At 39.2% G+C, this 57,671-nt stretch carries 57 protein-coding genes (1 of these 57 running past the window's edge); 39 read left to right on the top strand and 18 right to left on the bottom strand.

Annotated features, from left to right (window positions below; translation table 11 throughout):
• The 4 genes in view from GQR54_RS14530 to GQR54_RS14515 are tightly spaced (at most 50 nt apart) and all read right to left on the bottom strand, a layout consistent with a single transcriptional unit that may run on beyond the window.
• Positions 1-867 carry the 5' portion of an MFS transporter gene (locus GQR54_RS14530; RefSeq protein ID WP_007584875.1) on the bottom strand. 513 nt of this gene lie to the left of the window's left edge, so the window shows 867 of its 1,380 coding nt (coding positions 1-867); its start codon is at positions 865-867; the stop codon falls past the left edge of the window.
• A 50-nt stretch (positions 868-917) separates the two neighbouring features.
• Positions 918-1,538: a peptidylprolyl isomerase gene (locus GQR54_RS14525; RefSeq protein ID WP_165721273.1), complete on the bottom strand. Its 621-nt coding sequence runs from the start codon at positions 1,536-1,538 to the stop codon at positions 918-920.
• A 2-nt stretch (positions 1,539-1,540) separates the two neighbouring features.
• On the bottom strand, positions 1,541-2,101 hold the full coding sequence (locus tag GQR54_RS14520; protein WP_166378536.1) for a YajG family lipoprotein: 561 nt from the start codon (positions 2,099-2,101) through the stop codon (positions 1,541-1,543).
• Positions 2,102-3,244, bottom strand: a complete 1,143-nt coding sequence (locus tag GQR54_RS14515; RefSeq protein ID WP_166378534.1) for a methyltransferase — start codon at positions 3,242-3,244, stop codon at positions 2,102-2,104. It abuts the gene before it with no gap.
• Between the two features lie 42 nt (positions 3,245-3,286).
• Between GQR54_RS14515 and GQR54_RS14510 the strand changes: the two genes are divergently transcribed.
• The 11 genes from GQR54_RS14510 (at position 3,287) to nqrM (ending at position 13,187) form a co-directional block, all read left to right on the top strand.
• On the top strand, positions 3,287-3,898 hold the full coding sequence (locus GQR54_RS14510) for an alpha-ketoglutarate-dependent dioxygenase AlkB (protein WP_024589283.1): 612 nt from the start codon (positions 3,287-3,289) through the stop codon (positions 3,896-3,898).
• Between the two features lie 62 nt (positions 3,899-3,960).
• Positions 3,961-4,272 (top strand): BolA/IbaG family iron-sulfur metabolism protein, encoded by a 312-nt coding sequence (locus tag GQR54_RS14505; protein WP_166378532.1) that lies wholly within the window; start codon positions 3,961-3,963, stop codon positions 4,270-4,272.
• 107 nt (positions 4,273-4,379) lie between these two features.
• Positions 4,380-5,573, top strand: coding sequence for an enoyl-ACP reductase FabV (gene fabV, locus GQR54_RS14500; RefSeq protein ID WP_166378530.1), 1,194 nt, complete (start codon positions 4,380-4,382; stop codon positions 5,571-5,573).
• 363 nt (positions 5,574-5,936) lie between these two features.
• Positions 5,937-7,280 (top strand): Na(+)-translocating NADH-quinone reductase subunit A, encoded by a 1,344-nt coding sequence (locus GQR54_RS14495; protein WP_166378528.1) that lies wholly within the window; start codon positions 5,937-5,939, stop codon positions 7,278-7,280.
• Positions 7,281-7,284: 4 nt separating this feature from the next.
• On the top strand, positions 7,285-8,487 hold the full coding sequence (locus tag GQR54_RS14490; RefSeq protein ID WP_166378526.1) for an NADH:ubiquinone reductase (Na(+)-transporting) subunit B: 1,203 nt from the start codon (positions 7,285-7,287) through the stop codon (positions 8,485-8,487).
• The gene (locus GQR54_RS14485; protein ID WP_024604967.1) at positions 8,480-9,232 is read left to right on the top strand and encodes a Na(+)-translocating NADH-quinone reductase subunit C; all 753 of its coding nucleotides are present in this window, start codon (positions 8,480-8,482) and stop codon (positions 9,230-9,232) included. The genes GQR54_RS14490 and GQR54_RS14485 overlap by 8 nt, the downstream gene beginning before the upstream one ends.
• On the top strand, positions 9,232-9,864 hold the full coding sequence (locus GQR54_RS14480; RefSeq protein WP_007584891.1) for an NADH:ubiquinone reductase (Na(+)-transporting) subunit D: 633 nt from the start codon (positions 9,232-9,234) through the stop codon (positions 9,862-9,864). The genes GQR54_RS14485 and GQR54_RS14480 overlap by 1 nt, the downstream gene beginning before the upstream one ends.
• Positions 9,865-9,874: 10 nt before the next feature.
• The gene (nqrE, locus tag GQR54_RS14475; protein WP_007584892.1) at positions 9,875-10,483 is read left to right on the top strand and encodes an NADH:ubiquinone reductase (Na(+)-transporting) subunit E; all 609 of its coding nucleotides are present in this window, start codon (positions 9,875-9,877) and stop codon (positions 10,481-10,483) included.
• A 19-nt stretch (positions 10,484-10,502) separates the two neighbouring features.
• The gene (gene nqrF, locus GQR54_RS14470) at positions 10,503-11,732 is read left to right on the top strand and encodes an NADH:ubiquinone reductase (Na(+)-transporting) subunit F (protein ID WP_007584893.1); all 1,230 of its coding nucleotides are present in this window, start codon (positions 10,503-10,505) and stop codon (positions 11,730-11,732) included.
• Positions 11,733-11,841: 109 nt separating this feature from the next.
• The gene (locus GQR54_RS14465; RefSeq protein ID WP_166378524.1) at positions 11,842-12,873 is read left to right on the top strand and encodes an FAD:protein FMN transferase; all 1,032 of its coding nucleotides are present in this window, start codon (positions 11,842-11,844) and stop codon (positions 12,871-12,873) included.
• 101 nt (positions 12,874-12,974) lie between these two features.
• Positions 12,975-13,187, top strand: coding sequence for a (Na+)-NQR maturation NqrM (nqrM, locus tag GQR54_RS14460; RefSeq protein ID WP_007376137.1), 213 nt, complete (start codon positions 12,975-12,977; stop codon positions 13,185-13,187).
• Positions 13,188-14,141: 954 nt separating this feature from the next.
• Here nqrM and GQR54_RS14455 read toward each other — a convergent pair.
• Entirely contained in the window at positions 14,142-15,215 is a 1,074-nt protein-coding gene (locus tag GQR54_RS14455; RefSeq protein WP_346766089.1) for an alpha/beta hydrolase-fold protein, read from the bottom strand.
• Between the two features lie 93 nt (positions 15,216-15,308).
• A complete protein-coding gene (locus GQR54_RS14450) occupies positions 15,309-15,704 on the bottom strand; it encodes a hypothetical protein (protein WP_166378520.1) in 396 nt (131 codons plus the stop codon).
• A 766-nt stretch (positions 15,705-16,470) separates the two neighbouring features.
• Between GQR54_RS14450 and GQR54_RS14445 the strand changes: the two genes are divergently transcribed.
• From GQR54_RS14445 to cyoE, 6 genes are all read left to right on the top strand, one after another.
• A complete protein-coding gene (locus GQR54_RS14445) occupies positions 16,471-16,890 on the top strand; it encodes a hypothetical protein (protein WP_007581161.1) in 420 nt (139 codons plus the stop codon).
• Positions 16,891-17,210: 320 nt separating this feature from the next.
• Positions 17,211-18,170, top strand: a complete 960-nt coding sequence (gene cyoA, locus GQR54_RS14440) for a ubiquinol oxidase subunit II (RefSeq protein ID WP_024608764.1) — start codon at positions 17,211-17,213, stop codon at positions 18,168-18,170.
• A gap of 2 nt (positions 18,171-18,172) precedes the next feature.
• Positions 18,173-20,161 (top strand): cytochrome o ubiquinol oxidase subunit I, encoded by a 1,989-nt coding sequence (gene cyoB / locus GQR54_RS14435; protein WP_007581166.1) that lies wholly within the window; start codon positions 18,173-18,175, stop codon positions 20,159-20,161.
• Entirely contained in the window at positions 20,158-20,784 is a 627-nt protein-coding gene (gene cyoC, locus GQR54_RS14430; RefSeq protein ID WP_007581168.1) for a cytochrome o ubiquinol oxidase subunit III, read from the top strand. Before cyoB ends, cyoC begins: the two co-directional genes overlap by 4 nt.
• A complete protein-coding gene (cyoD, locus tag GQR54_RS14425; RefSeq protein ID WP_166378518.1) occupies positions 20,784-21,140 on the top strand; it encodes a cytochrome o ubiquinol oxidase subunit IV in 357 nt (118 codons plus the stop codon). The genes cyoC and cyoD overlap by 1 nt, the downstream gene beginning before the upstream one ends.
• A 9-nt stretch (positions 21,141-21,149) precedes the next feature.
• Positions 21,150-22,034, top strand: coding sequence for a heme o synthase (gene cyoE, locus GQR54_RS14420; protein ID WP_007581172.1), 885 nt, complete (start codon positions 21,150-21,152; stop codon positions 22,032-22,034).
• A 101-nt stretch (positions 22,035-22,135) separates the two neighbouring features.
• Here cyoE and GQR54_RS14415 read toward each other — a convergent pair whose 3' ends face one another.
• From GQR54_RS14415 to GQR54_RS14400, 4 genes are all read right to left on the bottom strand, one after another.
• Positions 22,136-22,798, bottom strand: coding sequence for a hypothetical protein (locus tag GQR54_RS14415; RefSeq protein WP_166378516.1), 663 nt, complete (start codon positions 22,796-22,798; stop codon positions 22,136-22,138).
• 191 nt (positions 22,799-22,989) lie between these two features.
• Positions 22,990-24,972, bottom strand: coding sequence for a phytase (locus tag GQR54_RS14410; RefSeq protein ID WP_166378514.1), 1,983 nt, complete (start codon positions 24,970-24,972; stop codon positions 22,990-22,992).
• Positions 24,973-24,984: 12 nt separating this feature from the next.
• Positions 24,985-25,959 (bottom strand): metallophosphoesterase, encoded by a 975-nt coding sequence (locus GQR54_RS14405; RefSeq protein ID WP_166378512.1) that lies wholly within the window; start codon positions 25,957-25,959, stop codon positions 24,985-24,987.
• Between the two features lie 61 nt (positions 25,960-26,020).
• Entirely contained in the window at positions 26,021-28,324 is a 2,304-nt protein-coding gene (locus tag GQR54_RS14400) for a TonB-dependent receptor (protein ID WP_166378510.1), read from the bottom strand.
• Between the two features lie 297 nt (positions 28,325-28,621).
• Between GQR54_RS14400 and GQR54_RS14395 the strand changes: the two genes are divergently transcribed.
• Both GQR54_RS14395 and GQR54_RS14390 read left to right on the top strand, forming a co-directional pair.
• Entirely contained in the window at positions 28,622-29,542 is a 921-nt protein-coding gene (locus GQR54_RS14395; protein WP_166378508.1) for a GGDEF domain-containing protein, read from the top strand.
• A complete protein-coding gene (locus GQR54_RS14390; RefSeq protein ID WP_166378506.1) occupies positions 29,526-30,527 on the top strand; it encodes an AraC family transcriptional regulator in 1,002 nt (333 codons plus the stop codon). The genes GQR54_RS14395 and GQR54_RS14390 overlap by 17 nt, the downstream gene beginning before the upstream one ends.
• A 1-nt stretch (position 30,528) precedes the next feature.
• On the opposite strand, the gene GQR54_RS14385 is transcribed toward GQR54_RS14390, so the two are convergent.
• The 4 genes from GQR54_RS14385 to ettA all read right to left on the bottom strand — a co-directional run bounded on the left by GQR54_RS14385 (position 30,529) and on the right by ettA (position 34,255).
• A complete protein-coding gene (locus tag GQR54_RS14385; RefSeq protein ID WP_166378504.1) occupies positions 30,529-31,032 on the bottom strand; it encodes a TlpA disulfide reductase family protein in 504 nt (167 codons plus the stop codon).
• A gap of 62 nt (positions 31,033-31,094) precedes the next feature.
• Positions 31,095-32,003, bottom strand: a complete 909-nt coding sequence (locus tag GQR54_RS14380; RefSeq protein WP_024593522.1) for a histone deacetylase — start codon at positions 32,001-32,003, stop codon at positions 31,095-31,097.
• 53 nt (positions 32,004-32,056) lie between these two features.
• Positions 32,057-32,425 (bottom strand): PilZ domain-containing protein, encoded by a 369-nt coding sequence (locus GQR54_RS14375; protein WP_007581201.1) that lies wholly within the window; start codon positions 32,423-32,425, stop codon positions 32,057-32,059.
• A gap of 156 nt (positions 32,426-32,581) precedes the next feature.
• A complete protein-coding gene (gene ettA / locus GQR54_RS14370) occupies positions 32,582-34,255 on the bottom strand; it encodes an energy-dependent translational throttle protein EttA (RefSeq protein ID WP_007581203.1) in 1,674 nt (557 codons plus the stop codon).
• Positions 34,256-34,478: 223 nt separating this feature from the next.
• Here ettA and metA point away from each other — a divergent pair, with 223 nt between their 5' ends.
• The 7 genes from metA to GQR54_RS14335 all read left to right on the top strand — a co-directional run bounded on the left by metA (position 34,479) and on the right by GQR54_RS14335 (position 43,975).
• Positions 34,479-35,426, top strand: coding sequence for a homoserine O-succinyltransferase (metA, locus tag GQR54_RS14365; RefSeq protein ID WP_007376156.1), 948 nt, complete (start codon positions 34,479-34,481; stop codon positions 35,424-35,426).
• A complete protein-coding gene (locus tag GQR54_RS14360; RefSeq protein WP_166378502.1) occupies positions 35,416-36,489 on the top strand; it encodes a homocysteine S-methyltransferase family protein in 1,074 nt (357 codons plus the stop codon). Before metA ends, GQR54_RS14360 begins: the two co-directional genes overlap by 11 nt.
• 9 nt (positions 36,490-36,498) lie before the next feature.
• Positions 36,499-39,129, top strand: a complete 2,631-nt coding sequence (gene metH / locus GQR54_RS14355) for a methionine synthase (RefSeq protein ID WP_166378500.1) — start codon at positions 36,499-36,501, stop codon at positions 39,127-39,129.
• 225 nt (positions 39,130-39,354) lie between these two features.
• Positions 39,355-40,221 carry a hypothetical protein gene (locus GQR54_RS14350; RefSeq protein ID WP_007376159.1) on the top strand — a complete coding sequence of 289 codons (867 nt, stop codon included), beginning with the start codon at positions 39,355-39,357 and terminating at the stop codon, positions 40,219-40,221.
• Between the two features lie 55 nt (positions 40,222-40,276).
• Positions 40,277-41,032: a hypothetical protein gene (locus GQR54_RS14345; protein WP_166378498.1), complete on the top strand. Its 756-nt coding sequence runs from the start codon at positions 40,277-40,279 to the stop codon at positions 41,030-41,032.
• 187 nt (positions 41,033-41,219) lie between these two features.
• Positions 41,220-41,717, top strand: a complete 498-nt coding sequence (locus GQR54_RS14340) for a (2Fe-2S)-binding protein (protein WP_002958127.1) — start codon at positions 41,220-41,222, stop codon at positions 41,715-41,717.
• Positions 41,714-43,975 (top strand): molybdopterin cofactor-binding domain-containing protein, encoded by a 2,262-nt coding sequence (locus GQR54_RS14335; protein WP_166378496.1) that lies wholly within the window; start codon positions 41,714-41,716, stop codon positions 43,973-43,975. Before GQR54_RS14340 ends, GQR54_RS14335 begins: the two co-directional genes overlap by 4 nt.
• A gap of 68 nt (positions 43,976-44,043) precedes the next feature.
• Here GQR54_RS14335 and GQR54_RS14330 read toward each other — a convergent pair whose 3' ends face one another.
• From GQR54_RS14330 to flgA, 4 genes are all read right to left on the bottom strand, one after another.
• Positions 44,044-44,241, bottom strand: coding sequence for a CsbD family protein (locus GQR54_RS14330; RefSeq protein WP_166378494.1), 198 nt, complete (start codon positions 44,239-44,241; stop codon positions 44,044-44,046).
• Positions 44,242-44,541: 300 nt separating this feature from the next.
• Complete coding sequence (flgN, locus tag GQR54_RS14325) at positions 44,542-44,970, bottom strand: flagellar export chaperone FlgN (protein ID WP_206017724.1); 429 nt, start codon at positions 44,968-44,970, stop codon at positions 44,542-44,544.
• Positions 44,970-45,257, bottom strand: a complete 288-nt coding sequence (flgM, locus tag GQR54_RS14320) for a flagellar biosynthesis anti-sigma factor FlgM (protein WP_166378492.1) — start codon at positions 45,255-45,257, stop codon at positions 44,970-44,972. The genes flgN and flgM overlap by 1 nt, the downstream gene beginning before the upstream one ends.
• A gap of 97 nt (positions 45,258-45,354) precedes the next feature.
• Positions 45,355-46,116 carry a flagellar basal body P-ring formation chaperone FlgA gene (gene flgA, locus GQR54_RS14315; protein ID WP_166378490.1) on the bottom strand — a complete coding sequence of 254 codons (762 nt, stop codon included), beginning with the start codon at positions 46,114-46,116 and terminating at the stop codon, positions 45,355-45,357.
• Positions 46,117-46,223: 107 nt separating this feature from the next.
• On the opposite strand from flgA, the gene flgB reads away from it, so the two are divergent.
• The 13 genes from flgB to GQR54_RS14250 all read left to right on the top strand — a co-directional run bounded on the left by flgB (position 46,224) and on the right by GQR54_RS14250 (position 57,364).
• Positions 46,224-46,598, top strand: coding sequence for a flagellar basal body rod protein FlgB (gene flgB, locus GQR54_RS14310; protein ID WP_166378488.1), 375 nt, complete (start codon positions 46,224-46,226; stop codon positions 46,596-46,598).
• Positions 46,598-47,014: a flagellar basal body rod protein FlgC gene (flgC, locus tag GQR54_RS14305; protein ID WP_166378486.1), complete on the top strand. Its 417-nt coding sequence runs from the start codon at positions 46,598-46,600 to the stop codon at positions 47,012-47,014. The genes flgB and flgC overlap by 1 nt, the downstream gene beginning before the upstream one ends.
• A 4-nt stretch (positions 47,015-47,018) precedes the next feature.
• Complete coding sequence (locus tag GQR54_RS14300; RefSeq protein ID WP_166378484.1) at positions 47,019-47,672, top strand: flagellar hook capping FlgD N-terminal domain-containing protein; 654 nt, start codon at positions 47,019-47,021, stop codon at positions 47,670-47,672.
• Between the two features lie 24 nt (positions 47,673-47,696).
• Positions 47,697-49,037, top strand: coding sequence for a flagellar hook-basal body complex protein (locus GQR54_RS14295; RefSeq protein ID WP_166378482.1), 1,341 nt, complete (start codon positions 47,697-47,699; stop codon positions 49,035-49,037).
• 11 nt (positions 49,038-49,048) lie between these two features.
• Positions 49,049-49,780 (top strand): flagellar basal body rod protein FlgF, encoded by a 732-nt coding sequence (gene flgF / locus GQR54_RS14290; RefSeq protein ID WP_166378480.1) that lies wholly within the window; start codon positions 49,049-49,051, stop codon positions 49,778-49,780.
• A gap of 14 nt (positions 49,781-49,794) precedes the next feature.
• A complete protein-coding gene (gene flgG / locus GQR54_RS14285; protein ID WP_166378478.1) occupies positions 49,795-50,580 on the top strand; it encodes a flagellar basal-body rod protein FlgG in 786 nt (261 codons plus the stop codon).
• A gap of 2 nt (positions 50,581-50,582) precedes the next feature.
• The gene (locus tag GQR54_RS14280; RefSeq protein WP_166378476.1) at positions 50,583-51,302 is read left to right on the top strand and encodes a flagellar basal body L-ring protein FlgH; all 720 of its coding nucleotides are present in this window, start codon (positions 50,583-50,585) and stop codon (positions 51,300-51,302) included.
• Positions 51,303-51,319: 17 nt separating this feature from the next.
• Positions 51,320-52,429, top strand: a complete 1,110-nt coding sequence (locus tag GQR54_RS14275; RefSeq protein WP_166378474.1) for a flagellar basal body P-ring protein FlgI — start codon at positions 51,320-51,322, stop codon at positions 52,427-52,429.
• Between the two features lie 12 nt (positions 52,430-52,441).
• On the top strand, positions 52,442-52,909 hold the full coding sequence (locus GQR54_RS14270) for a rod-binding protein (RefSeq protein WP_166378472.1): 468 nt from the start codon (positions 52,442-52,444) through the stop codon (positions 52,907-52,909).
• Between the two features lie 7 nt (positions 52,910-52,916).
• Complete coding sequence (gene flgK / locus GQR54_RS14265) at positions 52,917-54,224, top strand: flagellar hook-associated protein FlgK (protein WP_166378470.1); 1,308 nt, start codon at positions 52,917-52,919, stop codon at positions 54,222-54,224.
• 11 nt (positions 54,225-54,235) lie between these two features.
• The gene (flgL, locus tag GQR54_RS14260; protein ID WP_166378468.1) at positions 54,236-55,132 is read left to right on the top strand and encodes a flagellar hook-associated protein FlgL; all 897 of its coding nucleotides are present in this window, start codon (positions 54,236-54,238) and stop codon (positions 55,130-55,132) included.
• A gap of 34 nt (positions 55,133-55,166) precedes the next feature.
• A complete protein-coding gene (locus tag GQR54_RS14255; RefSeq protein ID WP_166378466.1) occupies positions 55,167-56,192 on the top strand; it encodes a flagellin in 1,026 nt (341 codons plus the stop codon).
• A 305-nt stretch (positions 56,193-56,497) separates the two neighbouring features.
• Entirely contained in the window at positions 56,498-57,364 is an 867-nt protein-coding gene (locus GQR54_RS14250; protein WP_166378464.1) for a flagellin, read from the top strand.
• Positions 57,365-57,671 lie beyond the last annotated feature (307 nt).

Here is a 57,671-nt window from a genome sequence, read left to right as displayed (position 1 = left end):
ATAAAAAACAATCGACATTCGCCCTAAAAATGCCTCACCTATTTTAAATAAGAAAATAAACGCAAGTAATGCCAGTGCCGTTTTAACGCCATTTTTAGTAAAAAAAGCTCTAAAGGGATCAATAACGGTTACCGCGAGCCACGCAACAGTTTTTGTAAGAGGGGTTTGTTTTGTAGAGGACAGTTTTTCAAGGTACACACGTTCAAGTTCGGCATGTACCGCTTCTCTATTTGATTCAGGCTCTTTTGCAAACAATGCTCCACTCATTAGCAGCAACATTACAGCAGCTAAAAAGTAATAAATTTGTGGCCAGTCGAGCGAGGGGATATCAGCCATATAAAATGGAATTGCACCTAAAAGCGCATAACCTGTCCACCAACCAGATGTTGCCATAGCGGCTGCCGCTGTTGCTTTGTGAGATTCGTTTGCTTTAAGTGTGTCTATTCTGAATGCATCAATAGCAATGTCTTGTGTTGCAGAAGCAATGGCGATTAACAAACAAATTGCAGCAACAATTGCTAAATTAGCTTTTAAATCAAGCCCAGCTAATAATAAGGTGCCAATAAAAATAAAGCTCTGGCAAAATAGTATCCAACTACGACGTTGGCCTAGCCATTTATATAAAATAGGGAGTTTTGTGCGGTCAATGAGCGGTGACCATAAAAAATTGATACTGTAAGCGCCAAATACAATGCCGAATAGGCCAATCATACTGCGGCTTAGCCCTTCATCCTTTAGCCAAGCCGACATAACAGAGCCAATTAATACCCACGGAAAACCGCTACTCATACCAAATATAAAAATATGGATTAAGCGTTTGTCTTTAAAGTAAGAAAAATATTCGCTAATAGAGAGAGATTTGCTCATAGGGCCTTCATTGGCTTAGATGCAGAGCAGCTAAGCTGCTCTTAAAAAAATTACAGTGGAACTTGTTCAAGCATTTTAATATTTAAGATGACCACTGGTTTTTTAGGAACAAAATCGTAACCAATTTTTTCATTAAACCCTGTTTCAACCGCCATAATTTTATCTAATGTTTCGTAGCCTTCCATCACATTACCAAAAACAGCAAAACCCCAATCTTTACCTGGGTTTAAGTGATCGTTGTTATCCATATTAAAAAAGAACTGACGAGTACCAGAGTGCGGTTCACGGTCTTGATACGCCATAGCAATGCTATACATATCGTTTTTCATACCGTTACCGCTTTCATTAAAAATAGGATCGTTTTCGTGTAAGCCGTCGTAATCTTTATCGTAGCCACCACCTTGAATAACAAAGTCGCGGTCATTTTCCACATCGCGCTCAATACGATGAAAAACACTGCCTTGATAGCTTTTATCTGACACGTAAGTTAAAAAGTTATTGACCGTAATAGGCGCTCTCGAACGGTCCAGCTCAACAACAATACTGCCCATTGTCGTTACGATTTCGACGCGTGGAAAAATATTATCTTTTTGAACAAAGCGGCCTTCTTGGGCTGCCAAGCTACTTACACTAAAAAATAGGCCTAAGCAGATTAAAAAAAGTCGTTTCATAGTTAACCTTCTAAAAATTCTATTAATTCAGGGTCAGATACAATGCGGGTAATAATTTGCTCAGTCAACTTATTGAGCTGACCTTCTATTTTTGCTCGCTCGTGACTAAACGGGCCTTCTAAATTCGCACTGCCTCTATACACTTTACTAAAATTGCTTGAGGCGCGAATAACTCTTACACCAAGCTCTATATGCGCTTCACTGGTATGGCTCACTAGTTTTTCGGTTACCACCGCTTGTAGTGCATGAATATCTACTTCAAAGCGTACAGACGCTAAATTAGAAATGCTGGCGCCATTGCGGCTAAGGGCGCTGTCTAAAACGCTTTTAACTGATTCAGTAAGACCTTGGCTTGCAAAGGTTTTAGTTTTGTCTGATTCAATAAGTTTAAGTGTTGATGAATCGCCACGTAAATCAATTACACTGGTGCTTAAGCTACTATTTATAGTGCTTATTTGACCACTTTTATAAACAGGATTGAGTATTACTTGGCTAGGCTGATTAGCGCAGCCACCAAGTAGTAGCAATACACAACACCCAATTATAATGTTTGTTAATTTCATTTATAGCATTCCACTATTTTTAGTTGCGCTTAAAACGACAAACTTTTTGTTTGAACCTAGCAGCTTACAGTTACCAAACATACGATTTAATTTATCGTGATAATCTAAATGACGATTACCAATAATACGCAGCTCACCGCCTTCTTTTAAAGTATCTTTTGCTTGTTTAAACATTTGCCAAGCAATGTGATCGGTAACAGCTTGAGCTTGGTGAAATGGAGGATTGCAAAGCACCATATCCACACTGTCTCTTTCAAAGCCTGTTAAACAGTCGTTTTCGATAAATTCACAGTTATCAAACTTATCGCCTAGGTTAATTTCTACATTTAACCGGGCTGACTCTACTGCCATGTAAGACTCATCAACAAAGGTGATTGATGCATTGGGGCAACGAGCAAGCGTCATTAATCCAACAACGCCGTTACCACAGCCTAAATCAATAATGCTTTTAGCTTTAGGTGTTTCTGGTAAGTAGTTAAAAAAGAAGCGCGCACCAATATCTAACGAATCACGCGAAAACACATTTGCATGATTTGTTATATTAAACTCAGTACCTTCAAGTTCCCATGTTGTAGGGAAGTCTGCTGCTTTATATCCGCCTTTAGCTGTACTTAATATAAGACGAGATTTTTTAACTGCTAGGCTTGTTGTTGTTTCACCAATAAATTGCTCAAATGATTTTATTGTTGAATTATGAATTTCTTTTGTTTTACCTGCGGCAATTACTGGTGTACCAGGTGCAAGTACTTCACTAAGTTCACTTAATTGGAACTGTAAAAAACCTACATTACGAGGGATTTTAATAAGTACTAAATCTACATCCTCTGGTAATGCCGACAAACTATCTACTTGCGTAAACTCTGCTATAGGCAGCTTGTTTTCTTGTAAGTTATAAGCCGCAGCTTGGTGGCTAATATAAGAATCATTAACTGAACAAACCGTTAACTTATTAAAATAACAAGCAAGTGCACCAAAGCTATCGTTTAAAATAAGCAATGAGCGACAATCTGGGTGATGTTCGTTAACATAATTGATAAGGTACTCATCTGCCGAATCCCACGCTTGTAAGCTGCGGTTTTTTTGATCCAATGGAAAGCGTTCAAGAGTAAAGGTTTTATCGCCTAGCTGGGCTTGCGTCGTCATAATGGTTCGTTGATCAGTAATCTAATGTAGGTAAATTCTAACATGCAACGGCAAAACGCCAACCCCCAACAGTTACCAAATGGCTTTTCTTATCAAAGTAGGGCACTTAGTGCACAAAAAAGCCTCGATCTATTTTATTATTTGCAAAAAAATCTACGTTGGCAGCAACCCGATGTAACCGTTTATGGCAAAACGGGGCCTATTCCACGACTGCAATGTTTCATGAGTGATTTAAATATTGAATACGGCTATTCGAGTAGTAAGCAAATAGTAGAACCATGGGATGAATTGTTACTCAATATGCGAAAGCGTTTAGAAGCACATTTAAACCAGCCTCTAAACTCATTGCTCGTTAATTATTACCGAGATGGTAATGATACGATGGGATGGCACAGTGATGATGAAATAGAGCTTGGTGATAAACCAACAATTGTGTGTGTCTCTCTAGGAGCTGATCGGGTTTTAAAGTTAAAGCACAAGGCGAGCAATAAAGTAACCGACTTAAAATTACAAAGTGGCAGCTGTTTAATAATGAATGGACATAGCCAACGAGATTATCAACATGCAATACCTAAGCAAACCACACTTGCGCATCCGCGAATAAGTTTAACTTACCGATTTATAAAGCACATTAAGCAAAAGCAATTTAGTTAGCCAATCGCTGCGTTAAATTGTTATAGTAAGTGTATAAATTAGCTAATTAAAACGGTCTTTTTATGTCAATGCAGCAACAGATCCAAGAAAAAATAAGCAACGCTATTGCGTGTAAACATTTAAACGTGATTAACGAAAGCCATATGCACAGTGCTGGCACTGAATCACACTTTAAAGTAGTAGTGGTTAGCGAAGGTTTTTCGGGTAAGCGTTTATTACAACGTCATCGCGAAATTAATGAAATTTTAAAAGATGAGTTAGCAAATCATATTCATGCACTCGCTATTCATACATATACACCCGATGAGTATGTAGAGCAGGGCGGTGAAGCGCCTGATTCACCTAATTGTATGGGTGGCTCTAAAATTAGCTAAGTAATGTTTTAGAGTATTTGATGAGTGTTTAACTGATCAGATCAGTGTTTTTAGTATTAGCCTTTAAACTAGCGCTAATTTTTATTGTAAAAGATATAGGATGATCAATGGTCATTAAGCCTAAAATTCGTGGATTTATCTGCACAAACGCACACCCAGCTGGTTGTGCAGAGCATGTTCAAGAACAAATTAACTATGTAAAACAACAAGGCGCATTAAAGAGTGCACCAAAAAATGTATTAGTTATTGGCGCATCAACAGGCTACGGCTTGGCATCGCGCATTACTGCTGCGTTTGGTGGCGGTGCTAAAACATTAGGTATTTTCTTTGAAAAAGAAGGTACAGATCGTAAAACAGGTTCTGCTGGTTGGTACAATACCGCTGCTTTTCAAGAAGCTGCAGACGAAGCAGGTCTTTGGTCTAAAAATATTAATGGCGATGCGTTTTCTAACGAAATCAAGCAAAAAGCAATCGACACCATTAAAGCAGATTTGGGCAAAGTAGATTGTATTATTTACAGCCTAGCGTCTCCTCGCCGTACTGATCCAAATACAGGCGAAGTGTTCTCATCTACACTTAAGCCAATAGGTAATCCAGTAACCACTAAAAACTTAAATACATCAAAGCGTGAAATTGATGAAATTACTGTTGAAGCTGCAAATCAAGACGATATCGACAACACGATTAAAGTAATGGGTGGTGAAGATTGGGAAATGTGGATTGACGCATTAAAAGAAGCGGATGTATTAGCCGATAACTTTAAAACCACAGCGTATACTTATATTGGTAAAGAGTTAACATGGCCAATATACGGTCACGCTACTATTGGTAAAGCTAAAGAAGATTTAGACCGTGCAACGGCTGCTATTAAAGAATCAACAAAAGATTTAAATGGTGAGGCGTATGTTTCATCACTTAATGCTGTAGTGACACAAGCAAGTTCTGCTATTCCTATTATGCCGTTATATATTTCTGCTTTATTTAAAATTATGAAAGCAGATGGCACATATGAAGGCACCATTGAGCAAATCCATGCATTATTTAGTGAAAACTTATATGGTGAATCACCTCGCTTTGACGACGGTGGACATTTATTCCAAAACTACAAAGAGCTAGAAGACGACGTGCAAGCACGCGTTCAAGCTGTATGGGATAGTGTTGATACAAGCAGCATTGATGAGCTAACAGATTATGTTGGTTATCATAATGAGTTTTTACGCTTATTTGGTTTTGGTATAGATGGTGTTGACTACGATCAAGACATTGATTCAGTTAAGCCAATTGCCAATATGATTGACTAACAGAATTTAGTCATAAAAAGCCGCTATAGCGGCTTTTTTTGTATTATGCGATTTGTTTAATTTACGATGGAATCAGGAACGATAATTGCTTAGGCTACTACTTTGGTCTACCTTGATTTTTATTTAAACCACTTAACAAAACTAAATAAGTGTTTCTGTCGTATAATTTTCACAAATACACTCGCATAGTCATCTAAAATGATGTTAAAATCTCAACAATATGTGATGAGTTTTACTACGTTGCTTGTTTGACTTTTCTAGCAAGCTGCTCTTTTGTACCTTGATATAACTTGGAATAACTCAAATGGCGACGTGGTTGATACGATTTTTCAGTTTCTTTCCTTTAATGTAATGCAAGTGCGTATGATCAATATAAAAAAAGGTCTGGATTTACCCTTAGAGGGCGCGCCACAGCAAGTTATACATGACGGTTCTGCTGTCAAACGTGTAGCTGTGCTTGGTGAAGAGTTTATCGGTATGCGTCCAACCATGCATGTTCGTGTGGATGACCAAGTCAAAAAAGGCCAGGTACTTTTTGAAGATAAAAAGAACCCAGGCGTCCTATTTACTGCTCCAGCTTCTGGCACAGTAAAAGAAATAAATCGTGGTGCTAAACGTGTGCTGCAATCTGTTGTTATTGAAGTTAGCGGCAGTGAGCAAATCACCTTTGACTCTTTCAAAGCAGACGAGCTTGCGAGCTTAGAGCGTGAAAAAGCCAAAGAAGTACTTATCCAGTCTGGTCAATGGACAGCACTTCGTGTTCGCCCATTTAGTAAAGTAGCGGCTGTGGATGCAAATCCTAGTTCTATTTTCGTGACCGCAACTGACACAAACCCATTAGCTGCAGATCCTGCAGTGATAATTGCCGAAAATGCGCAAGCATTTGAAGCGGGTCTTGCTGTTATTTCGCGTTTGACCGATGGTAAAGTATTTGTGTGTAAAAAAGCAGGTAGCCAAGTTCCTAGCTCATCTATAGCTCAAGTAGAAGTACATGAGTTTGGTGGTGTGCATCCGGCTGGCCTCGTTGGCACTCATATCCATCATCTTGATGCAGTTTCTGTTAGCAAACAAGTTTGGCATATTGGTTACCAAGACGTTATTGCGTATGGTCACCTATTCCTTACTGGTGAAATTTACACAAATCGTGTTATTTCGCTTGCAGGTCCCCGCGTTAAAAACCCACGTTTAGTGAAAACACAATTAGGTGCTTCATTGGATGATTTAGTGGCTGGTGAGCTAGAAGACGGAGATAACCGCGTTATTTCTGGTTCTGTTCTATCAGGTTCTATTTCAAACGGTGTTCATGCATTCTTAGGTCGTTACCACGTTCAAGTATCTGTTTTACTTGAAGGTCGCGAAAAAGAATTGTTTGGCTGGATTGCACCAGGTAGTGATAAATTCTCTGTAACGCGTACATTCCTTTCTCACCTTGCGCCGAGTCGTTTATTTAAAATGACAACGTCAACAGGTGGTTCAAAACGTGCCATGGTACCAATTGGTAGCTACGAGCGCGTAATGCCGCTAGATATTTTGCCTACTCTATTATTACGTGACTTAATTGCACGCGATCTAGACAGTGCAATTTCATTGGGCGCGCTTGAACTTGATGAAGAAGATTTAGCGTTATGTACCTTCGTTTGTCCAGGCAAATACGAGTATGGTTCTATCCTACGCGATTGCTTAACTACGATCGAGAAGGAAGGCTAGAGAGATGGGTTTAAAAAAATATCTAGAAGATATCGAGCCGAATTTTGAAGCCGGTGGTAAATATGAAAAGTTTTATGCACTGTATGAAGCAGCTGCAACTATTTTTTATACACCAGGCTACGTAAATAAAGGCGCGACACACGTACGCGATAACATCGACCTAAAACGCATGATGATTTTAGTGTGGATGGCGACGTTCCCAGCTATGTTTTTTGGTATGTTCAATATCGGTCATCAGGCCGTAGGTGCTTTAGCACAAGGTTTTGAACTAGCAAATACGTGGCAAGTTGGTTTGTTCCAGTTATTCGGTGGTGAATTAACCGCTGATGCAGGCTGGGGCGCTAAGATGTTCTATGGAGCATGTTTCTTCCTACCTATCTACGCGGTAACATTTGCAGTAGGTGGCTTTTGGGAAGTTATATTTGCTTCTGTGCGTAAGCATGAAATTAACGAAGGTTTCTTCGTTACTTCAGTATTATTCGCACTTATTTTGCCTGCAACGATTCCTCTATGGCAAGTTGCGTTAGGTATTACGTTTGGTGTAGTAATCGCTAAAGAAATCTTTGGTGGTACTGGCCGTAACTTCTTAAACCCTGCTTTAGCCGGCCGTGCATTTTTGTTCTTTGCATACCCAGCTCAAATCTCAGGTGACACAGTATGGACAGCAGTAGATTCGTTCTCTGGTGCAACTATGCTAGGCCAAGCATTTGCTGGCACACTTGATTTTGCAAACATGGAATTATGGTGGAATGCGTTTTACGGTTTCATTCAAGGTTCTGTAGGTGAAACATCTACACTTGCATTATTAGTAGGTGGTTTGTTCTTAATTTATGTTCGTATCGCTTCTTGGCGCATCGTACTAGGTGTATTCCTAGGTATGGTAGCAACTGCATTTTTACTAAATGCTGTTGGCTCAGAAACTAACCCTGTATTTGCCATGCCTTGGTATTGGCATTTAGTACTTGGTGGCTTTGCGTTCGGTATGTTCTTTATGGCTACTGACCCTGTATCAGCTGCATTTACTGACAAAGGTAAATTGGCATATGGTCTATTGATTGGCTTTATGGTGGTTATGATACGTGTTGTGAATCCTGCTTTCCCAGAAGGTATGATGCTAGCAATCTTATTTGCTAACTTATTCGCTCCACTGTTCGATCACTTTGTAGTGCAGGCTAATATTAAGCGGAGGTTGGCACGTAATGTCTAGTAATAACGAATCAATCGGTAAAACGTTATCAGTTGTTGTAGCACTATGTTTAGTGTGTGCAATCATTGTATCGTTTGCTTCTGTACAGCTTCGTCCTTTACAGCAAGCTAATAAAAACAAAGATATTCAAAGCAATATCTTGGCTGCTGCGGGTATCGATAAAGTTGAAAATGTTTTAGAAACATTTGATGCAAAAATCGAAGCGCGCGTTGTAAACATGACTACAGGTGAGTTTGTAGATACAGACCCAACAATCTTTGACTTTGAAAAAAGCAAATATGATGCAGCGCTAAGTGTTTCTCTTAAAGAGAAAGGCGTTAAAGATATTGCTGGTATTCAACGTGTGACTAAAGAGTCGCCGGTGTATATCTCTAAAAAAGAAGATGGCTCAGTTGATGCAATTATTCTTCCTATCCAAGGCTACGGCTTATGGGGCTTAATGTACGGTTTTATCTCGCTTGAAAGCGATGGTGAAACAGTTAAAGGCATTATCTTTTACAAGCATAATGAAACCCCAGGTCTAGGTGGCGAAATCCAAAATCCACAGTGGACTGCTACATGGGAAGGTAAAGAACTTCCAATTCAAATTGTTAAAGGTACTGCGGGCAATGATGAGCATAAGATCGATGGTCTTTCAGGTGCTACATTAACGTCTAACGGTGTTGATCATGCAGTTGACTTTTGGACTGGCGAAAATGGCTTTGGTCCTTTCCTTGCGAAAGTACGTAAAGGAGCATTGAAATAATGGCTGATACTAAAGAAATGAAGGCGGTCCTATTTGGTCCGGTTTTAGCTAACAACCCAATCGCACTACAAGTACTTGGTATTTGTTCTGCGCTAGCGGTAACGTCTAGCTTAAAAAATGCGTTAATCATGTCAATCGCATTGACATTAGTAACTGCATTTTCGAGCTTCTTTATCTCGCTTATTCGTAACCAGATCCCATCATCTGTTCGTATCATCGTACAAATGACAATTATTGCATCGTTGGTAATCGTTGTTGACCAAGTATTACAGGCATTCTCTTACGCTACGGCAAAAGAGCTTTCTGTATTCGTTGGTCTAATTATTACTAACTGTATTGTAATGGGTCGTGCTGAAGCATATGCGATGAAGTCGCCACCAATTATGTCTTTCCTTGACGGTATTGGTAATGGCTTAGGTTACTCTGTAGTACTACTTACAGTTGGTTTCATTCGTGAGCTATTCGGTAAGGGTTCACTATTCGGTGTTGATATTATCCCATTAGTACAAGATGGCGGTTGGTATCAGCCTATGGGTCTATTGATCTTACCACCGAGTGCATTCTTCATAATTGGTTTATTCATATGGGTACTTCGTACTTATAAGAAAGACCAAGTAGAAGCTAAAGCGTAAGGGGCAAATAGTGGAACATTATATTAGTTTATTTGTAAAAGCCGTTTTTATTGAGAACTTAGCGTTATCATTCTTCTTAGGCATGTGTACTTTTTTAGCAGTATCTAAAAAAGTAACTACATCAATTGGCCTAGGTATAGCGGTTATAGTTGTATTGGGTATTTCTGTACCTGTTAACAACTTGGTTTACCATGCGGTACTTGCACCAGGTTCACTTACTTGGTTAGGTTATCCAGATGCGGATCTTAGCTTTTTACGTTTCTTAACTTTCATTGGTGTTATTGCAGCACTTGTGCAAATTCTTGAAATGGCATTGGATAAGTTTTTCCCTGCACTATACAACGCATTAGGTATCTTCTTGCCACTTATCACAGTTAACTGTGCAATATTTGGTGCGGTATCTTTCATGGTTGAGCGTAACTATGACTTCGGCGAGTCTGTTGTCTATGGTATAGGCGCTGGTGTTGGTTGGGCGCTTGCAATTACATTACTTGCAGGTATCCGTGAGAAACTGAAATATTCAGACGTACCAGATGGCTTACGTGGTTTAGGTATTACCTTCATCACTGTTGGTTTAATGGGACTTGGCTTTATGTCATTCTCTGGTATTTCACTGTAAAGGGTAGCGAGGATAAATCATGGATTATCAGATTTTCTTAGGCGTTGGTGTTTTTATCGCTATCGTTGTACTACTAGTTTTAGTGATCATTGGTGCTAAATCTCAGTTAGTTGCAAGCGGTGACATCATCATCGGTATTAATGGCGATAAAGACAAAGCCATTACTACATCAGCAGGTAATAAGCTTTTAAGTGCATTATCTGAGTCAGGTATATTTGTATCATCTGCTTGTGGTGGCGGTGGCTCTTGTGGTCAATGTCGTGTACACATTAAAGAAGGTGGTGGTGATATTCTGCCAACTGAGCTTGATCACATTTCTAAAGGTGAAGCCCGTGAAGGCTGTCGTTTAGCGTGTCAGGTAAATGTTAAAAACGACATGGAAATTGAACTTGAAGAGTCAATTTTCGGTGTTAAGAAGTGGGACTGTGAAGTTATCTCTAACGATAACAAAGCAACGTTCATTAAAGAACTTAAACTGCAAATCCCTGGTGATGAGTCAGTGCCTTTCCGTGCGGGTGGTTACATCCAAATCGAAGCGCCACCTCATCATGTTAAATATGCAGATTTCGATGTTCCTGAAGAATATCGTGGCGATTGGAACCATTTTGGTTTCTTCGATCTGGAGTCAAAAGTAGACGAAGAAACAATTCGTGCATACTCAATGGCTAACTACCCAGAAGAAGAAGGCATCATTATGCTTAACGTGCGTATTGCTGCTCCGCCTCCAAGAAACCTAAGCTTGCCATGTGGTAAAATGTCTTCGTACATTTGGTCACTTACAAAAGGCGACAAGGTAACTATTTCAGGTCCATTTGGTGAGTTCTTTGCTAAAGACACAGATGCAGAAATGATCTTTGTTGGCGGTGGTGCTGGTATGGCGCCAATGCGTTCACATATCTTTGACCAACTTAAACGTTTGAACTCTAAACGTAAGATGAGCTTTTGGTATGGTGCACGTTCTGAACGTGAAATGTTCTACGTAGAAGATTTTGACGGCCTAGCCGCTGAAAATCCTAATTTCGTATGGCATACAGCACTTTCAGATCCACAACCTGAAGATAACTGGGAAGGCTATACTGGCTTTATCCATAACGTGTTATTTGAGAACTATCTTAAAGATCACGAAGCGCCGGAAGATTGTGAGTACTACATGTGTGGTCCTCCAATGATGAACGCGGCAGTTATTACTATGCTTAAAGATTTAGGTGTTGAAGACGAAAATATCTTACTAGATGACTTCGGTGGCTAACACTAATACCAAAACAGTTTAGTTTTGGTTAAAATACCAGCCTCGTAGCACTTGTGTTACGAGGCTTTTTTTATTCTTTAATTTTATCAATCTATTAAGTAGAGCTGCTATGAATCGAGTAAGTACTTCACAAGGCATAATGGCCTTTTTACTAATCACACTGACCTTATTACTGTCTGGGTGTGGTGAAAAATCAGAGTCGAGGGAAACCTTTATAGAAGGTAAGACTATGGGCACCACTTATCATATTAAATATTACGATGAGCAGGGCCAGCTATCAGCTTCACAATTACAGCTGCAAATAGACGCTGTTTTAAAAGATGTGAATCAGTCTATGTCTACTTACATAGAAGGCTCTGAAATAAATACATTTAACAGATTACCAGCAAATCAAGTTATGCCAATTAGTGAAGATTTTAGGGCTGTTATCAGCGAGTCTATTCGCTTAGGCGAATCAACTAAAACACTCGATGTCACTATGGGGCCTTTAATTGATTTATGGGGCTTTGGTCCTGATAAAAAACCAACAAATCGCCCAAGTGATGAAGAGCTTGCAAGTATGGTCGAAAAAATAGGTGTTGATAAACTTATTTTAGATGAGCAAGGACTGTCTAAAACAGTTAATGGGTTAGAGCTTTCGTTTTCGGCAACGGCTAAAGGCTATGGTATTGATAAGGTAGCGCAGTTATTAGAAAGCCACAGTATTACCAATTACATGGTTGAGATTGGTGGAGAGCTGCGTATAGCAGGTGAAAAGCCAAATAATCAGGATTGGAAAATTGCGATTGAGCAACCAGATGCGCAACCTGGAGAGCGAAAGGTGCACCGTGTTTTATCGCCAGGTACAAACGGTATTGCTACGTCAGGTGATTACCGTATTTTTTATAAAATGGATGGCGAGATCTATACTCATTTAATTGATCCCGTGACCGGCATGCCTATTAAGCACGACTTAGTGTCGGTAACTGTGCTTCATCCAAGCGCTATGACGGCAGATGGTTTAGCGACTGCACTTACTGTGATGGGTATGGAAAAAGCGCAAGCATACGCTCAGCAGCACGATTTACCGGTATACTTAATAGGTAAATCAAATGAGGGTTTAGTTACTTATTCAAGCCCTGCATTTAAACCTTATTTGTAGTATGGTGCTGGCTTGTTTATTTTCGCGTTATTTGGGTATATAATAGCAGTCGCTCAAAAATGTTTGAGTTTAATTAATTGCTGATCAATAGGGGCTAAGCAATGTCACTTTTTCTTCTTACTTTTGGCTTACTAATTTTGATAGTTTCGGCTATGGCCGTTGGTATGATCGTGCAAAAAAAATCTATGGCAAGCAGCTGTGGTGGTTTAGGTTCGGTTGGTATTGATAAAGCCTGTGATTGCGATGATCCATGTGATAAACGCAAAAACCGTTTAGCTAAAGAGCAAGCCTGGAAAGAAAACCAAATTATTTAAGTCCGCCTTAAATATTAAAAAGCGCTTTATAGCGCTTTTTTTGTGTCTGTAAAACTGCTTAACTCGATAGCTTCTAAAGTAATCCAATCTTAATGTATTAGACAAACGTCTATAGTTTAGTTTTTTTCACCTATTAGGTTTATTTTTCTCGTTTGTCAAATTGGAGCTAACACTCTAAAGTTTAACTACAGACATAGAGCAAGGCTCTAGTCATAAGCTTGAGGCAAGTTAGTCTCGCTTAAAAGAATCTTTATATTGTGTGTGAAGATGTTGTCAGTGTGAAAGGCAACTCAAGTTCGGTGGATTCACTTCCATAAAGAACGAGTTTGAGTTGTTTTTATTTCCTTTCAATGCCACGCAGTGTAAACCATAAATCTTTATATTGTGTGTGAAGATGTTGTCAGTGTGAAAGGCAACTCAAATTCGGTGGATTCACTTCCATAAAGAACGAGTTTGAGTTGTTTTTATTTCCTTTCAATGCCACGTAATGTAAACCATAAATCTTTATATTGTGTGTGAAGATGTTGTCAGTGTGAAAGGCAACTCAAATTCGGTGGTGACTGGGTTTGAGTTGTTTTTATTTCCTACAATTTCCACGCAGTTTAAACCAAAAATCTTTATATTGTGTGTGAAGATGTTGTCAGTGTGAAAAGCAGCTCAATTTCGGTGGTGACTGAATTTGGGCTGTTTTTATTTTCACCTTCACATAGTGTAAATAATAAATCTTTATATTCTATGTGAAGATTTTTTCAGTATGAAAGGCAATTCAAGTTCGGTGGGTTTACTTCCATAAAGGATCACTTGAGTTGTTTTAATTTAACTCCATTTATATATCCCTCAACTTTCAAGTATTTCTAATATTAAATATTTTTTTAAATTATGCTCGCCCATAAACTAATAAAATAGAGGGCTATTAATTGCACTTAAAAAATAGCCAACGTCTATTTGAGTAATTTAACTATCAGCTATACTTACTTTATCTTTTGCAAATAGTGCTATTAAGCCATCTATAATTGCACTTTGCCACACGTAATAATCGTGTCCTCCAGCGTATTCTTTATAGTGAACACCGTAGCCTTTCATTCTTAAGATATCGCGTAAGTGTCTGCTACCATCAAGAATTCCTTTTCCACCATTTCGACTTCCTTCAAAGAGTCCTGCAGTAATAAAAAAGTTGATAGGTAACAGATCTTTAATCATAAAGTTTTCGGATACATAATATGTATTTAACGATTTTTTATGTTTAGGAGCCCACCAATAAGAACCGCTTAAAGAAATAACGTTACCAAAAATATCAGAGCGTCTAAAAGCGGTTGTAGTCGCACCAATACCACCATAGCTAGAACCGGCTAAAACTCTTTGCTTTGCAGAAAATTTAACAGGAGAGTTTTTTTCTATGGTAGGTAATAATTCAGATGTTAGCATTTTAGTGAAATTTGGGTTATCTGGTAACTCGTTTCCCCTAGTCTTATTGTCTAAGTTGTCGATAAATATAGCTTCTATTGGGGGAAGAAGTTTATTATTCACCAAGGTATTGAGTTTAGAGTCTAAGTTAACTTTTTCTAGATATTTAGGCCCATCAAACATAAAAATCTGAATAGCATTTGATTTTGTTATATCACCAAAACGGTATACTTTTATATTACGTTTATTTTTTAATATATTACTATCTAATTCAAATGATAATGCAGGCACAATGGAGTTGCTCTGTGCATTTTTTAAATATTGGTTCGAGAGATTATTTAAATCTATAACAGAACTTTGTTCGAATTTAGTTTTAGCTGCAATTGGAAAGTAATATGGGTTATTAGCATCTCTTTGGGCCGTTGCAAGTAATGCAACTCTTTTTTCGTAACGCTCTCCAGTAAATTGGGGTACATCTGGCGCTAATTTATAAGACAGTTGTGTATCATTAGGTACTTTATAGCTTTTATACCAAATGTTTGATTTCCCGAGGCGTTCCATCCAACCATGATCATTAGCAGGAGCTCCGAAAATAAGTACATTATTTTTTGCTCCCCTGTAAATAAATGTTAGTAAGCTATTATCATCAAGGGACTCTATTAAAGGGGAGTTATTCTTAATTAAAATGTCCCATACATCGTCAGTTTTTTCTCCGGATTAAAGCATTGAAAATGCTTGATTTATTAATTTACTATCAGTTTTTTGTATATAGTTATTTTGCTCACTCTGACTAACAATCCTGTTAATTGTAACGTTTGGGATTGGTCCAGAATAAATCATTTTTGGGTTGTCGTAATCAGCAATAAAATGAAGCCTAGATTGTTTTAAATTTACATTTAATACCTCTCGTATAGGTTGGGAGTTTTGGTCTATTAAAGAAATTTCAGTATCATTTTTAGCAGCAACAATCGCACTAATATAGCTTCCTTTATCTGCCAAAAATGTATACGTTTTGTTTGTTTTATCGAGTGTTACTTTACTTTTTTCTTGTCCGTAAACACCACTTGATAACGAGAGGGAAATTGAAATTGCTAATAAAATGCTTGAGCGCATAAGTGTCCTTTTATAATACTAATGATAATGCTTTTTATTTGTATCGATTATGTGTTGATTGCTAAAGTAATGCAAATAATGCCACATTTTAAGCCTTATTTAATGTGATTAGCGGTAGGGGACTCAAATGAAACGAATTTTTTGATTTTTATTTATTTTTTTCATTCCACTAACGCGCATGCTAATTACTCTCTAACTATTGATGTTAATGAGCAAAGCCTGCTTTTTATAGATAGTTTTTTAGTGTAGGTGATGATTATGGTGCCTGCGTATTGGGGAAGCTCGTGTAGTAGAAATAAAAGGTAAGTTAAAATTTTTAAATAGAGGGTTTTTATGACAATGACCATTATCGCTTAAGTGATAATATTCATTATTGTATGTATCAAGCTATTTATGTTCATTGAGTTTATCATAGCTACTTTATTTATAATAAATTCAATGTGAATTTGAAATATTTTTAATGGCTAAGTTGTTGTTTTTATTTTGTTATTTTTTATTAACAAAATAGCTTCGAAAGCTTAACCCAAATTAATTGATTTTTAGTTGAACAGAAAATTCTCTTTGTTATACTCAGGTTCGAACTTTCAATAAGTTTTGAAAGTTCGATTGATACGGATCAATTTTCACTAGGCAAATATATGCTAGCTAGATTTGATTGTATTTAGCACCGGTATTTTGGGCTTACAGCAGCAATGTTTTTTAAATTTTTCCATTGCAAACTGTATTACTCTAATTTTGTTATAGTCATTTTAGTAGGTTAATGTTTTTGAACACACTTTCTTTGCATCATACAAATACGGATCTTGCCTCTGGCGAGCCGCAGACGTGTGAGCGCTTGAATAAAGCAGGCAAGGGCGTGTGTGTAGCTATAACTTTATTAGTGTTTAATACTGTAATGTTGCTAAGTGGTGCACTAGAGGATGCCTTCAAGCTTGAAGCGCTATTAAGTGATGGGTTTATTGTAGAGCCGCTGTTACTTACTATTGTGCAATTTTTAGCTCATCCGATCATATCAAGTCAGTTACTTATTGGCCTTTGCTGGCTATTGTTCCATATTTTTCCAGCGCGTCGTGCTGGAATTATCCTCCGTAAAGCAGCCTTTGCTTTTAGCGAGGCTAAAGTTCTTCAGCCAGTGCAAGTTGCACACGGTTGTCGTGCTCCACCTAGCTTTACAGGTTGTCTGTAAGGCTGCATTTTGTTGCTGGTTTTAATTATTTGTTCTTGCTGTAAATAATTAAGGTTAGCTAAAACAAAGTAGCTCAGTGTTTTTTAAACACATTTCAGCCAACCACCACTCACCCAAGTTAACTTTTATTACGTTATATAAATGCGTTTAGAAAGCTGGGTTTGTTGCTAGGTCATTATTGGCATGAGCTTTAGGTTTTGAATAGCCCCCTTATTTTTTATAATTTAATTCCAGTTAACTTGGGTTTTTACCGAAAAATCGTTGCTTTGTTTTTTATTTAAAGCAGCAAATTAGAACTTTTAGGTTTGTAGGATACTCCCTTGTTAATTCGTAACCTTTGTAATATTGCTTTAGCTAGTACAGTGCTGGCGTTGTCAGGCTGTAAAGGCGGGATACTCGATCCAAAAGGGCAGATAGGCATAGATGAGAAAAATTTAATCATCATCGCAACCGTGCTTATGTTGCTTGTAGTCGTTCCCGTTATTGTGATGACTTTGTATTTCGCATGGAAATATAGAGACACGCAAACTCATGAAATTTACGCTCCAAAATGGGCTCATTCAAATAAAATTGAAGCCGCAGTTTGGGCTGTCCCTATTGTTATTGTGATTATTTTAGGTGTTATTACCTGGGTGTCTACCCAAGAGCTAGACCCTTACAAACCAATTGAAGGTAAAGGTAAGCATCTTACTGTTGAAGTGGTTTCATTAAACTGGAAGTGGCTATTTATTTATCCTGAGCAAGGTATTGCTACGGTTAATGAATTAGTGTTTCCGGCTAATGTACCTGTTGAATACAAAATCACTTCAGAGAGCACAATGAACTCGTTTTTCATTCCGCAATTGGGTAGTCAAATATACTCAATGGCCGGTATGGAAACCAAGCTTCACTTAATTGCTAATGAGCCAGGTACATTTAAAGGCTTTTCGGCAAATTACAGTGGTGCAGGCTTTACTGGTATGAAGTTTAATGCCATTGCTACACCTACTCAAGCTGGTTTTGATAAGTGGGTGAGTGATGTAAAAGCGAATTCAAGCGCTAATAATCTTACTCATGCAAATTATGTTGAGCTTGCAAAAGCAAGCGAAAATAACCCAGTTGCTTATTACGGTAAAGTTGATGACGGCTTATTTCATACCATCGTTATGAAATACATGCAGGCACATGGCGATATGAACAAAAAGCAACATGCGATGGGCGAACATGGGCAAATGAGTAAGAAGCATCAAGCAATGGATGAACACTCAATGCCATCATCTCACAGCCAGGGCGAGGAATAATAATGTCGTTATTAGGTAAACTAACAATAGACGCAATTCCGTTTCATGAGCCAATTCTTGTGTTCACGATGTCGGTTATTGCTATAGCTGGGCTTATTATTGCCGGGCTTATTACAAAGTATAAAAAATGGGGCGTGCTTTGGCGCGACTGGATCACGTCTGTTGATCATAAACGCTTAGGCGTAATGTATATTCTTTTAGCACTAATAATGCTGTTCCGTGGTTTTTCTGATGCCATTATGATGCGTGCTCAGTTAGCGCTTGCTACCAGTGGTGCGCCCGGTTATTTACCACCTGAACACTACGACCAAATATTTACTGCCCACGGCGTAATTATGATCATATTTATGGCTATGCCATTTATGATTGGTTTAATGAACATTGTTTTACCACTGCAAATTGGTGCTCGCGATGTTGCATTCCCATTTTTAAATAACTTAAGCTTTTGGTTTACAGCCAGCGGTGCCATTTTAATTAATATGTCGCTAGTGTTTGGTGAGTTTGCTAAAACAGGTTGGGTGGCCTATCCACCGCTTTCGGAGTTGACCTTTAGCCCTGGGGTGGGGGTAGATTATTATATTTGGGCCTTGCAAATATCCGGGCTCGGTACACTTCTAACAGCAGTAAACTTTTTAGCAACCGTGTTTAAAATGCGTGCACCAGGTATGACCCTAATGAAAATGCCAATTTTCACATGGACATGTACGTGGGCAAACATCTTAATTGCAGCATCATTCCCAATTTTAACTGCTGTACTTGCAATGCTAACGCTTGACCGTTATCTCGATTTCCACTTCTTTACCAATGAATTGGGCGGTAACGCCATGATGTACATCAACCTATTTTGGGCATGGGGTCATCCTGAGGTATACATATTAGTATTACCAGCATTTGGTATTTTCTCTGAAATTATTTCGACCTTTGCCGGTAAACGTTTATTTGGTTACAAATCGATGGTTTACGCCAGCGGTGCAATCTCAATTTTAGGCTTTATTGTTTGGTTACATCACTTCTTTACGATGGGGTCGAGCGCTAACGTTAACGCGTTCTTTGGGGTAATGACCATGGTTATTGCCGTACCAACTGGAGTTAAGTTGTTTAACTGGTTATTTACCATTTACCGAGGTCGTTTGCGTATTAGCGTACCGGTACTTTGGACTCTTGGCTTTATGGTTACCTTTACCGTAGGCGGTATGACTGGTGTATTACTTGCTATTCCTGGTGCCGATTACGTACTGCATAACAGCTTATTCTTAATTGCACATTTTCATAACACCATTATTGGTGGTGCTGTATTTGGCTACCTTGCTGGTTTTGTATTTTGGTTCCCTAAAGCAATGGGCTTTAAACTTAACGAAAAATGGGGCAAAGCATCATTCTGGTGTTGGATTATCGGTTTCTTCGTTGCATTTATGCCGTTGTACGTACTTGGTTTCTTAGGTATGACACGTCGTTTAAATCACACTAATAATCCAGATTGGAACATATGGTTATACATTGCCGCAGGCGGTGCTGTAATTATTATGTTTGGTATTGTTAGCCAAGTAATTCAATTATATGTGAGCTTTAGAGACCGTGAAGCGCTTGACGATACAACAGGCGATCCGTGGAACGGCCACACACTTGAGTGGGCTACAAGTTCACCTCCGCAAATTTATAACTTTGCAACAATTCCACACATCGATGATATTGATGCATGGACCGACATGAAAGAAAAAGGCCAAGCATACCAAGATAAAGCAAACTATAGCCCTATTCATATGCCTAAAAACACATCAGCTGGCGTGTTAATGGCAGCAAGCTTAACAGTATTCTGTTTTGCAATGATTTGGCATATTTGGTGGTTAGCTGTTGTTGGGCTAGTAGGCGCAATTGCCATCTTTATCAAACGTTGTTACACCAGCGATGTTGATTACTATATTCAACCTGATGAAATTGCACGCACTGAAGCTGCGTATAATTCAAGTGGCATTAAGGAGCTAAAAGCGTGAGTACACTTTCTGCAAATTTAGAATCAGTATCGCACGATGATCATGCCCACGCGCATGATCATCACGATACATCGGGTGACACCATATTCGGTTTTTGGTTATACCTAATGACCGATTGCCTATTGTTTGCCTCGTTTTTTGCCACTTACGCTGTGTTATTTATGAACACAGCGGGTGGTGTATCGGGTAAAGATATTTTTGAACTCGACTTTGTAGCAGTAGAAACTGCTGCACTACTTATTAGTAGTATTACCTTTGGCTTTGCCATGATTGCCGCTCAAGGGCAAAAAAAGGCACTAACACTGACCTGGTTATTTGTTACGTTTTGTTTAGGTGCTGTGTTTATTGGTATGGAAGTATACGAATTTCATCACCTAATTGTGCATGGTAATGGCCCACAACAAAGTGCCTTTTTAACATCGTTTTTCTCATTAGTTGGCTTACATGGATTACATGTAACGGCTGGACTAATTTGGATGACCATAATGATGATTGAAGTTGCTAAACGTGGCTTAGGTAAAGCAACCGTAACGCGCTTAAGCTGCTTAAGCCTATTTTGGCACTTCTTAGACATTGTTTGGATTTGTGTATTTACCGTTGTTTATTTGATGGGAGCAATGTAATGAGCCACAGCGAAACGCATGCGTTAAAACAAACGCAAAGTGATCATCATGATGAATCTCATGGCAGTGTTAAAACTTACTTAATTGGCTTTGTGTTATCGGTAATTTTAACTGCTATACCGTTTTATATGGTTATGGAAGGTGACTTCTCAAAAGCAACAACGCTTTGGAGCATTGTTATTTTTGCAATCGTACAAATTTGGGTGCATTTAAAGTACTTTTTACACCTTAATTTTACGACCGAAAATGGCCGTGCAAGTACTTTCTCATTCCTATTCAGTGCTCTGATCATCGTAATGGTTGTTGGGTTATCTGTTTGGATCATTTATGAATCTAACGCAATGATGATGTACTAGGAGTTGAAGATGTTTCGTCGTTATTTATCAGTGACAAAGCCGGGTATTATTATGGGCAATTTGATCAGCGTAGCGGGTGGGTTTTTACTTGCCTCGCGCGGTGATATAGATCCATGGTTAATGATTGCCACATTAATTGGTTTGTCGCTAGTTGTTGCATCAGGTTGTGCTATCAACAATGTTATAGATAGAGACATAGATGTAGCCATGGCACGTACTCGTACACGGGTAACAGTAACAGGCGAAATGTCGGCCTTCGCTGCACTTAGCCACGGTGTTTTATTGGGCGTTATTGGCTTTGGTTTACTTATCGCCTATACCACTCAAGCCGCGGTATTTTTTGCAGCCTTTGGCTACGTAATTTATGTGGGGGTTTATAGCCTCTACATGAAACGTAACTCAGTATATGGCACTTTTGTTGGCAGCCTTTCTGGCGCTGTACCGCCAGTAGTAGGTTACTGCGCCGTAACAGGGCAGTTCGATATGGGCGCATTAATACTGCTAGTTATGTTTAGCTTGTGGCAAATGCCGCACTCTTACGCCATCGCTATTTTTCGCTTTAAAGATTACCAAGCTGCAGGTATTCCTGTATTACCCGTGGCGCAAGGTATCGACAAAGCAAAACGCCACATTGTGCTTTATATTGCTGTATACGCCTTAGTTGTGATGTTACTGCCAATTACTGGCTACACAGGTGCTGCTTTTATGGCTGTTGCTTGTATTACCAGCTTTTGGTGGTTGCTAATGGCGCTACGTGGTTATCGTCGTAATATTGATATGAGTAGCTGGGCACGTAAAGTGTTCGCATTTTCAATTATTAATATTACAGCGTTAAGTATTGCTATGGCTGTTGATTATCATAGCGTTGCTCCACAGCTATTAACGCTGACCTAATTTAAAAATTTTTAACTATTCCAAAGTTAATCCAAAGGCTCGAAAGAGCCTTTTTTTATGCCTAAATATTAAAATAATTTAGCATCCGTATACTCGCTCTTTTACTTTTTAAAATCATCAGCGTTGTAATAAAGTGGCTTAAGCGTACCGCAATTAATAAATTTGTAGGTAAGCTCATTTTCAGCTGGGACACGTTTTGAGGTACGAAGCTTTTGTATACACGCATTGACTAAATCAACAAAAATAAGATGGTTATAGCTCGGCGCTTTTTGAATTTTATGAATATAAATACGCTCAGTACCACCTAGATTAATTAAGTCGTAGTCTTGCCATCTTGATGACTCTGCTAGATCGTTTAACTTTCTTGAGTAGAGCTTTTCACTCATTATTATTTCTCTATTTGAGTAAATTAAACTGCCACTTTGCCTATAATCACCCTCGTATACATCTGCAGTAATGGTTATTTCGGCCCCATCTATTAAGTTTTGAATATCAAATGGATGTGGTTTTATAGTTATAAGTTCAGCATTACGTATCAGCTCTAAAAAAGCAATATCAGGGTTTTCTACTTTATAGACTATTTGCATATCGTGAGGCGGGTTATAGGTTGGCAAGTTAATAGCAAAAATGCTTGAGCCTCGGTTGAGCAGTATCATCGTATGCTCTGTGTTGTATGAAGGGACTTTTTCTGAAAGCTCTACTTCTTCAGCTATAGCTAAACCCAAACTATTTAGTGCAAAAAATAATATAACAAATAAGCGCATAACGACCTCGATAATTTATGAGCTTAAATTGTAGTATAAAAATATATATTACATTGAGTTAATTACACTTAACACTTAACACTTAACTGCAAAGGATTGTATAAAAGGCTCAAGTGAGCCTTTTATACAATTTCAAGGTAATTTCAAGGTAATCTCAAAGTGACATTAAAGTAATAGCGACTAAATAAGCACTACTTAATTGCTTTTTTTACTTCTCGCCAATCTATTATTTTAAAGTTTTGAGGCTGCTGTGGCATACGGTTATAACCATCTTGTACAACTAAAATACCTTCAGGATAACCCGGAAGAGACTTAGCTGTTACTGTTAACCCGTCGGTTTCTGATGAGCCATCAATACCATTAACCAAATCACTTATTACACTAAACTTACCTGCAAACTCTAAGCTAGGTGTTTTAATGCCTTGAGTACCATTCTTTATTTTATACAGTACGTAGCTGTTATCACCTTGGCTCGAAACAACCAAATAGCGTATTTTGTCGCTGTGGTAAATTTCCATACCTTCAACATCATCAACAAGTTGCTCATTTATGCCTTGTAGCATAACCGGTATACTTCCTGCCGTAGGCTCTGCACCTATAAACCAAATACCGGCATCTTCTTCGCCTACAAATAATTGTCCTAGTTCATCATCTGCACTACAGCCTTCTGGTTGGCTTGGTAGGTTAAACTCGCGAACAAGTTTGCCTGTTGTTTTTTCGTTATTCTCACTGATTTTATATTGCTGATACAGCCCCGATTTATCATTTACAAATACATAGTTCCCCGTATTTGACGAGTACATACATAAGCCATAAATTTCATCAAGATTAGTAGGAATATCAGTAATGTACTTCACATTATTATTAGCTTGTACTGTAAATACACTAATACCGTTAAGTGTTCGGTTACTGGCGGTTATTAATGTATTGGTACTGTTTTTAATTGTGCTATTTTGTCGCAGGTCCACGTTATTTAAACGACCAACTTCAAGTGACTGTTCAAGCTTGCCATTTAGGTTGTATACCATTAGTCCACGGCGTTTATCAGTGCCTAAAATTAAGCTGTTTGCTGCATTTTTAGGGTTAACCCAAATTGCCGGATCGTCTGCTGCATCACCAAATGCTTGAACGGGGGCTGTTTGTGCACTTGCCTTTATTTGAGTAATTGATTGGGTGCTGGTTTTTAATGGTTTTTTGATAGGTGTTACAGGTAATGTACTTTTAATATAAGCGCCTGTTTTGTCGTTATACAGCACTGCCGTTGCCGCGTTGTTACTTGTGTAATTTACCGCTACCGATTCCAAGCTCAAGTCACCATTTAACATCCAGTTATTAAACGCTTTGCCAATTGGATCATAAGCATACACAGTATTGTTTTTGGTACTAGTAAACCAAATCATACCATCTTGCGAAGCCGAAATAGCTCCTAGTTCACTGTGTAACTCTCCAAAGGGGGCGACTAAAGCAATCGGTTTTTTATCTGCTTGCGATTCAGCGTTCGCGTTTATTGCCCAAATGCCTACTTCGCTTTCACTTACATATAAGGTATTTGTTGTTGTACTTACAGCACAACCCGACGCCTCACTAACGCCAGAAAATTCACGTACATTTACGTTAACCGCTTTATCATTCGCTGTATCAAAAACAATAGTTTCGGTAATTAGCCCGCGTACATCAGGTACAAATGCTGATATTGATTCACTCGCTTTATTAGCAAATAAACACACTGTATCGGGTTGTGCTTGTGGTGGATTAATACGTGTTAGTTCAGTTGTATTCCAGCCACTTTGAGTGTGTTCAAGATTAAATATAACAACGTTATCTTGATTGTTATCAATAGTTGCAACCAAAAATGAGTGTGCTGTTAGCTTAGTGATAGAAAGTGCTTCAAAGTTACCTTTTTTTATAATGCTGCTTTGTTGCGTTTCACTTTCAACTAACACTAAGCCTTTGCTTTCGCTTGCTAGCAACCAATTGTTATTATTTAACCATGCCGCTTGTGAGCCTTGCATGTTATCTGTTGGACCAAATTCAGTACTATTAATGACTACTTTATCGGGTGTGTTTTTTACTGCCGTATTTGTAGCCATGTTACTATTGCTACACGCACTTAATGTACTGAGCACTAAGCTACTTACAATTAAGCTAAGAGATGTTTTTAATTTAAAATTCATAGTTGTTACCCTTTATTGGTCAAAGCGCTTTTGAGTGCTGTAACGCACTTCGCCTTTATAGTTAATAGCCGTTGCTTTTAGTGCTTCATTGTTAATCGAAAAGCTTAAAAATCCTGGTGTAGCTTCTGCAAAACGGGTAAATTCACGTTGTCTTACGTAACGCGCTTCGCTACCGCCACCAGATACAAAGTGGTCGAGTTTACTGCCATCTATTTGGTTATGTTGCAGGTCATGTTCGTGTCCTGCTATGTATGCTTGCACACCATTTTGCTCAAATATGGGCTCGAGTAAATTACGTAAATCTTCAGTAAGTCCGTAACGTTTTCCACTGCTATAAAGCGGGTGATGACCAACCACTATTTTCCATCGTGCTTGGCTATTTTCGAGCTGGCTATTTAACCATGTTAATTGCGCTTGGCTGTTTTGCCCTTGAGTTACTTTGTATTTTTCGCGTGTTTTGTATTCAGGATTTAAAGTATTAGTGTCTAAAAACACCATTAATATCTGCTCGCCACCTTTTAAAGTAAAGGTTTTGCTGTAATAGCGTGCAGGTAAATTCCAGCGCTGACTTTTTTTACTGTAATCAAGTTGTGCTTGCGCATTACCTAAATAATCATGATTACCCAGTACTACATACCAAGGCTCAAATGTATGTGGACCATGGTAAATATCTTCATAGGCACTTTGCCAAAGCGGGTCGTTAACACTTGCCACGCCATTGGGGTAAAAGTTATCGCCAGTTGAAATAGTAAAATCACCATCCGTTTGAAACATCGCTATTTCTAACTGGTGTGCTACGTCTTTTTGATAAAAATGCCCGTTATGACCCCAATCACCAATAACCGTAAAATTTAAGCTCTTAGGCAGCACCGTCAAGTTGGCAATTTTTTGTTGCTCGTATAATACATCGGTGTACGTTACGTTTGCCAATACGCTTTGTATACTGCATAAGCCAAGTGTTATTAGCAGTAATGTTTTTTTTATCATTATTGTTCTCCCATGTTTGGTAGCGCTAAATAAAGTGATTAGCACTACCTCATAAACTTATTTAAAACGCGTAACGCAGCATAAGTTGATAAACCGGTCCCGCTTCTTCAGATTCAATTTCGTACTCATCAAAGCTTCTACTAAACTGATCCTCAACGGTATCAAATTTATTAAAGGTTTCGTCTTTACTTGCATCAAGTAGGTTTGAGCCCACCAAGCGTAGCGTTACATCTTCCCAACGTTTTTCTAAAAACACTTCAAAGTCGGCACTGTAAGATGTAGTGATTTCTTCACCTACAATACGTCCATATGCATCACCTTGCTTGCGGTAAGTTACGCCAAATGCAGCTTTGAGTTCGGGTAAGTCTTGAATAAACCCAACGTTATAAACGTAGTCTGATTGGTCGTTAAATTTGCGAGTTCCAAAAAAATCGGTTACTTCACTATCAAGCCATGAGTAGTTTAAAAATACACCCGTATTAGGCATGCTAAATGTGCCAAGTGGAGTAGATAAATCAAGCTCAACGCCTTTAACATTACCATCGCCTGTGTTGCGTGGTTGCAGTACAAATGTACCTTCGCCCTCAGAGCCTTCTTGTCCTGTATTTGCTATTTCTATTAGGTCATTTACTTTGCGATAAAATAAATTAATACCTACAACGCCACTTTTTCCTAAGCGATACTCGTAGCCTAAGTCCATACCCCAAGCTGATTCTGGTTTTAATTCAGGGTTCCCTAGTTGGTCGTTATCGCCAAGCTCTTTTTCGATAAGTGCCGGCGTTAAAAAATCAAACTCAGGGCGGCGTAAACTACGCGCAATCGATGCACTTATACGCCCATTTTCGCTAACGTTATAACGAAAGTGTGCCGAGGGGAGGATAAAGTCGTAACTATTATTTTCGGTCACGCCAATTGTTTTATCATTAATTTCAGAATCGGTAGACTCCCAGCGAACGCCCAGCTCCCAAGCAAATAAATCATCTTTGTGCTTAACAAGGGCAAATAAGTCAAAGCGATCTTCTTCTAAAGTATTTACACCACCAGTAACCGCTTCGTACTCGCTATTAAATGCAGCAAGCGTTAAAGGTGTTGCTGCGTATTGATCCCAACTGGTAAGTGCAAGTTCTAATTCGTTTTGCGATTCTAAAATTTCACTGTCGCGTTTTTTATTTTGTAAAAATGCACCAAACTGAATTTCTTTGCTGTCACCCCAAGGTTGGCTGTGTTGCCACTGTAGAGTCCATTCTTTATCATCTATTTCACTTTTAGTTTGCTCTTCTTCAAATATCATGGGCAGCTCTGAGGTATCTAATTCGACTTCTTCCTCATAAACAGACTCTTCAAACCTAGCAAAGCCAAATTTAAACTTACTTGTGCCACTTAGTAGTGGAAATTCATAAGCGGTATTGATGTTGTAATTAGTTTGGTCAATATATTTAACATTGGCATTATCTGTTTCTAAGTTACCGCCATTTACAATATCGTTATTGGTTGCAGTTGGGTCGTTGTATTCAAATGAACGTTCATCCTCAGTACGCTCTGTATCAACCCACATAGCGCTAATATTAAACTGACTATCGTCGTCAAAAACAATTTCGTAGCTGGAGTTAAGTGACGTGTCGTCGCCATCGCGAGTGTCAGATTGGTCTTCGCGGTTATCAAATTCTTCTGTTTGAAAATTTATATTGTTTTCAGGGCTATCGCCGTAGCGCAAACTAGTTTTTTGTTTTGGGTTATATCTGCCTTGTAAATTTGCACCAAGTAATAAGCGCCCACCAGCAAATTCAGTACCGTACACTGCAGCTAAGCTTTCTTTAAATTCACCATCATCATAAAACAAGCCACCAGCACGCAAGTAACCGCCATCTAAACTGTAACCATCGCGCAATACAATATTTAATGTGCCCGCAATAGCATCGGCTGAGCGGTTAGCACTTGATGAGCGAATGATTTCAACGCGTTCAATTAACTCAGCCGGAATTCGGTCAACAAAAAATGAACGATCGGCACCAGCGCCAGGTACTTCTTCACCGTTTATAAGCACCTTTGTATAAGCAGGGCTTAACCCCCGCATACGTGCACCATCCGATTCAAGTACATCCGATAAAAATGTAACACTGGGTACTCGTTTTAATGCATCGCCTGCGGTTAAAGGTTCAAAACGTTGAAAGTATTCTTGTGAATATTCTAAGGTTGGTGCGAGTTCGTCTGAACGGTTTCTGTAACCAATTTCACCATATACAACAATTTTGTCAGAAACTTCGATATCTTTTTTTGTAGTTTCTTTTGCATCATCTTCTGCATAAGCCGTTAAATTGCATAAGGTTAATGCGGCTACCAGTACTTTTATTTTAAAATGTTTCATTGTATTTGCTCTTGGTTATTACTGGGTTGTTTCTTGGTATGGCGAGCAAGCTAAAGATATTTGGTTACGTAAATGTGACAGTGTTTAGTTTAAATACATGTATTTAGAGGTATTTGAGTAATATGTAGAGCGTACTGAGCTTTTATCACTCCTTGTAAAGTCAGGTGTTATGTACCGTGCAGGGCTGTTTTTAAAGTAGGTATCATCTCGTTGTCATATAGCTGAGCTAATATGACCCTGCTAACACAAACTTGTATGAACTAACTTTAAAACTCATTTATAAACGAGATACCGCACATGCGATTTAACCCCTTTATCAGCCACCGATTATTAATAAACGCTATTATTGCGATGTTTTTTAGCGCTGTGTTTTTAAGTAGTTACTTAGGTGTATTAAAAACTTACGCCAGTATTCAGTGGCTCGATATTATGGGGGAGGGCGGTATTGTATTAATGACCCTTGTATGGATTGCCGCGTTATTAATTTCAAGACCACCGAGTAAAGTAACCACTTACTTAGTGATAGGTGTTGGGCTATTTATGTTCTCGGCAACCCTAGATTTACTTGATGAATGGCTAATGCATCCCGCCCATCAATGGCTCAGTTGGATTGAATCTCTGCCAGCACCTTTAGGTATGTTGTTAACGAGTGTGGGTTTGTATTATTGGCATCAAGAGCAGTACGTATTAAATCGTCAGCTACGCCGCCGTGAAGCACATTTACGTGAGCACGATAAGGTGTGCTCAGTTACAGGTCTTTATAAGGCGCAGTACCTAGATTCAGCAATTAAAGAGCAACTTACGAGCAAACAACCACTCTGGCTTGGGGCTATTGATATTCGTGATTTTTCGCATTTTAATAGTGAGTTTGGCTTTAGTGAGGGCGACCGGTTACTGCGTGAAATTAGCGAGCTATTGTTAATGAATTGCCGACTAAGTGATGTAGTGTGCCGCTACGCAGGAGATTGCTTTATGGTATTAATGCCAGCCACTACAGAGCAGCAAGCTAAAGAGCTGATGGCACAAATTAAAGGAGCTCTAAAGCATTGTGCATTTAAAGTTGAAGCATCTAAAAAAGCAAAGTTTCAATATATCACTACCGCCTTAATACAAGGTAATAAGCATAGCAGTACAGATAAACTAACAAGCCAACTTCATAGTCAATTACAACAAAAAAAGCATCAACAAAAAGTAGCGCACCGTGCACATGTTTGTTAGCCAAGACGATAAATATTTAAGCGCTCAAGGGCTTATTACGTCAGCTGTAGAGCTTGCTCAAAGCCGAAACATAAATTTACATAAGCTGCTACGCGGAACCGGTGTTTTTGAACAAGACTTACTTAATTTTCAGCATACATTTAGTGTGTCTCAGCAGGTGCGTTTATTAGCTCAATTTAAGTTGTTGATGAAAAGTACTGACAGTGGTTTTTTACTCGGTAGCCAACTTATTAACGACACTCGAGCCGAAGCTCAGGCATTAAAATATAGCGATAATTTAGCTCAAGTATTAAAGCAATTATCACTTTTAAGAATGCAATTAGCGCCTTTGCTGTTTAGCCAAACGTATATTAAAAACGATAATGTTTATATTTATATTCAGCCAGCACATGGGCTTGATGAAAGCCTTTACCACTATGTGCTAGAGATATACAGCACTGCATTTTATAGTTTACTTAAACGAGTGAGCGAAAGTTACCCGCATTGTCAGTTCGACTTTGCTTTTAAACGCCCTCGGCATATTCAAGAATACGAACAAAATTTAGGGCTAAAGGTAAGTTTTGATAAGCCATGTACTCGCTGGGTATTAAATAAAACCATGTTAAGGGCTAAAAACCCGCATGCGAGTCAATTACGATTTATGCAAGCGCAGTCGCAGCTACATAATAAAAGCGTAGTTAGCATGACTTTTATTGAAGCCGTCTGCAGATACTTATACTCTCACCCAAGTGCTAATTTAGAGTGTACCGCAAAGCACTTTGCTATGAGCTCAGCTACATTTAAGCGCAGACTCAAACTCAATGGGGTACGCTTTTCAGCGTTAATAGATGAGCAAAATAAGCACAAAGCTATTTACCTACTTACTCTGTGCGCTAAACATAACGAACAAGTCGCTGAGCATTTAGCTTTTTACGATATACCTAACTTTCGGCGCGCCTTTAAACGCTGGACAGGCTTAACACCTAATCAGTTAAAAGCGCAATAAGTTACTCAGTTGCCATGTCGATGGAGTGCAACAATGTTCGTGCCTTTAAATGTAGGTTTGCGTCCTCTGGGTTTGACGTATTAGTCAGCCAAATTACATTACCTTCTTTATTTACAAACAATGTAGTAGGTGTGCCTCGTATACCTAATTGCTGTGCTATTGCATCGGCTTTTACGGCTGTTTTAAAAGTATAACCTCTATCGCTAAGCGCTTTAGCGGGAGTAGCATCGTCATCTTCTTTAAAGCTCACGGCAATAACTTTTAATCCCATATCATCAATTTTTTGAAGTGCTGGCTGCAGCTTTTTACAGTACGGACACCACGTTGCCCAAAAGTGTAAAACGTAAGGTTGACCTAATAAATCTTGAGTATTGAGCGGCGACCCATGAGCCATTTGTAAATTTAATGTAGGTAGCTTAGGGTATGTTTCTTGCGTACTTTCTTCTTGCGAATAGCTTGTAAAGCTTATAAAAATTAGTGCGATGGCAATAAATAGTTGTTTCATAATATGTTCGTTCTTATTTTACATATTAAATAAGAACGAGAATTTAACATTTTTATTTCAAACTAAAAGCGAGCGGCTTGCTCAACAACAATAGCATGGCGTTTAGCGAGGCGAAGATGGTCTTTATCGTAGCCACCACCTATTACTGTAGCAACGGGTGTGTTGTGTTCAAGGCAGCGTTTTAGCACTAAATGGTCGCGCTTAACTATGCCATCCCAGCTAATATCTAATTTACCCAAGCCATCGCCTTGCCAAATATCAACGCCAGCATCGTAAAGTACCAAGCTTGGGTTTAGCTCTTTAAGTAAATAACTCAAGGTGTCGTCAACTATGGCAAGGTATTCGTCGTCTTTCATATTATCGGCTAAGCCAATATCTAAATCGCTAGCGGATTTTCTAAAGGGGAAGTTTTTTTCACAATGGATAGAACAAGTATAAGCGTATGCTTGATGCTCTAACATTGCGGCTGTGCCATCACCTTGGTGCACGTCTAAATCAAAAATAAGTACGTTAGTTACTTCACCCGATTCAATTAAAGTTTGCGTGGTAAAGGCTAAATCGTTAACCATGCAGTATCCTGAGCCAAAATCGGTATGCGCATGGTGTGTACCACCGGCTAAGTGGCACGCTATACCGTGTTTGAGTGCTAAGCGGGCTGTTTGTAACGTCCCTTGAGGGGCTGTGAATGTTCGTGCCATAAGCTCTTTTGACCAAGGTAGGCCAATGCGACGCATTGCTTTTTCATCTAAGCGGTTATTCCACAAATCGTGTATGTAATTTTCGCAGTGTATTAGCTCAAGTGGCTCTGGCGTGCCTAATATTGGCTCAACCAGGTTATCGCCAATCAAGCCCAGCTTTGCTACATGCTGATATAAATGTGCAAACTTACTCATTGCAAAACGATGCTTTGGATCGAAATTAAACGAGTAGTTAGGGTGATACACCAAAGGTAAATGTGGATTTAAAGTCATGTTTGCACAAGTTAAAAAGTTTGCACTATGGTAATCAACTAATCCAAATGAGTCTATTCTTGCGTGTCGTGAATCAACATAGCGAGTTCGCGATGTAATAGTTCGTCATCAGCTAAGTTTAGCTCTATTAAACGCTTTAAATAAGTAATGCTGTCTATATCAATATGGTGGCATTTTAAACCAATATGATCCGCTTCTATATGGCACACCACAACCTCCATTTTTATTTCTATTTCGCTTTGAGGCAGCGAAAAACGCAGAACAGCTTGGCTATTTTGGTTGCCAATAAAAGCATCACATTTAGTGATTAATGCGCCATGCAAAGATACATCAAGTAATTTACATGGGTATTGGTGATCATTAAAAATCACTTGTGCATCGGTTGAAAATAAAACACGAGAAAACTGACGACGATTTTGCATAACCTAATTTAGCCTTACTGTTTTTATAATAAATTAAGCATAGCGGGTAATTCTCTACATGCTAGCAGGATATGCTCCTGTAATGCTGGTGGCATAAAAAAGCCCCGCATAAATGCAGGGCTTAGTATTACTGTAATAAATTAGCTACAGTAAATATTAACCAATTTTTTTGTACTTAATACGTTTAGGTTCAGTTGCTGCTGCACCTAGTGTCTTTTTAAGCCACTCTTCGTATTCAGTATAGTTACCATCAAAGAAGTTAATTTGACCTTCGTCGCGGTAATCTAAAATGTGCGTAGCAATACGGTCAAGGAACCAACGGTCATGCGAGATACACATTACACAACCAGGGAACTCTAAAATAGCGTTCTCTAGTGCGCGTAGTGTTTCAACGTCCAAGTCATTAGTTGGCTCATCGAGTAGTAACACATTGCCGCCAGCTTTTAATAACTTAGCAAGGTGTAAACGGTTACGCTCACCACCTGATAGGTCTTTAACAAACTTTTGCTGATCGTTACCTTTAAAGTTAAAGCGACTTACATACGCACGGCTTTGGAACTCAAAGTTACCAATTTTCAGTACGTCTTGACCGTCTGATATTTCTTGGAAAACAGTTTTGCTTTCGTCCATACCGTCGCGGAACTGATCAACAGTAGCAAGGTGTACGCTTTCGCCAACGGTAATGCTACCGCTGTCTTGCTTTTGCTCACCACTGATCATTTTAAACAGCGTTGATTTACCCGCGCCATTAGCACCAATAATGCCCACAATGGCACCTTTTGGCATGCTAAAGCTTAAATCGTCAATTAAAACGCGATCGCCAAAACTCTTACGAAGATTAGTTACTTCAAGTACTTGATCCCCTAAGCGCGGGCCAGGTGGAATAAACATCTCGTTAGTTTCGTTACGTTTTTGGTAGTCAGACTGCTGCATTTCAGTAAACTGAGCCATACGTGCTTTTGACTTAGCTTGGCGACCTTTAGGATTTGAACGAACCCATTCAAGTTCTTGCGCAATTGATTTTTGACGTGCTTTTTCAGATTTTTGTTCTTGCTGTAAGCGCGCATCTTTTTGTTCAAGCCAAGAAGAGTAGTTACCTTCCCATGGAATACCTTCACCACGGTCAAGCTCCAATATCCAACCCGCTACATTATCAAGGAAGTAACGGTCATGCGTAACCGCCACAACAGTGCCTTCGTAATCGTGTAAGAAGCGCTCTAACCATGCAACCGACTCAGCATCCAAGTGGTTAGTTGGTTCATCGAGAATAAGCATGTCTGGTTTTTCAAGCAATAATCGACATATAGCAACACGACGACGCTCACCACCTGAAAGGTGCTCAATTTTAGCATCCCATTCTGGTAGGCGAAGTGCATCAGCAGCACGTTCTAAAACGTTGTCGATGTTATGACCATCGTGCGCTTGAATAACAGCTTCAAGCTCGCCTTGCTCTTTTGCAAGTGCGTCAAAGTCAGCGTCTTCCATGGCGTATTCGTTATACACTTCGTCAAGACGTTTAAGTGCGTGTTTAACTTCGCCAACAGCTTCTTCAACAATTTCACGAACTGTCTTGCTTTCGTCTAAAACAGGCTCTTGCGGTAAATAACCAATTTTTGTACCAGGCTGAGGATGTGCATCACCTTCAAAATCTTGGTCAACACCGGCCATAATACGTAGCAACGTAGATTTACCAGAACCGTTTAAACCAAGCACACCAATTTTAGCGCCAGGAAAAAAGTGTAACGAAATATCTTTTAAGATAGTGCGCTTAGGTGGCACAACCTTAGATACTCGACTCATCGAGAATATAAATTTATCAGGTAAAACCATGGAGGAAAGCCTTCAAATAATAATAAAAATTTCAATGTTGTATTGTAGTGGCTGACAGGTGAAACAGTCAACGAATGGCGGGTTTTAAAGCACTAAAGCATGCTTGTAAGTAAAGTATAAAATCATGAATAAATTTCATTTAGACATCTATACATCTAGAGGTTGATATTTTTCACTTTCAGTTCATAATTAAGCTTCGGTTTTTATGAGCAGGAATAAAAATATGCCAATTACAGTAAAAGACGAGTTGCCGGCAATTGCACGTTTACGTCAAGAAAACGTATTTGTAATGCCAAAAACACGTGCAAAAACGCAAGAAATACGCCCAATGCGTTTGGCTATTTTAAATTTAATGCCTAATAAAGTAGAAACCGAAGTTCAGTTTATTCGCTTGCTTGCCAACTCGCCTTTGCAAGTAAACGTAGAGCTACTGCGTCTCGACACTCACCGCAGTAGCAGTAATTCAGAAGAGCACCTTGATACCTTTTATCGTTATTTTTCTGAGGTTAAAGACAACAATTACGATGCGTTAATTGTAACCGGTGCGCCACTTGCCCATTTAGAATACGACGATGTAGCGTATTGGGATGAGCTAAAAGTCATTATTGATTGGGCTGAGCAACACGTTACCTCTACGTTATTTTCGTGCTGGGCAGCACATGCAGCGCTATATCATCGTTACAATTTAAAGCGCGATTTAAAAGACGACAAACTGTGTGGCGTATTTACCCACCAATGTTACTTTGATCACGGCGCACTGACTCGCGGATTCGACGACACCTTTTTGGTACCGCACTCACGCTACGGCCACATTGATATAAATAAAATAAACGCTTGTGATGAGCTAGTTGTACTGGCTGGTTCTGAGCGAGTAGGGGCTTACTTACTTAAAAATAAATCGGGTAGCCAAGTGTTTATAACCGGCCACCCAGAGTACGACGCCGACTCGCTAAAAGCAGAATACGAGCGCGATTGTAAAAAAAGCCCTAATGCACCAAAACCCGAAAATTACTTTCCGGATGACGATGCAACCAAACAACCTTCAAAAACGTGGCAAAGCCATGCTTTTTTACTTTTTTCGAACTGGTTAAATTACTACGTGTACCAAACCACACCGTATGATATTAATTTAGTTAGCCAAGACGTGAGGACTAACAACTATGCCGAATAACGCTCCTACAAATAATAAGCAAGCCGAAATAAGCGCCGCATTAAAAGAACGCATTTTAATTTTAGATGGCGCTATGGGCACCATGATCCAAGATCATAAGCTAGAAGAAGAAGACTATCGCGGAGAGCGTTTTAAAGACTGGCATGTATTAATTAAAGGCAATAACGATTTATTAAGCCTAACCAAGCCCGATTTAATCACTGATATTCATCGTGGTTTTTTATCAGCGGGCGCCGATATTATCGAAACCAATACGTTTAACTCGACCACTATTTCGATGGAAGATTACGACATGGCAAGCCTAAGTCGTGAAATAAATCTAGAGTCGGCTAAATTAGCACGCGCCATTTGTGATGAATTTACGGCTAAAACGCCAGAAAAACCGCGTTACGTAGCCGGTGTTTTAGGGCCGACATCTAAAACGTGTTCAATTTCGCCAGACGTAAACGATCCGGGTTACCGAAATGTCACCTTTGATAAGCTGGTTACTGCGTATATTGAATCAACACTTGCATTAATGGAAGGCGGCGCCGATTTAATACTAATCGAAACTATATTCGATACCCTTAATGCAAAAGCCGCCTCGTTTGGCGTAGAAGAAGCCTTTGAGCAAGCAGGGCGTAAATTACCAGTTATGATTTCGGGGACTATTACCGACGCCTCTGGCCGTACGCTTTCGGGGCAAACAACCGAAGCATTTTATAATTCTATTCGCCATATTAAGCCTATTTCAATTGGTCTAAACTGTGCGCTTGGTCCTGATTTACTGCGCCAGTATGTAGAAGAGTTATCGCGCGTGTGCGAAACCTTTACATCGGTACACCCTAATGCAGGCTTACCAAATGAGTTTGGTGAATACGACTTAGAAGCGGGCGATATGGCAACTGAAATTATCGATTGGGGTAAATCGGGCTTTATTAATATAGTAGGCGGATGCTGTGGCACCACGCCTGCGCATATTCGCGCTTTTGCAAAAGGTTTAGCGGGCGTTAAACCACGCCAACTACCGGAGCTTGAAGTACGCATGCGTTTATCAGGCCTTGAAGCCTGTAACTTAAATTAAGGAGCCAGCATGACCAAACAAATAGCAGTATTTACTAATGTCGGCGAACGTACCAATGTAACGGGTTCTGCCATGTTTAAACGTTTAATCATGGAAGAAGACTTTGAAGCCGCGCTAACAGTGGCACGCGAACAAGTAGAAAACGGCGCACAGGTTATTGATATAAACATGGACGAAGCCATGCTGGACTCAAAAGCCGCCATGGTTAAGTTTTTAAACTTAATAGCCTCAGAGCCTGATATTTCTCGCGTACCAATTATGGTCGACTCCTCAAAATGGGAAGTAATAGAAGCAGGCTTAAAGTGTATTCAAGGCAAGGCAATTGTTAACTCAATATCGTTAAAAGAGGGCGAAGAGCCGTTTATTCGCCAAGCTAAAATAATAAAACGCTTTGGTGCAGCCGCTGTTGTAATGGCATTTGATACCGACGGACAAGCCGACACGGCAGACCGTAAGTTCGCAATATGTGCGCGCAGTTATAAAATATTGGTAGAAGATATTGGCTTTGCGCCAGAAGATATTATATTCGACCCTAATATATTTGCCGTAGCCACCGGTATTGAAGAGCACGATAACTACGCCGTAGAATTTATTGAAGGCACACGCCGCATTAAACAAAATTTGCCGCACTGTAAAGTGTCGGGCGGTGTATCAAATGTATCGTTTTCGTTTAGGGGTAATAACCCCGTACGTGAAGCCATTCACTCGGTGTTTTTATATCACGCTATTCAAGCTGGTATGGACATGGGTATTGTAAATGCGGGGCAACTAGCCGTTTACGATGATATACCAGAAGAACTACGTAAAGCCGTTACCGACGTAATACTTAACACCGACTCAGGCGCAGGCGAGCGTTTAGTAGAGCTTGCACCAAAATACTCAGGTATGGCGCAAGCCGAGCGAGTAGAAGATTTAGAGTGGCGCACATGGCCTGTTGCAAAACGCCTTGAGCATGCGCTTGTAAAAGGCATTACTACATTCATAGATGAAGATACCGAAGAATGCCGCGCCGCAGCAGCTAAACCTATCCACGTAATTGAAGGGCCGTTAATGGACGGCATGAACGTGGTAGGTGATTTATTTGGCGCAGGTAAAATGTTTTTACCACAAGTTGTTAAATCGGCGCGCGTAATGAAGCGAGCCGTAGCCTACCTAGACCCATACATTGAGCTTGAAAAAGAAGAAGGCTCAACTAACGGTAAAATAGTAATGGCGACCGTAAAAGGTGATGTACACGACATAGGTAAAAATATTGTGAGTGTTGTACTGCAATGTAATAACTATGAAGTAATTGACTTAGGTGTAATGGTACCGGCTGATAAAATACTGCAAACCGCAATCGACGAAAAAGCCGATATTATTGGATTATCGGGCTTAATTACCCCATCGCTTGACGAAATGGTACACGTAGCAAAAGAAATGAAACGCCGTGGTTTTGAACTGCCGCTACTAATTGGTGGTGCTACTACTTCTAAAGCGCACACCGCAGTAAAAATTGAGCCGCAATATGACAAAGGCGTAGTGTATGTAAGTAATGCAAGCCGTGCGGTAGGTGTAGTATCTAATTTATTATCAAAAGAGCATAAGTCTGGTTTTTTAGAAAAAACCCAAGCTGAATATGTAAAAGTACGCGAGCAGCAAGCACGTAAAAAACCTCGCTCTAAGCCTGTTACAATCCAGCGCGCACGCGATAATGCAGCAAAGCTTGATTGGGATAACTACACGCCACCAGTGCCTAAAAAGCTCGGCGTGATCGAGTTTAAAAACGTATCAATTGCTACTTTGCGTAAATACATAGATTGGACGCCATACTTTATGACGTGGTCAATCGCTGGTAAATACCCGCGCATAATGACCGACGAAGTAGTAGGCGAGCAAGCGCAAAGCTTATTTAAAGACGCTAACGACATGTTAGACGACCTTGAAAAAGCAGGCAGTTTGCAACCACTTGGCGTAATTGGTTTATTCCCAGCAAACCGCGTAGGGGACGACATAGAAATATACACCGACGAAACACGCAAAGAGCTATTAACGACCTCATGCCATTTACGTCAGCAAACCGAAAAAACCGACTTTGCTAATTACTGCCTAGCCGACTACATAGCACCCAAAGGCACACCAGACTATTTTGGTGCGTTTGCAGTAACGGGCGGTTTAGAAGAAGACGACTTAGCGAATGCGTTTGACGCACAGCAAGACGATTACAACAAAATAATGATTAAAGCGGTTGCCGACAGACTCGCCGAAGCGTTTGCCGAATACCTACACGAAAAAGTACGTAAAGAGTATTGGGGTTTTGCACCAGACGAAAACCTAGCAAACGATGAGCTAATACGCGAAAACTACCAAGGTATTCGCCCAGCGCCAGGTTATCCCGCGTGCCCAGAGCACACCGAGAAAAAGAAAATTTGGCAGTTGCTCGATACCGAAAAACGCATTGGTATGCAGCTAACTAGTTCGTACGCCATGTGGCCAGGTGCTGCTGTTTCAGGTTGGTATTTCTCACACCCTGAGGCTAAATACTACGCAGTAGCCGCAGTACAACGCGATCAAGTTGAAGACTACGCCAAACGAACCAATATGGCGCTTGAAGAGGCTGAACGTTGGCTATCGCCTAATTTGGGGTATGATCCGGAGTAATAGAACAGCTGTCAACTATCCGTTAAAACAAAAAACGAGCCTAATTTGGCTCGTTTTTATTTTGTATCTTTATATTTGTTATGACAATAAATATCGATAACTCAGTTGTTTACATAATAGGTATTAGATGTGACTATTAAATGGATTGAACATGTAGTCTATGTATTAGTTTTGGACTAAGCATAAAGGATACTAAGTTTTAGTTACTCTAACTAAGGAATTATAATGCAGACAATTACGGAAGATCAGCTATCTCTTGAATATTACGGTGCAGCAGTTGAAAAAGGGCAACTAAAAGCGAAAGATGTTGCTCGCTATATTTTGGCATTAGATGAATTTATGAACGTTATTACAACAGAAGCTTATGGTAAAGATGCATCGCTATGTATGGATGTATCAGGTTTTAGAGGACAATCATTTGATATTGATTTTTTACTTCAGGTTGTAGGTTTATCCTCTGGAGCACTATTTTGCACTAGCTCCCCCAAAGACCTTATTACTCTGGCTACTGACTCAATTAAGTTGTGTATTCATTTAGCTGGCAATCAACCGAAGCAGTGCACACCAGATAGTAACGCGAATACAGTTAATATTGAAAACTCTAATGGTCATACTCAAGTATTTCATATTCAAACGCTAAATGTTCTTTCTGACCCAAAAGCTGCTAATTCATTGGATACATTTATTAGAGAGCCTTTGCTCAAAGGGTTAAGCGAAGTAAAGTTAAAATCTTCAAAGTTTGACATCCAAACTAAAGCTTCGGCTAATGATGCTGAATTTTTTAAACCTCTAGATTTCGATTTACCAATTTCAAAAAATACAATTACAACAGGTTTAACTATTGAATCACCATCCTTTAAAGATGGAAATAAGTGGAAATTATTTGATGGACAATCCAGTTTCTATGCAGAGATTACTGATAGAGAATTTATTGAGACTGTAGATAAAGGAGAGCGGTTTGGTAAAGGGGATCTATTAATAGTTGAAATGGAAATAATTCAGACCAAAACACCGCAAGGTTTGAAGATCGAAAAACTCATTACGAAAGTTACAGATCATAAAGAAGCGCCTCAGCAGAAAGGTATGTTCTAAGATTTTAGGTCAAAGTATTAGAAATATAATAAAAGCCCAAATTGAAGGACTATAAATGAAACATCTAAACCACATCCTACTGTGCCTATCTCTACTTTTTACATCTAGCACATTTGCTCTTGAGCAAAAATATCACGAGTTCGTTTTACCTGTTATTGCTGCCTTTGCAGATCACGATAAACCTGCAATTGCTGCACTTATTCGCTACCCGCTAAAACGACGATACCCCATACCTGACATTAAAAATGAAGCTGAGTTTATCAACCGCTTTGATGAAGTTTTTAATGATGAGCTAGTGGCAGTTATTGCCAGTTCAAACATTGACACCGATTGGGATAAAGTAGGTTGGCGTGGCATTATGCTAAATAACGGCGTTATGTGGGTTGATACCGAAGGTAAAATTATTGCTGTAAATAATCAAAATACTAAAGAGCAGGCACTTGCTAAAAGCTTAATCGAACAAGGTAAGCAATCCTTGCACGCAAGTATTAATACTTTTGAAAAACCAGTACTCGATTGGAAAACGGCTAACTACCATATTCGTGTTGATGATTTAGGTGATGGAAATTACCGTTATGTAGTGTGGGGTATTAATAAAAAGCCAAGTGACAAGCCTGATATGGTTTTACTAAATGGCGATATTACATTTGAGGGTAGCGGCGGAAATCATCACTATACGTTTAAAAATGGTCGCTATAGTTATGTGCTACAAGTAACCATTATTGGCTGCGATACATCACCACCAGGTTGGCTTGAAGTTTATAAAGACGATGAGCGATTACTATTTGAAGATGTTATAAGCACTCATTAATGTATGTTTTAGTATGCTTGATAATGTAGATCTGTTTTTAACAGTAAAACGTTCTAATAATTAGTATTTTTATAAAACAGATCTAAGTGGTAGGCTAAAAGTAGTAAGTATAAAATAGTAAGTAATTAAAAATAGTTCTCGCGCAACAAGGAACCCTCCTGTAAAGCGCTTTGCCAAGGAGTTTAGTATGATCACGCTTACCATTAATGGTAATAAACATGAGTTTTCTGGCGATCCGTCAACGCCAGTATTATGGTATCTCCGAGACGAATTGAATTTAACTGGGCCTAAATTTGGCTGTGGCATGGCGCAGTGTGGTGCGTGTACCGTGCATATTGATGGGGTAGCTCAGCGCTCGTGTGTATTACCTGTAGCGGCAGTAGCGGGTCTTTCAATTACTACAATTGAGGGGTTAAGCGAGCAGGGCGACCATCCAGTGCAACAAGCATGGGTTGAGCATAAAGTACCGCAGTGTGGTTTTTGCCAATGCGGCCAAATGATGCAAGCTGCAAGCTTATTAGCTGCAAACCCAACCCCTACCGACGATGAAATAGTAAGTAATATGTCGGGAAATATTTGCCGTTGTGGTACATACCCGCGTATTCATAAAGCAATTAAATCAGCTGCTAAAACAATGGCGAGTGTTCAGTATTTTGACCCAAATGAACAAGGGGAAGAAGTATGAACCAAGATAATAAATATTTTGATTTAAACCGCCGTAAGTTTTTAAAAACCAGTGCAATAGGTGCGTTAGTACTCGGTACTTATTTTGTAGGCAGTGCGCCAAGAGCGATTGCTGGTGTGTTAGAGCAGCCATCTGAGCTGGCAAAACGCGCAAACTTATTTATTGCACTGCGCCCAGACGGCATGGTTGAAATAACGTGCCATCGCTCTGAAATGGGTCAGCAAATTCGCACCGCGATTGCACAAATAGTTGCCGATGAAATGGAAGCCGCGTGGGATAAGGTTATTGTTATTCAGGGTAAGGGCGATCCTAAATACGGCGATCAAAATACCGATGGCTCGCGCAGTATTCGCTACAACATGCAGCGCCTGCGTGAAATGGGCGCAAGTGTACGTTACATGATGCAGCATGCTGCCGCTAAGTTTTGGGAAGTTGACCCACAAACCTGTACTGCTAATCAACACGTTGTTACACACAGCTCAGGTAAATCGCTTACTTATAAAGATTTAATCGACTTAGCGCTTACAATAACGCCACCAGAAGCTGACAAACTAACGCTTAAAACACGCAAAGAATGGCGTTATATTAATACTGGCATGGCGCACATAGATTTAGCCGATTTAGTAACAGGTAAAGCAATATTTGCAGCCGATGTACGCGAACCACAAGCGCTGGTGGCTATAATTGAACGCCCGCCGGTAGTAGGCGGTGTTGTTAAGTCATTTGATGCCAGTGCTACAAAAGCGATAAACGGCGTTATAGATGTTATTGAAATACCTGCACCAAAAGGCGCACCGCAGTTTCAGCCAAAAGGTGGCATTGCGATTATAGCTAAAAACACATGGGCTGCATGGCAAGGGCGTAAAGCATTAAAAGTGGTGTGGGATGATGGCAAAAATGGCGATTACAATTCAGAAGAATTTAAAAAGTCATTACTAAAAACAGTACAAACTCCACAGGCAAACATACGTGATAAAGGCGATGCCATGGGCGTGTTGGCTAAATCGAGCAATAAACTCGTAGCTGATTATTACGCGCCGCATCTTGCTCAAGCACCAATGGAGCCGCCTTGTGCAACAGCTATGTACAACAAAGACAGTGTTGATATATGGGCTGCTACGCAAAATCCACAAGCCGATATGAAAACAGTGGCGGCAATGCTTGCCATGGATGAGAGCAAAATTAATGTTCACGTTACCATGTTAGGAGGCGGTTTTGGGCGTAAGTCAAAACCTGACTTCTCAGCAGAAGCGGCTTACCTTTCAATGAAAGTAGGCAAGCCTATTCGTGTGCAATGGACGCGTGAAGACGACATACAACATGGTTTTTACCATGCAGTTTCGGCTCAGCACATTGAAGCATCGCTAGATAAAAATGGCGCAATAGAATCGTATTTACACCGCACCGCGTTTTCACCTATTACCTCTACCTTTTCAGAAGGGGCGACTACGCCAGGGAGCTTTGAACTGCGCTTAGGATTTACCGATAACCCCATTAACACACCTAACATGAAGTTAGAAAACGGTGATGCGCCTGCCAAAGCACGAATTGGTTGGATGCGTTCTGTATCAAATATTTTTCATGCCTTTGCTATTCAGTCATTTATTGGCGAAGCAGCGCACAAAGCCGGTCGCGACCAAAAAGACTATTTACTAGACACTATAGGTCCGAGTCGTATTGTTGATGTAACTGAGCAAAATGCTACATACGATAATTACGGTGGCGATAAAGCGGTTTATCCGTTAGATATTGGCAGGCTGCGCCATGTTATTGAAAAAGTAGCTGACATGAGTAAATGGGGTCGAGAACTTCCTAAAGGTCGAGGTTTAGGCATAGCAGCACATAGAAGCTTTTTAACTTACGTAGCTACGGTAGTTGAAGTAGAAGTGTCGGATGCTGGTGATTTAAAAGTAATTAAATCGTGGGTTGCCATTGACGCGGGTACGGTTGTAAACACCGACACCGTTAAAAACCAAACCCAAGGTGGGTCTATTTACGGGATTACAACTGCAATCAGCGATGGTATTACCTTTGATAAAGGCCGCGTGCAGCAAAGTAACTTTCATGATTATCGCGTACCGCGTATGAGCGACGTACCTCTTGAGATTGACGTTGAAATTGTACAAAGTGATGCACCACCAGCAGGGGTAGGCGAGCCGTCTACACCAGTTTATGCGCCAGCATTATGTAATGCTATTTTTGCAGCGTGCGGAAAGCGTATTAGGCAGTTACCGATTGGTAACCAATTAAAAGCGTAGCTAAATAACCTACAGCTTAAACAAAAAAACCGCCAAAATGGCGGTTTTTTTAAAGCGGTTAACGCGGCTTAATGGCCTTTTTCAAACTCATCTACTTCGCGCTCTGCTTCTTCTTTAGATTTACCGTATTGCTGCTGGATTTTACCAACAAGCTCTTTACGGCTACCTTCAATTTTATCTAAATCATCGTTGGTAAGATCGCCCCATTTTTGTTGAGCCTTACCTTTAAGTTCTTTCCAATTACCTTCGATACGATCGCTGTTCATAAGTTTATCCTTACTTTAGGTTAGTGAATTAACTGTCAGTTATATAAAAGCAAAACATGTACCAATAAAGGTTTTTTCTATTTGTCTTTTAAAATCAATTAATTAGGTTTAATTTAACCTGTGGGGATTATTATTATGGATAAAACTTAATAAAATATACATATAGGCCTGTAACTATTACAGAGAGGCTTTGTGAGTTTCAAAATTGAGGGTTTTATATGAAGGTTAAAATAATAGAGTATGGTATGGCGATAAATTTATGAGGATACCCAGAGCGAGCGTGTATAAGTATAACTAATCTTATAATTGCATTTCTGGGTAGGCTTGTTTGTTTTCACCACCAGTTAAACGTTGCACTAATCTGCGTTGACTTGAGAGTAGTTGACCAGATCTCTCATTCATCATTTTGCAGGTTTTAGTTTTTATTTCTAGTTCCTGTAATAATTTTGTGGTGACACTTTTAATATCACTAGGTAGCTTTTCTCTTAGCTGTGTAAGCCCTTCTTTTCCACTAGGCAAACCCAAGCTAACTAAAAAGTTATCTCGTTGTATGTGTGAGCCGTTAAGGCTATCTAATAATTCGAGCATTTTATCATTATGCTCTTTTAACTGATTATCGCGTCGACTTAACAGTTCATACTGAGATTCAAGAAACTTAATTAAAGAGTCTAGCTTTTTTATATCGTCCTTTAAGCTGAGTATGTACTCTTTTATGGTATTAATTTTCATTATTTATGTAACTCAATAAGTGCGTTAACTGTCGCATCAATATCTATCTGAAACTCGCCGTTAGCAATAGCAGCTTTAACTTGTGCAACCATGTCCATGTCAACATCCGATTGCGACGCTAAGTTTTCAAAAGTAGAGTCTATAGACTTACTTAGTTCGCTTACTTCGCTTGTGCTTTTCTCTGGAACTGACTGAACTTTCTTCTCCGGAGTATTTAAAGCAGAAGATCGAGAACTCAATTTATTGATTTGTTCAACTTGTGTTGTTGGCGTATTTGTAATATTCATAGTGTGTTACTCATTATGTTTGAGGCTACTTAATACCTGCATGCAGGAAGATAGCGACTAATAATCTTTAAAACTTAACTTTTTTTGTATATTATTTTTATAAAATTGCTTCTACCACTCTTACATCAATCACTTTACCTTGAACGACTTTGTCAGATGACAGGTTTTTCACCTTTATTATTTCACCTAGTTGTCCGTCTTCCAGTGCGATAGCTTTTACATTGGCTGAAAAATTTGCAAAATTAACTTGTAGTAAGATGTGCTCATCTTTATTAACTAATTGCTTGTTTTCTAGGTACCTGCGGGAGATTATATCATTTTTTCTTAATTCTCGCTTAACGGACAAGCCCAATACTTTACTTATATTCGCCTCTGCTGAATGTAGATGCTTGCTTATATCTACGCTTTTATATTCTAAAAGATCAGCTGTAAGTACCTCTCCTCTACTTATATTACGCTTAGCTGCAACAAGTCTTACCCATAAATTTATTTTGGCGCTAGCCCTAAAACGCCATTTAGGGCTATCACACTCTACAGAAAGACTAATTCTTCCTGCTGGGGGAGTATCTTTCTTCGAACGGCTTATTTGTAGGTCATTGCAGCTTAAACCTTTACTACCCCTGGGAATGAACAGCTCTATTTTTTGTTGCTGATTACTTGAACTTATTGTTGCTAAATATGTATCAATTTCATTTTGTAAGTAGGTATTTATTTTTTTTTCAAAATTTATATTGTTGGCGAAGGTATGAGCACTAAAAAATGATAAGACAAAAATAAAGCGGAAAACGCAGTGCTTCCCTTGGGGAAGCTTACCTTCCGCTCTGTTTGTTGTGAAAGTCGTTTTTTTTGAGTAACTCATTGGTTTTTATCTTTAATTAAAGTTGGCATAAAGTTTGTATTGTCAGCTGCTATAGATAGAGGTGTGCGAACAGACGAGCATACAAGAATCAAAAAGTAGAGGCAACAATGGAACTATTCGATAAGGCGTTGGGAGTGCACCCATTCTCAATGCAGCTAAGGCTAGATCGCGCTGAGATAATAGCAAGTAACTTGGCTAACGTAGATACACCGGGGTTTAAATCTCGAGATGTAGATTACCGTCAAATTATGGATGGTGTTTCATCAAGTATTTCACAAAATCGAGATGTTGCCTTTGCAGGTGCTCAAGCCGAAGAACTAAAATACAGAGTGCCGTACCAACCGTCGGCTGATGGTAACACTGTTGAGCTAAATATTGAGCAAGCTAAGTTTGCAAATAACAGTATGGATTTTCAAACCAGTTTGACTTTTCTTAATATGAAAATAAATGGTTTGTATAAAGTAATTAAAGGAGAAGTGTAATGTCTTTTAACTCTATTTATGATTCAAGTGGAAGTGCTATGCGTGCGCAAGTAATTCGCTTAGACACTATTGCTTCAAACCTTGCAAACGCAGATACAGCAGCGGGCTCTGAACAAGATGCTTACAAAGCTCTTAAGCCTGTGTTTTCGGCTTTATATAAACAAACCCAGGACGGTCAGTCTATTTCAGCGTCTGTTGATGTTTTGGGCGTTACAGAATCCAAAAGAACAGTTGAACAGCGCTATGAGCCAAATAACCCTATTGCAAATAATGATGGTTATGTTTTTTACTCTAACGTAAATGTATTAGAAGAAATGGCCGACATGATGTCTGCGAGTCGTAGTTACCAAACTTCGGTAGAAGTTATGGGACGCGTTAACAGTATGCAACAAAGTATTCTCAAATTAGGACAATAATAAAATGCAAGTGAATACAACTAGTCAAAATGCGCAAGATGTTGTTAACGGTACTTCAAACATATCTGGGAATAGTTCATCAGAAGAAATGTCTACGATGTTTTTAGAGTTATTAGTTGCTCAAATTAGCAATCAAAACCCTCTAGAACCAATGGATGGAACAGCTTATGTTAGCCAGCTAGCTGAGTTTTCTAATGTAGAGTCGCTACAAGGTATCAGACAAAATACGACTCAGAGTTTAGATTACATGAGTAGCTTAGCAGTCTTAGAGGCAACCAAAATCGTTGGCGAATCTGTTGATGTAAAAGCAAGCAGTATTGCGTTAGAGCAAGACGGTAATGTCGCTGGCTTAGTTAATTTAGATACTGCTGCTGATTCAGTGACTGTACAGCTTTATAACGAAAACGGCGTAATGGTAGAAGAGAAAAACTTACCTTATTCAGGTGTTGGTGAGTTGCGTTTTGAGTTTGAAAATCAAAATGCAGGAGGATATGCCGTGAGAGCTTATTCAACAACACAAGGCGTACCTAAACAGCTTGATACATGGCTAAGTGGTAGTGTTGAACGAGTATCTGTTGGCAAAACGCCAGAAGATATTTTATTACAAGTTGACGGCTTGGGTAATTTTAGCCTTACTGAAATCAATCAACTGGCATAAATAATTGAATAAGGAATAAATAATATGTCTATGTTTAATATTGGTCTTAGTGGCCTAAAAAGTACTCAAACAGGTTTAGAAGTAACAAGTAATAACATCGCAAACTCAGGTACTGCCGGATATAAAAATAATACGGCGGAATTTGCTGCTGTTTATAATGGTGGTCAACGTGGTGGTGTTAAAGTTGCAAACATCAAAGAAGACTTTGTAACAGGTGGTGAGATTGTTCGTACGGGTAATTCGCTTGATATTGCTATTGACGGGCAAGGTTTTTTTGCTGTATCAGAAAATGGCCGAACAGCTTATACCCAAGCAGGTCAATTTACACTTGATAATGAACTAAATATTGTAAATGCCAATGGTGCAAAATTACAAGGTTTTGGCATATCAGAAGCTGCTGGTGGCGATCCTACTATTGTATCGGGTGTTTTAACTGACCTAAAAGTTGAAGCCTCAAATATTGAAGCAAAAGCAAGCACCGAAATTAACTTCAACGGTAACTTAAGTTCAGCGAGTGATGTAATTTCATATCCTACAGCGCCAACGCTTTTTGACCCTACAGATGGTAGTCAATATAACTTCTCGCAATCAACAGAAGTGTTTGACTCATTAGGTAATAGCCATGTAATGACCCAGTATTTTAACCATACAGGTAGCAACGAATGGCAAGCTATGTTTTTCCTTGACGGAAAGCCATTAACTGCAGGTGATTTAACAGCAGTAGGTGCAACTGTTGGTTCGCAAGACGTTGATGACGGTACGGGCACTCTGGTTTCTGCAGGCACATTAACTATGGAATTTGATACTAATGGTCAAATGGTTCCGTACACCACAGCTCCAAATGTAACAGCGGTTAATTTGGCAGTGGGTGTAGCAGGTGCTACAGCGACAACTAATGCTGAAATAAGTAGTGGTGCAGCTGCTCTAGCTATAAATCTAAAATTTGATGGTACAACTCAATTTGGTTCAAGCTTTAGCGTAAACGAAAATGATGCTGATGGTTATACATCAGGTGCGTTTTCGGGTGTAACCGTTGGTGACGACGGTAAAGTATTTGCTACTTTTACAAATGGTGAATCAAAGCTACAAGGGCAGGTTGTATTGGCTTCATTTGCTAACGTAGATGGTTTAGAGCAAGGCAGTAATACAGTTTGGTATCAAACAGAAGAATCTGGTAATGCGCTTTATGGCGAGCCAGATAGTGGAGCACTAGGTAAATTACTGTCAGGTTCGTTTATGGGCTCGAATGTAGACATTAGTGAGCAGTTAGTTGGCTTAATGTCATTTCAGCAAAATTACCAAGCGAATGCTAAAACAATCAGTAGTGCTGATGAAATGATGCAAATTTTGTTTAGTAATACTTAAGGAAATAGAGTGTGGAAAAGTTAATTTATACCGCAGTTTCTGGTGCTGAGCTAAATAATACTGCTTTACGAGTAACAGCCAACAATTTAGCAAACGTAAGTACGACTGGCTTTAAAGCTGACATGGAACAAGCTCAATCGATGATGGTTGTTGGCAATGGTTTTCGTACACGCTACATGGCTCAATTAACTCCAGTGACAACTGATTTATCATCTGGTCCTATTATGGATACTGGTCGTAATTTAGATATTGCGCTAAGTGATGGTGGTTACCTTGAAGTAATGGATGACAACGGAAACCCTGCATATACGCGTGCGGGTAATCTTGTGGTTGATGCTGATGGCTTTGTAACAGTAAACGGCCGTCGCTTACAAGGTGATGGTGGTGATATTCAATTGCCTGAATTTGGTGAGGTTGAAATTGGCTCCGACGGCATTATTAACTTAACCCCAATTGGTGGTGGTGTGATTGCTGAAGATGCGCGTATTAAGTTAGCAAGTACAGACGGAAATTTAGTTAAAGGCCCAGATGGCTTATTAAGAAGCCCAGATTTGCAGCCTTTACAAGCCGACGACACTATAAAAGTAAGAACAGGAGCCCTAGAAGGCTCTAACGTAAATGCCGTAGCTGAAATGATAAAAACGATGAATATTAGTCGTCAGTTTGAAATGAATGTAAAAATGATGAAGTCAGCTGATGAACTAGCAACAAGCGGCAATAAACTTATTAGCGGACAGGCATAAAAAGGGAGTAAATTATGAATTCAGCATTATGGGTAAGTAAAACAGGTCTTGCTGCTCAAGACTTAAGAATGACAACAATTTCGAATAACCTAGCTAACGTAAGTACAGCAGGCTTTAAAAAAGACCGAGCGGTGTTTGAAGATTTGTTTTATCAAGTGCAAAAACAACCGGGTGCTCAAGCTGATGATTTAAATCAGTTACCGTCGGGTATACAAGTAGGTACTGGTGTAAGAATTAACGGTACTCAAAAAGAGTTCACAGAAGGTAGCTTTGAAACGACAAGTAACCAGTTAGATGTCGCAATTGCCGGTCAGGGCTTTTTTCAAATAGAAAACCCAGATGGCGAGCTTTTATATACTCGTAACGGTCAGTTTCAGCTTAATTCAGAATCATTACTTGTTAATACTAATGGCCTTCCTTTAGCGCAAAATATTGCGTTACCAGAGGGAACAACAAAAGTAAGCATTGGTACTAATGGTACTGTTACCGCTATTGTAGGTAAAGATGCGCAGCCAGTTGAACTTGGTCAACTACTTACTGTTAATTTTGCAAACCCAGCGGGCTTACAAAGCTTAGGTGGTAACTTATATCGCGAAACAGCAGCTTCGGGCGAGCCTGTTGAGGGTATACCAGGTGAGGAATCTTTTGGTGGCTTACAGCAGTATACCATTGAGGGTTCAAACGTGAGTGTTGTTGACGAAATGGTAAGTATGATTGCAGTACAGCGTGCTTATGAAATGAATGCTAAAGTCGTTTCAGCAGCTGATGAAATGCTACGCTTTATAAATCAAAACGTATAATTATGAATAAGTTAGCTTGTATTATATTGTTATTATTAATTGCAGGGTGCAGTAATGCACCTGATAGCAGACAATTTGTTCAATGCGAAATTGTGTATGGCGAAGTTAAATGCCCAGAAAACCCAAAAAAGAAAACTCGTCAAGATTATGAAATAAGCCAAGATGCCTACCAACAAGGGTTAAATCACCAGGATGGGAGCTTATTTCAAGACAACTACATGTTTTCGCTTTATGCAGATAAGCGTGCGTACCGAGTGGGTGATATTTTAACTGTTGTATTAAATGAGCGAACTCAATCAAGTAAAAGTGCGGATTCAAGTTTAGATAAAAGTACAGATATCGATGTTGGTGTTCCCCTTGCTGGTAATCTTAACGTAGGGGATTTCAATTTAGGTGTTGGATCTAGTAGCAAATTTGATGGTGAAAGTAGCGCAAGTCAACAAAACTTCTTGAGTGGCTCTATTACTGTCAGAGTTGAGCATGTATTGTCTAATAATTCATTAGTGATCCGAGGGCGCAAGCAAATAAAGCTAAACCAAGGTGATGAATATATAGAAATTGAAGGCTTGGTTCGCCCTGAAGATATTGATGTTAGTAATAGAATATCTTCTTTGCGTATAGCTGAGGCTCAAATTAGCTATACCGGAAGTGGTACATTGGCTGATGCAAATAGACCTGGCTGGTTTACGACATTGTTTACTCGATTCTTAAACCCATTCTAGTAATTACTGAGGCTTTAATGAAATATTTTTTACTGGTACTTATAACCATAGTTGGCTTTGTACCACAATTTACTTACGCAGCCAAAGCACGACCATTATTAGACATGGTTGATGTACTTGGAGTGCGCGAAAATCAACTTGTGGGATACGGCTTAGTTGTAGGTTTACCTGGTTCAGGTGACAAAGCACAAATTAAGTTTGCAGGGCAATCTTTGAGTAATATGCTCAAACAATTTGGTGTATCAGTTGACGAAAAAAGTCTTCCTAAATCTAAAAACATTGCAGCAGTAGCAGTACATGCAACGTTGCCTCCTATGGGCAGCCCAGGGCAATTAATAGATGTTACTGTTAATTCTTTAGGTGATGCTAAAAGCCTACATGGTGGAAGTTTAATGCTCACGCCTTTAAAAGGTGTTGATGGAAAAGTGTATGCACTCGCACAAGGGAATTTAGTTGTTGGCGGTATAAACGCAAGCGGTAATGATGGCTCATCAGTCACTGTTAATGTACCTACATCAGGTCTTATTCCAAATGGCGCTATTATTGAGCGTAACGTCATGGATATGTTTAAAACTCAATCCGATGTGGTATTAAATTTAAAATCACCAAACTACCAAACAGCTCGTAATGTAGTACAAGCAATAAATAAAGTATTTGGTCCTGAGGTCGCAACAGCAGAAAATTGGGGACGTTTAGTTGTAAGCGCACCAAGCGATCCAAACAGTCGAAATACGTTTATGTCGATGTTGCAAGATATAGTTGTAGAAGAGGGAACCGAGCGTCCTAAAATTGTATTTAATAGTCGCACGGGTACTGTCGTAATGAACGACACCGTAAGAGTACATAAAGCGGCTGTTAATCATGGTAATTTAACCATCACAATTAGCGAGCAAGAAGGTGTATCTCAACCGGGTGCTTTTTCTAACGGACAAACAACAACAACTCAATCCAGTGATATAAGCGTAGATCAACAGCAAAAAAATATGCTTTTATGGCCTGAAGGCACCTCTTTAGATGAAATAGTTAAAGCCGTAAATGCCCTTGGTGCTACACCAGCAGAGTTAATGTCTATATTAATTGCTTTAGATAATGCTGGTGCACTTGAAGCTGAACTTTTAGTTATTTAACGGAACATTGTAATGAAAATAGAGACTCCACAATTTCTTTCGCAATCATTGGCTATTGACCCAAAAAATGTAGAAAATATAACTAAAAACAGCTCAGAAAGTGAAGGTGTTAGGCAAGCCGCAGAGCAGTTTGAAGCGATATTTTTACAGCTTGTTTTAAAAAGCATGAATAGTGCAACAGAAACAATGTCTGGAGAAAATGGCTTTTTTAACTCTAAAGAGCAAGCGCAGTTTAGAGATATGCATGATGCGCAAACTGCTCAGCACTTAGCATCAACTAATCAATTAGGTTTGGCTGAAGCCATTATTAGACAATTCGACGAAAAAATTGCACCAATTGAAAATACATTTAAGAAAGACGTAGAAACGGTCGCTAGTACTTTAAATAAGGATGGTGAAAGTGTTGAACCTGCCCAACGTAATGATATTTACACTGGGGCATCGTTTATTCAGCCGTTGAATGTTATTACTATTAGGTAGTTAAATTATGTCGATGTTAAATAATGCATTAAGTGGGCTTAATGCCGCAAATGTAGCACTTACGGTTGCAGGGCAAAACGTTTCAAATGCAGCTGTTGAAGGGTACTCACGACAAGCAGCACAATTTAAAACAACTGGTGTTGCCCTTGGTGGTGTAGAGGTTACATCGGTAGAACGCATTGTTGATGAATTTTTAAACAATGACATTTGGCGTACAAATTCTGATTTATCTTATTATGAGAATAAACAAAGCTACTTAGGTTTTATAGAACAAGTTGTTGGTACTGACTCACTTAACTTAAATACTTCTATTTCAGCTTTAACTAATGCATTAAATGCCGCTTCTACGGCACCTGACTCTGCTGCATATCGTCAGCAATTTTTATCAGCTGCCGAAGGGCTGATGCAAGATTTTGCACAAATAAATGGTGCTTTAGGTGGGCAGTTAGATAAATTAAGCTCAGAAATGAGTAATGTTTCTCTTAGTGTTACATCATTAACTAAGCAAATAGCTGAAGTTAACGCAAGTATTGGCCAAGCCCTTGCTAATAACAAACCAAGTGCGGAGCTAAAAGATAATAGAGAAAGATTAGTAAGCGAGCTATCTCAGCATATTGGTGTGTCAGTAGTTGAGCGAAGTTCTGGCTTAATAGATATAAGTACGCTGAGCGGTGCACCTTTAGTTATTGGTTCAAAAGGCGCATCAATGTCGGTAAATGGTACTGATATTAGCAGTCACTTTTTAGGTCAAGAATTTAAACTGGATAAAAATGTAGGTGGACATTTTGGCGGCTTGATAAGTGCAAACGAAGACGTTATTCAACCTACATTAGCAAGCTTGAATAGCCTTGTAAGTGATTTAGCTGATGATGTAAATGCAGCGCTAGCTGGTGGTTTTGATTTGAATAATGCCTCTGGCATAGCCTTATTTAACTACAGCGCGACTAACCCATTAGGAAGCATAACAATTAATCCTAATATAGGTAAAGACGAGCTTGCATTTAAAGGCAGTGCAACAGCGGGTGCAGGAGATAACTCTAACGTTGCGAATATTATTACGGCTATGACGGGTAAAGGGGATAGATTTACTTCGCTTGTTGGAGAGCTTGCTATAACAAGTAAGCAAAATCAAACGAGTATTGCTACCGCCTCAAGCTTAAACGATAATGCTGTTGCAGCAAGAGATAGTCTCAGTGGTGTCAATTTAGATGAAGAGGCGGCAAGCTTGATGCATTTTCAACAAATGTATAGCGCAAATGCTAAAGTGATTAGCACCGCTGATCAAATGTTTAACGCTTTACTGCAAATGTTTTAAGGGATAATCCAATGCGCGTTAGTAGCCACCAATACCATATTAATACAATTCAAAACATTCAAACTAACTCTAGTAATTTTAACGATAAATCGATTCAGCTTGCTACAAATCAACGAATTTTAAAGCCATCGGATGATCCTCTCGGTGCAGTAATGCTTATGAACTTAGGTTCAGAAATTGATTCATTAGAACAATATAAAACAAATATGAATGCAGTTAATTACTCGCTTGGCCAGCAAGAGGTACAGTTAACGGGTATTGTTAATCAAATTTATTCATTGCAAAGTTTAATTACGACCGCAGCAGATGGCTCAATGGGTGATGCCGAAATTAAAGCCATCGGACAAGATTTGAGTATCGCATTTCCTGCTATAGTAGACTTACTTAACGCGACAGATAGTGACGGAAAATACTATTTCTCGGGTAGTAAAACAGACGAAAAACCATTTCAGATAAATGCTTCCGGTGACTATGTATACAGTGGTGATACACTAGTTAGAAATGTATCGGTTTCTGATGACTCAAGCGTAATTAATAATATTATTGGTGATGCTTTAGACCCAGGTGCTGATTTTTTAAATGCCATGAAAGATTACCTTGTTGATGTAAATAACCCACCAGTGGGCGGCGTAGGCAATCAATCAAGAGTGATGATTGACAAACTCGCTGGTTTTTTGAGTACTATAAGTGGCCAAGTAACGACAATTGGTGCGACAATGGCATCGCTTGACTCAATAACAACAAGTAATGAAGACATAAAAACGTTTACCGTTAATCTTCGAGATGATTTAAGTGCAGTAGATTACCCTGAAGCATTTATCTCAATGAACGAATCAATGGCAGCTTATGAAGCATCTATGCAAGTTTACTCAAGTGTGAGTAACCTTTCTTTGTTTTCATATATTTAAATATATAACTTCTATATAATTTCGGGAATATACCATGCTCGTCAAAAGTAGCGAAAAAGTTCAGTCACTAGAGCCAGCTAATACAGCTAAATCTAGTGGTGTCGTTACATCACCAAAAGACTCGGCTAATAATCTTTGGAAAAATAAGATTGTAGCCAAGCAAGAGCAGGTGCAAGTATTAACGCATTGGTCTATTCGCGGCACCTTAAGCCAAGAGCTTGCAAAGGCTGAGCAAAGTGAAGCCACTATTCGCGGTTTATATGCAGGCCTTGAAAGACTCGCTAAACAATTAAATACACAAGCTGCAAATAGTAAACCTCAAGCTATGCAGCAACGTAGTATTAGTTCGCAAATAACTAGCTTACAAAGTACAGTAAATAAAAAAGGTTCGGGGCTAGATTCACAGTTAATGATAACTGATCCTACGCGCCCTATAACTCGCAAGCTTAATGCTAATATAGACCTTGTTAGTACTCGCCCACACGAAGAAAATATACACTTAATGATGGGAAGAAGCGGCAAGTCGTTAAATTTAACACTGCCTGCTAATCAAGATGAGCGTGCCAACTTTACTGCAGTTCAAAGTGCTTTTTCACAGCATCAAATTAGTGTTGAGTTGAGCCGAGAAAATCGTTTGCTTTTCAGTGCGCAAAAAGAAAACTCAGGCCCCTTACTTGAACCTTGGGTAATGAGTGGGCAAGGAGTGCGTGTTGCTGCAGGAAATCCCATATCACTACAACTTAGTGAAATAAGTAACCCACTAAATGAGTTAGCAGACGTAGCCAATAAAAATGCTTCAGTTCAGGAGCACAGAGATCAAATTCAAGCAGCTCAGCGCCATTTAAAAGCGAATCTAGTAAAAGTACAAGCTAAAAGGCAACAACTACTTGCTCAATTACAACAACTAGATACAGCAAGTTCGCTCAATAATAGCGAGCAGTTAACGACGGTTAGCAGTAATGCTAAACAACAAATGATGAGTTCTGGCGCTAATAGTGTGACCGTTATTATGGCACAAGCTAACGTAACACGTAATATGGTGCAGTATTCACTTAACTAGTTAATTTACTTTCCAGTACATTGCAAGAAAACATGTCCAAAAAATAACTATATTAACTTTCTACTAATATGGTTATTTTTACAAAAAACTAGCCTTTAATTTTCATCTTTAATTTAGCTACCCCTTCTGTTTATAGTTTTATTTATATGCAAATTTACTTACTAGCGTTAAGTAAACTTATAAATTTAAAAAATAATCAAAATAAAGTTTAGTTTTTTCTTAATATGGTCGCTCTAAATGATTAGTCACTGCTATTTATGCTTTTTCGTGTAAATAGTATTAAAAAAACATAAAGGAAATTAAGCATGGCTTTATCAATTCAATCGAATATGGCATCAATGTCAATTCAAAACCAGTTAGGTCGTAGTAACGATAGCTTATCTACAGCGCTTGAGCGTTTAGGTTCTGGTTTTAAAATCAATTCAGCGAAAGATGATGCTGCAGGTCTACAAATTGCTTCACGCTTAAACGCACAAGTAAAAGGCCAAGAGGCAGGTTTGTATAACGGCGCGAACGCGATGTCGATGATGCAAACAGCTGAGGGCGCGTTTGATGAGATGACAAACATTGCTTACCGCATGAAAGAGCTTGCTACACAAGGTGCAAGTGATGCTAATGGTGCAACTGAGTGGGCTGCGCAAAGTGCTGAATATACTGCCTTGACTGCAGAGCTTGATAGCATTATGAAAAACACTACATTTGGTGGTACAGCGCTATTAGAGGGCGCCGCAAGTAAATTCGCTGATGCCGCTGGTGTTAAATTTCAAGTAGGTTCAAGTGCTGCTGAAACTTTAACGGTTGATATTTCCGGGGACTTAGATGCTACTACAGGTGTCGCTTTTAATATTGATACTATCCAAGGTCTTACTACGGGTGGCTTTGCATCTGTAGGTGAGGCGCAAGCACATTTGGCAGAAATTGATAAGCTGATTGCTGGTGTTGGTACTGCTCGTTCATCACTAGGTGCATCAATGAATCGTCTTGAGCATACGATGACCAACGTTACAAACATGAAAGAAAACACACAAGCAGCGTCATCTACGTTGATGGATGCTGATTTTGCGGCTGAAACGTCTAACATGACTAAGCAGCAGTTGTTAATGAACTCTGGTATTTCGGTATTGAGCACAGCGAACAGCACAACACAAATGATTGGTTCGTTACTTCGTTAATAGCTTAACGAGAGGTTACTTAAATAAAGCTTTTAATGAGTAATCAATGAATAAGCACATAAAACAGCTGCGCCTTTGGTGTGGCTGTTTTTATTTATGCAGTGCTTTTTAATAATATTGAGAGTCGCTATTTAATCTTTTGATAACTGTTTGAGAGTAGCTTGTGGTTTAGTACCACTGTGAATATAAGGACCAGGCTAAAAAATAATAAGTAAAACCAAAATAAAGTTTAGTTTTTTCTTAATGTGGTCGCTCTAAATGATTAGTCACTGCTATTTATGCTTTTTCGTGTAAATAGTATTAAAAA

Origin of the sequence: Pseudoalteromonas sp. Z9A4, assembly GCF_011378845.1 — a bacterium.
Lineage (GTDB): Bacteria > Pseudomonadota > Gammaproteobacteria > Enterobacterales > Alteromonadaceae > Pseudoalteromonas > Pseudoalteromonas arctica.
This window is presented reverse-complemented; position numbering and strand designations above follow the sequence as displayed.

Coding starts and splice junctions, on each gene's coding strand:
- GQR54_RS14525 (WP_165721273.1), bottom strand. CDS start 1,538: ATGAAACGACTTTTTTTAATCTGCTTAGGCCTATTTTTTAGTGTAAGT.
- GQR54_RS14520 (WP_166378536.1), bottom strand. CDS start 2,101: ATGAAATTAACAAACATTATAATTGGGTGTTGTGTATTGCTACTACTT.
- GQR54_RS14515 (WP_166378534.1), bottom strand. CDS start 3,244: ATGACGACGCAAGCCCAGCTAGGCGATAAAACCTTTACTCTTGAACGC.
- GQR54_RS14510 (WP_024589283.1), top strand. CDS start 3,287: ATGCAACGGCAAAACGCCAACCCCCAACAGTTACCAAATGGCTTTTCT.
- GQR54_RS14505 (WP_166378532.1), top strand. CDS start 3,961: ATGTCAATGCAGCAACAGATCCAAGAAAAAATAAGCAACGCTATTGCG.
- fabV (WP_166378530.1), top strand. CDS start 4,380: ATGGTCATTAAGCCTAAAATTCGTGGATTTATCTGCACAAACGCACAC.
- GQR54_RS14495 (WP_166378528.1), top strand. CDS start 5,937: ATGATCAATATAAAAAAAGGTCTGGATTTACCCTTAGAGGGCGCGCCA.
- GQR54_RS14490 (WP_166378526.1), top strand. CDS start 7,285: ATGGGTTTAAAAAAATATCTAGAAGATATCGAGCCGAATTTTGAAGCC.
- GQR54_RS14485 (WP_024604967.1), top strand. CDS start 8,480: ATGTCTAGTAATAACGAATCAATCGGTAAAACGTTATCAGTTGTTGTA.
- GQR54_RS14480 (WP_007584891.1), top strand. CDS start 9,232: ATGGCTGATACTAAAGAAATGAAGGCGGTCCTATTTGGTCCGGTTTTA.
- nqrF (WP_007584893.1), top strand. CDS start 10,503: ATGGATTATCAGATTTTCTTAGGCGTTGGTGTTTTTATCGCTATCGTT.
- GQR54_RS14465 (WP_166378524.1), top strand. CDS start 11,842: ATGAATCGAGTAAGTACTTCACAAGGCATAATGGCCTTTTTACTAATC.
- nqrM (WP_007376137.1), top strand. CDS start 12,975: ATGTCACTTTTTCTTCTTACTTTTGGCTTACTAATTTTGATAGTTTCG.
- GQR54_RS14450 (WP_166378520.1), bottom strand. CDS start 15,704: ATGCGCTCAAGCATTTTATTAGCAATTTCAATTTCCCTCTCGTTATCA.
- cyoB (WP_007581166.1), top strand. CDS start 18,173: ATGTCGTTATTAGGTAAACTAACAATAGACGCAATTCCGTTTCATGAG.
- cyoD (WP_166378518.1), top strand. CDS start 20,784: ATGAGCCACAGCGAAACGCATGCGTTAAAACAAACGCAAAGTGATCAT.
- cyoE (WP_007581172.1), top strand. CDS start 21,150: ATGTTTCGTCGTTATTTATCAGTGACAAAGCCGGGTATTATTATGGGC.
- GQR54_RS14415 (WP_166378516.1), bottom strand. CDS start 22,798: ATGCGCTTATTTGTTATATTATTTTTTGCACTAAATAGTTTGGGTTTA.
- GQR54_RS14410 (WP_166378514.1), bottom strand. CDS start 24,972: ATGAATTTTAAATTAAAAACATCTCTTAGCTTAATTGTAAGTAGCTTA.
- GQR54_RS14405 (WP_166378512.1), bottom strand. CDS start 25,959: ATGATAAAAAAAACATTACTGCTAATAACACTTGGCTTATGCAGTATA.
- GQR54_RS14400 (WP_166378510.1), bottom strand. CDS start 28,324: ATGAAACATTTTAAAATAAAAGTACTGGTAGCCGCATTAACCTTATGC.
- GQR54_RS14395 (WP_166378508.1), top strand. CDS start 28,622: ATGCGATTTAACCCCTTTATCAGCCACCGATTATTAATAAACGCTATT.
- GQR54_RS14385 (WP_166378504.1), bottom strand. CDS start 31,032: ATGAAACAACTATTTATTGCCATCGCACTAATTTTTATAAGCTTTACA.
- GQR54_RS14380 (WP_024593522.1), bottom strand. CDS start 32,003: ATGACTTTAAATCCACATTTACCTTTGGTGTATCACCCTAACTACTCG.
- GQR54_RS14375 (WP_007581201.1), bottom strand. CDS start 32,425: ATGCAAAATCGTCGTCAGTTTTCTCGTGTTTTATTTTCAACCGATGCA.
- ettA (WP_007581203.1), bottom strand. CDS start 34,255: ATGGTTTTACCTGATAAATTTATATTCTCGATGAGTCGAGTATCTAAG.
- metA (WP_007376156.1), top strand. CDS start 34,479: ATGCCAATTACAGTAAAAGACGAGTTGCCGGCAATTGCACGTTTACGT.
- GQR54_RS14360 (WP_166378502.1), top strand. CDS start 35,416: ATGCCGAATAACGCTCCTACAAATAATAAGCAAGCCGAAATAAGCGCC.
- metH (WP_166378500.1), top strand. CDS start 36,499: ATGACCAAACAAATAGCAGTATTTACTAATGTCGGCGAACGTACCAAT.
- GQR54_RS14350 (WP_007376159.1), top strand. CDS start 39,355: ATGCAGACAATTACGGAAGATCAGCTATCTCTTGAATATTACGGTGCA.
- GQR54_RS14345 (WP_166378498.1), top strand. CDS start 40,277: ATGAAACATCTAAACCACATCCTACTGTGCCTATCTCTACTTTTTACA.
- GQR54_RS14340 (WP_002958127.1), top strand. CDS start 41,220: ATGATCACGCTTACCATTAATGGTAATAAACATGAGTTTTCTGGCGAT.
- GQR54_RS14335 (WP_166378496.1), top strand. CDS start 41,714: ATGAACCAAGATAATAAATATTTTGATTTAAACCGCCGTAAGTTTTTA.
- GQR54_RS14330 (WP_166378494.1), bottom strand. CDS start 44,241: ATGAACAGCGATCGTATCGAAGGTAATTGGAAAGAACTTAAAGGTAAG.
- flgN (WP_206017724.1), bottom strand. CDS start 44,970: ATGAAAATTAATACCATAAAAGAGTACATACTCAGCTTAAAGGACGAT.
- flgM (WP_166378492.1), bottom strand. CDS start 45,257: ATGAATATTACAAATACGCCAACAACACAAGTTGAACAAATCAATAAA.
- flgA (WP_166378490.1), bottom strand. CDS start 46,116: ATGAGTTACTCAAAAAAAACGACTTTCACAACAAACAGAGCGGAAGGT.
- flgB (WP_166378488.1), top strand. CDS start 46,224: ATGGAACTATTCGATAAGGCGTTGGGAGTGCACCCATTCTCAATGCAG.
- flgC (WP_166378486.1), top strand. CDS start 46,598: ATGTCTTTTAACTCTATTTATGATTCAAGTGGAAGTGCTATGCGTGCG.
- GQR54_RS14300 (WP_166378484.1), top strand. CDS start 47,019: ATGCAAGTGAATACAACTAGTCAAAATGCGCAAGATGTTGTTAACGGT.
- GQR54_RS14295 (WP_166378482.1), top strand. CDS start 47,697: ATGTCTATGTTTAATATTGGTCTTAGTGGCCTAAAAAGTACTCAAACA.
- flgG (WP_166378478.1), top strand. CDS start 49,795: ATGAATTCAGCATTATGGGTAAGTAAAACAGGTCTTGCTGCTCAAGAC.
- GQR54_RS14280 (WP_166378476.1), top strand. CDS start 50,583: ATGAATAAGTTAGCTTGTATTATATTGTTATTATTAATTGCAGGGTGC.
- GQR54_RS14275 (WP_166378474.1), top strand. CDS start 51,320: ATGAAATATTTTTTACTGGTACTTATAACCATAGTTGGCTTTGTACCA.
- GQR54_RS14270 (WP_166378472.1), top strand. CDS start 52,442: ATGAAAATAGAGACTCCACAATTTCTTTCGCAATCATTGGCTATTGAC.
- flgK (WP_166378470.1), top strand. CDS start 52,917: ATGTCGATGTTAAATAATGCATTAAGTGGGCTTAATGCCGCAAATGTA.
- flgL (WP_166378468.1), top strand. CDS start 54,236: ATGCGCGTTAGTAGCCACCAATACCATATTAATACAATTCAAAACATT.
- GQR54_RS14255 (WP_166378466.1), top strand. CDS start 55,167: ATGCTCGTCAAAAGTAGCGAAAAAGTTCAGTCACTAGAGCCAGCTAAT.
- GQR54_RS14250 (WP_166378464.1), top strand. CDS start 56,498: ATGGCTTTATCAATTCAATCGAATATGGCATCAATGTCAATTCAAAAC.